The organism is Blautia sp. HCP28S3_G10 (assembly GCF_052065235.1).
GTDB lineage: Bacteria > Bacillota > Clostridia > Lachnospirales > Lachnospiraceae > Blautia_A.
In genome coordinates this window covers 1-57,671 of record NZ_JBQHUL010000016.1, presented here as the reverse complement: position 1 = coordinate 57,671, position 57,671 = coordinate 1, and the positions used below count along the sequence as shown (strand labels likewise).

Genomic DNA, 57,671 nt, shown 5'->3' with positions numbered 1-57,671 from the left:
GGAACTGGATTTTAGTAAACGCAGACATGAACGGCTTAAAGAAGAACGGGAGATGGAGCAGCCGGAGCAGAGTTCCAGAAAACCCAGATATAGCAGGGAACATGTATCCGACCAGGATATAAACTCAGATATGGGTGAAGAGGTAGAAATAGAGGGAGATATTTCCGTTGAAAATGGAGAAAATCCCAAATCTGCCTTTCGCACAGAGAGTATCCGTGGACAGCCAAGAGGGGAACGGGCATATCTGGAGACAGTTGCAGACAGCCGGGATCTTCGGAAGAAAAAGATGGTCAGGGATTATGCTGCAAAGGAAAGAAGGAAGGAAAAGGAGACTTCCAGAGAAGAAAAAGCAGCCAAAAGAGAATCTGCCCGTTACCGGGAAACTTCCGAAGTGATGGAAGATTCCCTGGATAAGTTCCACGAGGAGATCAAAGGCAAGTCCAAAAGGGAACGGGTGCTGAAGGAACAGCGGAAAAAAGTTTCCCGTTTGTCTTTTGGTGATGAGGGTGACGGCATGGTACATGGTGCCGGGATCGGTATCCGGAATCCGGCATCGGAAGTCAAAGATGCGGCAGTCACAGCAGCACACTGGAAAACGCACGAAGAAGAGGATGAAAATGCGGCAGTGGAAGGGGCACACCGGGCAGAGCTTGTCGGGGAAAGCCTTGCAAGGAAATCCATCTACATGCGGGAACGGCTGAAAGGGTGAAGGGAAGAATCTCGGAGATTAAAAGAAAGCGTCCTGGATGAAGCAGAAAGGAGCAGGCTGATATTTGAGACTGCCTATGGAAATGAAGCGAAGGACGCAGTGAAAAGAGAAGCAGAGAAGAAAAAGAAATCTGCCCTGCAGAAACTCTTTCAGAAGAAGCGTTACCAGAAGCAGTATCAGGCAGCCAGACAGAGTAAAAAAGTAAAGGATGCAGCGATCACTTCCGCACAGAAGTTTACGGAAAAAGCGAAAGATGCCGTCAAGATGGTGGCGGCACAGAACCGGGGGATTTTTGCCACGGTAGCTGTCTTTGCTCTGATCTTTGTGCTGATCGCAGCCAGTTTTACCAGCTGTACGGCATCTTTGCAGGGAGCTTCTTCCGCAATCATCTCTACCAGCTATTCCAGTACGGATGAAGATATTTATGCCGCTGAAAATGCGTACCGTGCCTTGGAAGAAGCACTGAATACACAGATCAATCAGATGGAATCCACCCATCCGGATTATGACGAATACCGGTACCAGATTGATGAGATCGGTCATAACCCATATCAGTTGATCTCTTATCTTACGGTAAAATACGGCGGCTTCACTTACGATGAAGTGGCAGAGGAGATTAAGGAGATCTTCCGACAGCAGTATGGAATCACCACAGACTCTACCAGAGAAACAGTTACAGAAACCAAGACTGTCCGGGTAGGGGAGTCCTTGGGACTGGTTGTGACAAGTGGGTACTGTAACTGCCCGATCTGCTGTGGCCAGTGGAGTGGCGGACCGACAGCCAGTGGGGCAATGCCGACAGCAAACCATACGATTGCCGTGGATGCGGCGAATCCATTTGTGCCGATCGGAACCCATGTAGTCATGAACGGTGTGGAATATGTAGTAGAAGATACCGGAGCGTTCGCAAGATATGGGGTACAGTTCGATGTTTACTATGACAATCATGCGGCGGCATCCGCACATGGACACCAGACATGGGAAGCCTACATAGCAGACAGCAATGGAAACCAGGAAGTGCAGGTCACGACTACAAAAGAGGTGAACCGTCTGGATGTGACGATGACAAACCACAGCCTGGATGCCGTGTTAAGGAGCCGTATGACAGAGGAAGAACAGGAACGCTACGATGCGTATAACAAATATTATGGCAACCGTGATTATCTGTTTGATCTAAACAGCATACCCACCGGAAGCAGTGGATTTGGTTACGACATACCGGCAGATGCTTTATCTGATCCACAGTTTGCAAAAATGATACAGGTAGCAGAAAAATATCTGGGTGTTCCATATGTATGGGGCGGTTATTCCCCAAGTGGTTTTGACTGTTCCGGCTTTGTAAGCTGGGTTATCAATAACTGTGGAAATGGATGGAATGTCGGAAGATGTACTGCCGATGAGCTGCGGTCACACTGTTCGCAGGTATCACCATCGGAGGCAAAACCGGGAGATCTGATCTTCTTCCAGGGAATCTATGACACACCGGGAGCAAGCCATGTGGGAATCTATGTCGGCAATAACATGATGATTCACTGTGGCAAGCCTGTCCAGTATACCAGCATTGCAAGTGCTTACTGGCAGGAACATTTTATGGCGTTTGGTCGTCTGCATTAGAGGAGGTGACAGGGCAGATGAACATGAAATTAAAAAAACTTCTGAATGATATTCAGAAAACAGAGGATAAGATCGCTGAATTACAGGAACACCTGAAGCGGCAGAATACATTGAGACAGCAGATGGAAGATATAGAGATCGTTAAGTCGTTCCGTTCCATGAAGCTGGACAGCCGCAGCCTGCTTGTCCTGCTTGACGGGATTCAGAAAGGAACCGTTACGATTCAGATGGATGAGGACGGCGGTATCACGGTGGAGGATGCAAAAGCTCCGCAGAAAAAGGAAAACAACGAAGAAGTTCACAGACCACCTGTTGGTCAGATGACAGAAAGAGAGGTTTTAGACGATGAGGAATAAAGTGGTAAAGAAACTGCTTATGATTGCCATGGCAGTCACCATGATCTCCGGGACATCCATTGCTACGGTTTATGCAAACGCAAACCCACCGGCGGAGGAGACAACGACACAGGTAGTAGAAGAAACGGCAACAGAATCAACAGAAGATACGGAGAAGAAAGAGGATACCGGAAGGGTCACCGGGGAAGGGGATAATTCGGCTTTTTCTACTCCGGGAAATGCCCAGCTGGTGGATGATAAGGAAAATGATGATACGAAACAGTTCCTTACCATCCAGACCAAGAAGGGAAATACATTTTATATGGTCATTGACCGTTCCAGCAATACAGAAAACGTGTACATGATGTCCCTGGTCGATGAGAATGACCTGGCAGAATTTCTGGATGAGACAGAAAAGAGCAAAGAAACCGAAGAATCAACCGTAGTGATTCCGGAAACCACACCGGAAACTACCCCGGCAGTAGAGGAGGAAACCGAAGTGAAGAAAGAAGAAAAGACGGGAATGAATGTAAAAGGACTTGGAGCAATCGTACTTGCAGTGATTCTTGGAGTGGCAGGGATTGCCGTTTATAAAAAGCATGGACGTGGCAAAGAGGAGGACTATGTAAGCGAACAGCTGGAGTTTTCTGATGGACCGTATGTAAATGAAGAAGAGGATGAGGAAGAATAAACTTCCATCTTCAAAGAAGCAACCAAAATAAGGACAGGGGCAGCCAGAGTAGTTTGGCTGCCCTTTTTCAGTAGAAAGGACAGAAAAACGTATGTCAAAATTTTTAGTGATCGCAGAGAAACCAAGTGTGGCACAGAGTTATGCCAAAAACCTGTCAGCTTATAAAAAAGAGGACGGATATTTAGAAGGGGAGAGCTGTATTGTCAGCTGGTGCCTTGGGCATCTGGCAGAGTATGCACAGCCGGAGGAATATGACCCGAAATATGAGAAATGGCAGTTTGATGACCTTCCGATTCTCCCGCAGGTCTGGAAGTTGAAAGTTTCCAGAGATAAAAAGAAACAGTTTGATGTGTTAAAAAGCCTGATGAACCGGGCAGATGTGGACTATCTGGTAAATGGCTGTGATGCAGGAAGGGAAGGGGAACTGATCTTCCAGAGAGTGTATGACCTTGCCGGATGCAGGAAACCGGTGAAGCGTTTATGGATCAGTTCCATGGAAGATACGGCAATCCGGACAGGTTTTCAGACAATGAAAGGAGCAGAGGAATACCGGAATATCTGCATGGCTGCGGTATGCAGGGCACAGGCAGACTGGCTGATCGGAATGAACGGAACTAGGGCATATACGACCTGTTATTTTAAACGTCTGGTTGTGGGCAGAGTGCAGACGCCAACGCTTGCCATGCTTGCGGAACGTCAGGATAAGATTGAGCATTTTCAGAAAGAAGCCTTTTATAAAGTAGCACTGACAGACGGAAGGCTTACGGTAGTTTCTGAAAATATTGCAAATGAGGAAGCAGCCGATCTCCTTGCTTCCTTATGTATGGATTCGGAAGCAGTGATTACACAGATAAAGAGGGAACAAAAGAAAGCGTTTCCTCCCAAACTTTATGATCTGACCAGTCTGCAAAGGGAAGCAAACCGTTACTTTGGCTATACGGCAAAGAAAACACTGGATATGCTGCAGGAATTATATGAAGAAAAGCTGGTCACTTATCCAAGAACGGACAGCCAGTTCGTGACGGAGGATATGAGGGATACCGTAGAGGAACTGGTAGGGAAAATGCCAGTCTTACTTCCGTTCTTGGATTATGGACAGCTGGGACATAACATCACCAGAGTGATTAACAATGCAAAAGTATCCGACCATCATGCGATTCTTCCAACAAAAGAAGCCGTAGAAAAAGGAATCTCTGATCTGACAGCGGACAAAAAGAACCTGATGATGCTGGTCTGCCAGCAGCTGGTGCAGGCAACAGGGGAAGAGTATCAGTATGAGCAGACGGATATTATGGTCAAATGTCAGGGACATGATTTTACTGCCAGAGGAAAAGTGCCGGTGCAGATGGGATTTAAAGCGGCGGGGAATGCCTTTAAGAACCAGTGCGTGAAAGCCAAGCCGGAAGAAGAAACGGAAAAAGAAACTTCCATCCCATATGGATATGAAGAAGGAATGACGCTTTCTCCGGTAAAGGCAGAAAAGACAGTGCATTTTACTTCCCCGCCAAAACCATTCAATGAAGATACCCTCCTTGCCGCTATGGAAACCGCAGGGAATAAAGACTTTGATTCGGAGACAGAGAAGAAAGGACTGGGGACTCCGGCAACCAGGGCAGGTATCATTGAAAAACTGGTTTCTTCCGGCTATGTAGTCAGAAAAGGAAAGCAGATCTTGCCAAGCACAGAGGGCAGGGAACTGGTGAATGTCATGCCGGCTTATCTGAAATCTGCCGCAATGACTGCCGAATGGGAAAATCAGCTTTTAATGATGGAAAAAGGGCAGATCACCGATACACAGTTTATGGGTGAGATCACTTCTTTAGTCGATAAGATTCTTTCTGTGTGCAGGGAAATACCGGAAACGGAAAGGAGAAGGTTCCAGAAAGCAAGGGAAGTGATCGGTAAGTGTCCGGTCTGCGGCTCTGATGTCTACGAAGGAAAGCAAAATTTTTACTGCTCCAACAGGCAGTGTGATTTTGCCCTTTGGAAAGAAAACCGTTTCTTAGGAAGCATGGAGAAAACACTGGATAAAAAGATGGCAGTGGAGCTTCTTGATAAAGCCTGCACCCATGTAAAAGGGCTGTATTCCAGAAAAAAAGATATAAAGTTTGACGCAGATCTTTTACTGACACTGGAGGACGGAAAGCCAAGGTTCCATCTGGAATTTCCAAAGAAGAAAAAGAAATAAGGCAAGGAGGTAGGCAGTATGTCGAAATTACAGGACATCCGGGAACTGGCACAGGAACATGCGACATTGGTGAGCAGTTCGCCAAGGGACTGGATGGGTTATATGGATACCGCAGCGAGACTATACCGGTATCCTTTTACAGACCAGTTACTGATCCACGCACAGCATCCACAGGCAACCGCCTGTGCGTCCCTGGAACTGTGGAATGAGAAAATGTTCCGCTGGGTAAACCGGGGAGCTAGGGGAATCGCCCTGCTTGACGGGAATGGTCATAATACCAGACTCCGGTATGTGTTTGATATTTCAGATACGCACATGGTGGCAGGCGGAAGAAGCCCTTACCTGTGGCAGATGCAGGAACATCAGCAGGAAGAGATCCTTACCCATCTGGCAGAAGCGTATGGTCTGGAAGAAAAAGATACAGGGACTTTATCGGATGCGTTGATGGCGGTTGCAAGGGAAATGGTCGCAGACAGTCTGGAAGAATATCTGGACGGCTTGGAATATGCAGCGGAAGGAACGTATCTAGAAGATCTGGATGAAGTTACGATCCGCAGTGATTTCCGCCAGCTTGCAACGGACAGTGTATATTACATGCTTTGCAGACGGTGTGGTCTGGAACCGATGGAGCTTCTGGAAGAAGAGGATTTTATGCATATTACCGATTATAACCGGCTGTCTGTACTGACCTTTCTTGGAAATGCAGCAAGCCAGATCAGTGAGAGTGTTCTGATTGACATTGGAAGGACGGTACATAAAATTTCTCTGGAAGAAGCCAGAAAAGAGGTTGAAATTTCCAGTGAAAGGAATTATAATAACTTCAACACGTTAATGCGTGAAAATAAAAATCAGGACGTAGAAAACAACAAAGAAGAAAATATCGAGAATGAAGGAGGAAACGACTATGGAACTGACATATCATCGCAAGGGGGATTACCTGTTTCCGAACCTGACCGTAGAGGAGGAAGAAGTGACGATAGGGAAATACGGGATGCTTCGGAGGAGATTCCTGAAGGAACACAAGAACAGCCTGTATCAGAGCCTGTTCCTGACAGGAAAGCTGAACAGCCATCTGGCAGAAATCGAGAAGGCAGCACAGGAGAGGATGGACAGCCAGATGGAGAAATTGCTGAAGAACCATCCGGCACCGGACAAGGAAGCAGACCCGATGGCCTGGACAGCACATATGAACGCACTGATGGCAACAGCGGAAGAGAGCATCTTGACGGAATTGGTATACAGCTAGTTGAAGATACAAGAGAAGATGGACTGAGTAAAGCAGAGGAAGAAATTGCCTCTGCTTTATCTTTGCCCGAATATCCAACTGCAAATGAACAAAGACGGCAGATCGAGGAAAGAGCAGCAGCCCTTTATGCCGGAGAAATCCCGATTCCAGAAAGCGTTGTCGATGATATTTTACGGACAGGAGGAAACCGGGCGGGCATTCAACTTCGTATCATCTATAATTTTATGAGCGAACAGGCCCCGGAGGAATATACGGAGTTTGTGAAGCGTGAATACCGCAAAGGTGGAAAAGGCTTTCAGATTGATGGAAGTGAATATTCGGTCTGGTTTGATGAAACCGGGATGCAGATCGTAGTGGGGCATACGGTCACAGACCAGATTTTAGATAAGGCATTTTTATCATGGGAAGATGTCAGCGGACGTATCCATCAGCTTTTAGACCAGGGTGAATATGCACCGCAGTCTGTATTGGATGCAGCAAGAAACAATGCAGTAAAAGAACATGCACAGGCTCTTGCCTATATGAAAGGGGATATGGCAGAAGGGGTAGCCGAGATTGTTTTTGATGAGGAGGATTTACCACATCTTCACAGTATCTATCCGGAGATCACGGATTATCTGGAAGAAAAGCTGGAAGATCCACAGTGGCTTTCGGAACTGAATGAAAGACTGGATGCACTGGCAGAAGCCTATGAAGAAAATCATTCTATTATGCGTTTCCATCATTATAATCCTATAAATATCTCAAAGCAGTTTCAGAAGTTTGCGGATGAGGTGATTCCTTATCAGGCTAGGGATGGCTTTGCCTGGAAAGAACATCCGATGTTCATTACACAGGATGAGATTGATGCTTATCTTGCAGGAGGTGGAGCGTATTCGCAGGGCAGGCTTAGGACGTATTCCTTTTATCTGCTGCATGAAGATGAAAGATCGAGGACAGGTTTTATCAAGGAACAGTATGGGATCGGTGGAAGCAGTCATGCACTGTCTGGTGCCGATGATTCACACGCAAACTATGATGGAAAAGGATTATTTCTTGCAAGAGGTGCTTATGGGAATCCATATACGTCAATTTTATTATCCTGGAATAAAGTTGCAAATAGAGTAGCTTATCTGATAAAGAATGACCAGTTCTTGCAGGCAGAAGATTATGCTCGTATGCCGGAATATGAACGGGAGCAGATGGCAAATAAGGTACTCCGTTTTTATGACCGTCTTCCGGAAGAGATGGACAGACCATTTACGGAGGACTTCTTCTGGGAAAAACCAAGAAAAGAAATGATGGTAGTTTTAGAGAATCCAGAGCAGACAGAAGAACTGTTACAGAATATGGATGCAGCATTGGCAGCTCTTCCATTGGATTTTGAAGCGTATGGGACAAACTATCAGCAAAAAACAGAACTTCTTTCGGAACTTCATCAGTATGCAGAAGGAACCTATACGATATTCCCGACACCAGAAGCAGAACCATTCTTTGCAGAACCGTCAGGGCACCAGATGACCATGTTTGATTTCTTGGATACGAAGGCAGTGGCAGAACCGACCGTAGTCGATATGTCAGATGTGGAGGAAATAGAAGAGGAAGAGGTTACTGCCGAAGAATCTATTCTGGAAAGTCAGGAACAGGAAACAACGAAAGATTCTGAGGGACAGGAACCAACTGAACCAGAAGAAGAGACAACAGCTAAAACCGCAGAAGAACTGGCAGAGTCCTGGGATGAGGGTGTTTTTGAGTATCAGGGGTATCACTTTGAAGCAGTAGGGGTATTGCCGGAAGGACTAGAGGGAAAAGATCTGGTTGCACAGACCCGTTCCAATACAGAACTTCATCTGTCGACCTATCATACAGAAGATTTCCCTAAATATTCGTATGATGAGTTTTATGCAGTCAGCAATGCACCAACTGCCGATGTGTTCCGGTGCCTGGAAACCGGACGCAATTATATTCCCGGAGAAAATGAACTGTTTGGATATGAAGGAGAATTCCAGCCATATTTGAAACCGGAAGCAGAAAAGATTGTAACAGAACCGCATAACTTTCGGATTCAGGATAATGACCTTGGAGCAGGCGGTCCGAAAGCAAAGTATAAAGCAAATATGGAAGCCATCCATTTGTTACAGACTTTGGAGAAAGAAGAACGTCTGGCAACACCCGAAGAACAGGAAATCTTATCCCGTTATGTTGGCTGGGGTGGTATCCCACAGGCATTTGAGGAGAGTAACAGCAGCTGGGCGAATGAGTATCTGGAATTAAAGAATACTTTATCGCCGGAAGAATACAGTGCAGCAAGGGCATCGACCTTAAATGCTTTTTATACGTCCCCGACCGTGATCCGAAGTATGTATGAAGTACTGGAAAATATGGGACTGAAACAGGGAAATATTCTGGAGCCGTCCTGTGGTGTCGGTAACTTTATGGGACTGATCCCGGAGAGTATGGGCAAAGACAATATGTACGGTGTGGAACTCGACCCGGTTTCGGGAAGAATCGCAAAACAGCTTTACCAGAAAAACAAGATTGCAGTACAGGGATTTGAGGAAACCAGTTATCCGGACAGCTTTTTTGACTGTGTGATAGGCAATGTTCCATTTGGGGCGTATCAGGTCAGTGACCGCAGATATGACCGGCATCATTTTATGATCCATGATTATTTTATTGCAAAATCCCTTGATCTGGTCCGTCCGGGCGGTGTAGTTGCAGTGGTAACTTCCAGTGGAACGATGGATAAGCAGAACCCGGCAGTGAGACAGTATATCGCAAACCGGGCAGAACTGCTTGGAGCCATCCGATTACCGAATAATGCGTTCCAGAGAAATGCCAATACCAGCGTTGTTTCTGATATTCTGTTTTTCCAGAAAAGGGACAGGGCATCCATTGAGGAACCGGAATGGTTAAATTTAAAGGAAACACCAGAAGGCTATTCAGTCAATGCTTATTTTGCAGAGCATCCGGAAATGGTGCTTGGTGAGTTTACTACAGAAAGTACCCAGTATGGAAAGCAGGAAGTGACCGTAAAACCAAAAGAAGGAATTACCTTAGAAGAACAATTAAAAGAAGCTGTCCAGAATATCCATGGCACGATCACGGAACTGGAACTTTCGGATACAGAGCTGGAGGAGGATGTTGTCTTTATACCGGCAGACCCGGATGTAAAGAATTTCAGTTTTACCGTAGTGAATGAGGAAGTCTATTACCGGGAAAATTCTGTGATGAACTGCATGGAGCTTCCGGCAATGACAGCGGAACGTGTCAAAGGGATGGTGAAGATCCGTGATGTTACGAATGAACTGATCCGGTGTCAGATGGAAGAGGGAAGCGATGAGCAGATCACAAAGCTGCAGGAAAAACTCAATGAAGAATATGATATCTTTACAGCAAAATATGGTCTTATCAGCAGCAATGCCAATAAGAGGGCATTCAGTCAGGACAGCAGCTATTGTCTTTTGACTTCTCTGGAATTTCTGGATGATAAGGGAGAACTGAAACGGAAAGCGGATATTTTTACCAAAAGGACGATCCGCAGGGCAGAAACGGTAACTTCCGTGGATACTGCCAGTGAAGCACTTGCGGTTTGCATTGGTGAGAGGGCAGGCGTTGACCTTTCCTATATGGCACAGCTTTCAGGGAAAACAGAAGAGGAGCTTACAGAAGAACTGGCAGGGGTGATCTTTAAGAATCCGATCAGTGAAAAATGGGAGCCGTCGGACGAATATCTTTCTGGAAATGTGAGGGAGAAACTGCAGATCGCCAAACAGTTTGCAGAAGATCACCCGGAATATCAGGTGAATGTGCAGTATTTGGAGCAGGTACAGCCAAAAGATCTGGATGCATCAGAGATCAACTACAATATGATTGATGGACTGATGAACAACATTCCAAGGAAAAAAGATAAAAATGCTCCACGAAGATCGGTACTGAAACGACTCCGTAATCATCAGAAGAAGATAGCCAGTCAGAGAAAAGGACAGCCACAGAAGGAAATCGAAGAAGAAATGGAGAGGAAGAAGAAATAGTTTTTAAGAAGTGGATGTTACTGTAACTTTTAGTTAAAGTAGCATCCACTTTTTAGATAATGTATTTTAAAGATGAATCTTAATATTAAAATACTATTCAATGAATAAATATTTTGGTCGTACAATGCGATAGATGTCTTCAGGAGAAAGGGTTTCTGAAGCAATCTCGGAAGAAGATTTCTTCTTTTTCTTTTTGATATCTGGCGATAATTTTTTATTATAGTCTTGGTAGGTGGCATCTACAGAAATTAATATATCTGTAATGCTATATAAATTGTTTTTTTCCTGATAGTATAATATCGTGGAAAGTACAGAGTTAACATAGCGATACAATCGAAAGCTGATATACTCCAGGGAATCGTCAATATCCTTTGTAGAATGAATTAGTTGATTTCGGAGACGATAAATATAATTTAAATCATGCTTAATACCGTCAAAATATTCTTGAATTGCCTTGCTTGTTTTTTCTGGCTCAGTTAAAAGCATAATTATTTCACGACATTCTCGCTCAAGGACAATATGGAAAGAAAGCTCAGATAAAATAGCACTATATTTATTTACATCACTTAGATAAGCAATTACTTTTGGGGTAGAATAATCTTTTTCAGTGACCTGACAATTCATTATAAAATTTTGTAAAGTAGGATATTTCTCAGCATAATCCTTTTTGTTAGACATACAATAAGTAAGTCGTGCCCAAAATATATTAAGTTTATTTTTTAGATAGAACAATCCAAAAACTTCTGGAACAACAACGCGTGCTTTTTCTATGATTGTAAAGCGTGGAAATGAATATAAAATATATTCAAGGGATGACCAAAAGTTAAGAAAACGGTTTTGAGTAGTCAGCGATTTGGCAGAATTAAGAGTATAAAGTATTCGTTCCAAAGTTCTAATATTGTTGCTGCCAAGATCATTTCGCAACTGTAAAAAACGTTCCATCTGTTTTTTATAGTTTGCGTCAATATGGTTAAGCATTTTTATGGGATCAATGCTGTTTAAGCTGATTTTATGAAAAACCGTGTCTTCTTTCCAATAATACCATAAATCATCGCGAATACAATTGGTTGTGCTTTGCCACATATCAAACAGTTCTGTAACGGATTGGAATTCTTTTTGAGCTAAGTCGATTGCTTTGAATTCATCTAAAGCTAGATACTCTTTACTGGCAATTAAAGTATCGTTATTTATATGAGGTATCCCTAATTCTTGGTTAGTACGGATTTCAAATTGCTGTTTTATAAGATTAAGTGCCAGTTCCTTCTGCGTCTGGCTTGAAATTTTAAAACAGATATGAATAGAAAAAGGTATAGGTTTTCTGTCAAATTCGTTAAGATTCTGTATAGTTTTTTCAGCATCATTATGTTCTAGAAATTCTTGCTGCTGTCTTTTGAAAAAATCTAAAATATGAGACATAGAATGTCCTGCATATAATAAATCACTAATAAGAGCCTCCATTAAATAATCCATGCCTTTGAATGTGGTTTCTGTGAGTAAGCATTGAATATAACAATTTATGAGATTTTCAGCTTCCAATTTCTTTTTTAAAGCTACAATGCTACGGTGAATGTTATGAAGTTCTTTATCGCGAGCTTCATTTGCAAGATTTATGAGCTGATGTAAGTGAGAAAAATCATTTTGGTATAAATCAAGCTTATGAAAAGGATGTATTTGCATCTGGTAATCCAGTCCTTCTAACAATCCTTCGTATGAGCGTTTTAGTTTGGTTGGGTCAAGGGATGCCCTAAGTTCATCATAGGTGCTGATACAGATACCCATATATTGCAATAAACTTTCTGTTCGCTTTTCTTCAAGTGTGTGGAAAGAATTATGTACCAAATCTCGTATTTTGAAAATAAAATATTTTCTGCTATCTGCTTTGTTCTTTTCTAACATAAGTGAGACCTTTTTTCCTTTCTTTTATTTGAAATTTATCTTGACAAATTAAAATTTATCGACTAAGATTAAGATAGATTGAGATACATGAGCAAGAAACGGGCTACCTGGGTAGTACCATTTTGTTTACTGTATCTTTTTATTTATGTATAAAAGGTGTTGATACCACATAATATATTTATAGAGGAAGGTGCATATTTCTGAGGCCAGGCTGTCTGGGCAGTTCTCCCTTTAATACTGCATCTTCTTTTTAATTATATCATACTGTAAATAAGAAAAACATCAATGTTTTTGTATTGATTTATGAAATGAACTATGGTTGTGAGTTCTTTTTCAATAGGTATTTTCGTTATAACTGTTTGAGAATACCGGTACATTTACATAAGCAATGTATTTTATGTGAACTTTTTAATAGCATTTTTCTATTTCGCCACACATGGAGAAACTCCTTCTTTGATTATTCAGCAGATTCTTCGGAAACAGAGTCTTTCTTTTTTAAGGACTTTCCAGAAATCATTTTATGACCAGAATAGATAGCCATAATCATACAGAGAAGAGAGCTGTAAGCAAAATATTTATGAGCAGATTTCATATCTTGAGAAGCAGTAAAAAGTTCCGATCATGGATGCCAATGCACCGAGTGACCAATATTTATGTGCCTTCATTTTAATGATGTCTCCTGTGTTTTTCTATATCATACATCTTTTTAGGAAAGATGCAAACAGGAATTTATTCATTAGCATAGATTTGAAAATGATATTTGGGTGCTTGGAGATGAAAAGGTTTATAAATTCTGCTCTTTTTCAATCTGTTGCTCCTGCCCACGATTCTTCCCAAGAATCATATCAATATTCGCAGATACAGTGCGAAGCTCCCGTTCATAATCCTGGTGATTAGAAAAAGCTTCACGCTGTCTATCCCTCAATTCAACAAGCCGGTCCTTTTCAGCATAGAGAGCTTTCATGGAAGGCAATTTATTCCCGCCAGATTTTTCTTTGAGTGTTCGTAGAGCTGTGTCATACAGGGAAAGTTCTGCTCGATGTTCTTCATAAAATTTTTTCTTGTTTCGGCTTGTACGATAATCAGCATACACATTTTTGTATGCCAGATATTGTCCGGTAAAATGAATCTGTTCATTTACTTCTTTGAGCTGTTGTTCAGTATCTTTTAAAGATTTTCTGGAAGCACTGGTCTGGTCTGATGCCTGACTGAGTGCTGCATGGAAATCATCAAGAGAATCATATCCATGCTCTTGTATGTAGGCAACAGTCTGAGCCATCTGCTTCAAATTGGTGAGCTTTACTTTTTGAGCATAGGCTTTGCTCTGCTGGGCTTTAATACAGGTTTGCAGATCTATTACAAGCCGGAGGTTTGATTTTATGAAAATGAATGGTGCAGGGATAGCAGAAGTATCAGAGAAAGGAACAGGTGGTAAATCTGTGGAAGTATTCGGAGCCTGCTGTTCCAGAATTTCTTCTTTCAGTTCTCTACGGGATTTCGTGTTTTCTTCAAATGCTTTCAAGAGAAAATCTTCTGTGTATCTGGTCCCAAGAGTTCTTTCAGTGATAAATTTTTTTCTGCCAGGGTGAAGATAGCTGTACCGGTTTCGACTGATCTTGAGGATGATGTGATATTTTTCGTCAAGGATTTTTGAAAATTCTTCTGGTGATCGGGCAATACTTGCAGCATCATCAATAGCGTCACGGAGAAATTGTTTTTCTGTCTGGTAACGAGTTTCTTTCGGTGTGATTCCATCTTCTTTCATTTTCAGATTCAGCTTATCTAATTTTTCCTGTTCCCGGCGTTGTGCCCAGTATTCTTTTTCGGTGATTTTTCTTTCAGAAGGAGTGAGCAGATCAACTTGGTGCAACCCTTCTTTTTTGCACATATCCATGACTTCCTGTTTTAGATGGGCAAGATAGGCAGCACTTAGATGATGCTTATAACCGGCTTTTGCTTCACAGTCAAATTCCATATAGGGTTCTTGTGGTATATCATATTTACGGAGACTGTTAATTACGATATGCACATGGATGTTTCCACTTTTGTTATGACCGTCGGTATGAGTACAGACTAAAGCCTGATGACCGGGAAAGTTTTTCTTTGCAAAAGTCAATCCGAGTTGCTGGGCACGTTCACCGGTCAATCCACATTCATCCCTGTCTTTTGGGTCGAAGCTGATGATATATGTTAAACTGTTAAGACTGGAAAATTATTTCTTATCAAAAGCTGCTTCTAATAATGATAAAATTTTAGCTGAAAATACACGAGTATCATATAAATATTTATTATATGAAACATTGGCTAATGTTGTCAGATTCGGTGTGTTTGGAGTATGCGTATATATAACTTGTGGGTTGGTTATACAGCACGAAAAAGGGTTAGGCAGTATTATGTTGGCAGTTAATACTTTTCAGTTGTTTACTCAGGAAGTAGAAAATTTAACGAATCTTTTGAAAGAAATTTATAATATGAATTGGCTTATGGAGGAGTGGGAAGAGTTTAAAACTCTAAAAGAAAAAGTATGGGGTAATAAAAAAATTACGGATTATAATATAGAGTTCAAAAATGTAATATATAAGTATCCAAATGCAGAAATAAATTCTTTGGATGGTGTTTCTGTAAAAATTAGAGAAGGGGAAAAAGTATTAATTGTTGGGGAAAATGGAAGTGGAAAATCAACCTTCGTAAATTTGTTAATGGGAATGTATTCAGTAGAGAAGGGAGAAATAAAGATAGGCGGAGTTCATATAGATGACATATCAAAAGCAAGTATGAATAAGATCATATGCGTTTTTCAAAACTTTATTAAATATAGTGGCTCTGTTAAAGAAAATATAACACTAGGTGATAGTGACATAGAAATTAACAAATCAATTGTTCAGGCGTTGGGTCTACAAACTTTGGTAAAAGATAATATTGAATTGGGGCAGCTAGAAGAACTAGGAAGTGAATTATCTGGAGGACAATGGCAGAAATTGGCGATATGTAGAGCCGCAGTACGTAATTCTAGTATTTTGATTATGGATGAACCTACAGCAAGCTTAGATCCCAAAAGTGAAAATAAGCTGTATGAAGAATTGGCTAAAATATGTTCGGATAAAACGTTGTTACTTATTTCTCATAGATTAAGTGCGTGTAAAGTGTGTGATAGATAACGTTAAGACAATGAAAAATGATGAAATTAATTTGTATGCAAAGGAGCTACTTGATTAGTAGAAAGATAAAGGGGACTTTGAATATATTTTAAACGGTTAGTTTCGAGGAAAAGTACAATAAAACCGGTTCTCTTGATCTACTCAAGAGAACCGGTTTTAAATCAACCCATTTTATAAAAAACTGTTACAAACACATACTTTAGGTATTCAACTTAATTGGTTGAAAAGCGTTATTTTCAGGGGGTGTCCTGGACTTCTAAAAGTTGTTCGACTAGAAACATTAATGAGTTTAAAATTACTTTTTGATTTTTCTCATTGCAACATTGTAACTTGCCAAGAAATATTTCTAAAATTTCGCTATCAACTATAGAATTAGATGGAAATAAAGCATTTCCGGAAATACCTAAACGATCAATTAAAAAACAAAGGGTTTCATAAGTGGGATTTTTTCGCCCTTTTTCTATGTCTTGAATAGTTTTAACTGCAAGTCCACATTGGTCAGCAAGCTCTTGTTGAGTTAAATGACATTCTTTTCTTGCAGTGCGTATACGTTTCCCTAAAAAAAAAAAATTTATCTTCAGGCATAGTTATTCACCTCAGATTTATTTTACAGTGCTGATTTTGCTTTTTGTATAACCTTGAAGTGCCGAAAAAATAAGTATTAGTATACCGAAAAACGAAGAGAATATACTGATTTGAGTTGCTGCAGGAAGACTTATTTTGTCTTTTACTTGCTGCTAAAGACGTCGATAATGTTATTTTATGGTTATAACGAAATAGAAAATAGTTTTAAAAAATCCTACTAAGATCTTGGGATTCTTGTTATAACAAATCGGTATTGAAATACTTAAAGAACAAATACTATGATATAGTTTCGGGTTTTTTAAAATATAATGCCAGGAAGTTACAGGAACTTCCTGGTATTTTTCTTTTTCTAAATTTGTGCCTTATCTTTTGCAAATGTAACCGGGGGCCGCCAAGCACCAAGAATTTCTATTGAAAGCTCTTGGGAAGGTTGGAAATAATTTTAAACAATTTTTCCGCTTTTTCGATTTTTTATCGGTTTTTCTCCTGTCCTCGCTGTGAAAGGGAGGATCAGGTATCTTTTACTACGGCTTTAAGCAGAAGGGAGGTGATCCCTTTTGAAATTGAACCGTCAGGAAAAAGAAATCGTGCGGAGAAAATTTTGCTCCTATTGCATTAAAGTTCTGCATGGTGAGGCACTGAATTATCTTGATGAGCTGGATAGGCAGAGAGAACGGGAAGTGATTTTTTCTGAACTTCTCCAGAAAGATCTGGATGCTCTGTATAGCTGTGACGATTATGATATGGCAGATTATTTTACCGTAATGGGCAGGCAGGTTCCTGTTCGTGATGAATGGATCAGCATGGCGTTAAAAAAACTTCCTGTAAAAAAGCGGGAAATTATTCTGATGCTTTATTTTCTGAATATGACAGAGAAAGAAATTGCTGACTGCCTGAAATTGGTGCAGAGTACTATACACTATCATAAAGATGATTCTTTAAGGATTTTGAGAAAATTGATGGAGTGAATTTACATATGGAATCAAAGAAACGCAGAGAATTGCCAGAGTTTGAAACTATTCAGGCAGCTATTAAAGGTGACGCTGAAGCAATCAATCATATACTTTCCTATTTTCAGCCATTTATCAATAGCGAGTGCAAAAGAAAATATGAGGATGAATTTGGAAGAATCTATTATGTGCCCGATGAATATATGAAAAGGCGACTGGAGACAAAGCTGATTACAAAATTTCTGAATTTTGAGATCCGGCTTTAAGTTAGAGGCCAGGAATATTCCCTTTCTATTTCTGGTGCGGAAAGAACGGTACCTTGATAATTGAATATTTTATCCTGTAGGACGTAAGGAAACAGAGGAGCCGGGTAGCAGATACGCCAGGATGATCCAACATCAATACTTACTTTGCGACATCGTGTCGTAAAGTTTGTACATATAGACAGGAGAGAAATTGAAGATGGATAGGAGCGAGAAAATATTATGCTATGAGCAGAGGGTGGGAACTTTGTGGCGAAGATTCTGTTTCTAATAATGATACTTCCGGAGAGGCTGCTCCGGTCTGAAAAGATGGTGAGATACCAATGAGGCTGTTCCCCCACAGCCACCTGCAGGATTTTTTGCGATGAAAGGGGAGAATGAAATGAATACAAAAAAATTACTGCGATATACAATGCAATTGGCTATGTTGAAGCAACTTTAAACAAAAAAATTGATAGACGAAAATGAATATTTGTTGATACAGAAAAGACTGATGAAAGATTATGGTGTCGTTTCCAATATTACCGCTTGACGAATCATTTGTGCTGATCTATAATAAAATTAACACTACGATAGGAATACAAAAATAAAGGAGCGGAAAATGGAAATAGAGTTGATTAAGGCAAATGATTTTTCTGATGGTTCTTCCAGAAGGCGTATAGAACGGTTGAGGGTTGCTGCCTATTGCCGTGTGAGTACGGATGATGAGGATCAGATAAAAAGTTATAATTCTATGGTGAGATATTATACAGATCTCATTCAAAATAACAAAGAGTGGGTTTTTGCAGGTGTTTATGCCGATAAAGCTATTACAGGAACTAAAACGGATAAAAGAGATGAATTTCAACGGCTAATTCAAGATTGTATGGATGGGAAGATTGATTTAATCATCGCAAAAAGTATACCACGATTTGCCAGAAATACGCTGGATACTTTAAAATATGTCCGTATGCTAAAAGAGAGAAATATCGCAGTCTACTTTGAGGTAGAAAAAATCAATACTTTAAAAGATGGTGAATTTCTTATGACAATCCTAAGTTCTGTGGCACAGCAGGAAGTCGAAAATACTTCTGCTTATGTGAAAAAGGGATTAAAGATGAAAATGAAACGGGGAGAGCTTGTTGGTTTTCAGGGGTGTATGGGATATGATTATGATGTGGTTACAAAATCTATTTCCATTAACGAAGAAGGTGCAAAGGTTGTCCGCTATATATTTGAACGCTATGTAGCCGGAGCTGGAAGCACTATGATAGCCAGAGAGCTAAATGAACAGGGGATAATGACAATAAAAGGAAATCCCTGGGTGTCATCCAGTGTCATGGGAATCATAAATAATGAAAAATATAAGGGCGATATTTTGCTAGGAAAAACATTTACAGTCGATCCTATCTCAAAAAGACGGTTAGAGAACTTAGGGGAGGAAGATCGGTATTACATACATAATCACCATGAACAGATTATTTCTGAAGAAATGTTTGCGAGAGCACAGGAGATCAGAAGCCGCAGAAATGGAAACCGTAAGCATGGTGCTATACCGGGGAAACGGGAGAAATTCAGCCGACAATATGCTTTCAGCTGTTTGTTGGAATGTAGGTTCTGCGGGGGGAATCTTTCACGCAGACGTTGGCACAGCAATTCAAAGTATAAGAAAACCATATGGCAGTGTGTGAAGGCTACCAAAGAGGGGAAACGGTTCTGTCCGGATAGTAAAGGAATCCCGGAGCAGGTAATAGAAGAAGCTTTTGTGGAATCATACCGGATGCTTTGTAGAGATAATAAAGATGTAATAGAAGAACTTCTAAAACGTACGGAAAAAGCACTTGGAGAAAATTCTACAGAGGATCAGTTGAATAAGCTGCAAAAAAAGATTGATAATCTTTCATATAAGAGAAAGAAGTTGTTGGATAATTATTTGAGTGGCATTGTTGAAAAAGATATTTATGAAGAAACAGATGTAAGCCTTAAGACAGATTTAAGCAATGCAAAAGCTAAGCTGGTGTATTTTCAACAGCAGGTGGATGAAGAAGGTTCTCTTCAAAGGAGAATCGTAGATTTTAAGAAAGCATTGTCTCAAAATGAGGTGTTAGAGGAATTTGACAGAGGTATATTTGAGAGTATAATTGAAAAGGTAATCGTTGGCGGTTACGATGAACATGGAGAAAAAGATCCCTATAAAATCACTTTCATATATAAAACAGGATTTAAAAATGAAATTGGAAATGCAAAGAAGCGGTTTGGAAAATCTGCTGGTGTTGTGGACAAAGCGAAAAAAATGTGTTCCGATGTCAGTGACAAGGTAAAGGATGTGTATTCCAATGTTAGTGACAACACATTGTGAAAGTATAGTCTTACTTTCAAGAAAAGGTAAATAAGAAATGTAAAGACACCCCTTCCAACAGGAAGGGGTGTCGGCATTTATTCATCTGTTTTTTCTTTCTGCTGGGGCAGATATATGTGAACACTTTCGATTCGGTTTTTGTTCAGTTTTTCGACTACCAGACGGATATTATCCTCAGTGATAACCTCATCACCTTCTTCAGGAAGACGGTCAAGATGCTCAATAATAAGTCCACCAAGTGAATCATAATCTTCAGATTTGAATGTTGTGCCAAGATGGTCATTTACATCATCGAGACTCATTGAGCCTTCAATGATATATTCATGATTGGAAATCTTTTTGACCAGTTCGTTTTCGCTCTCATCGTATTCGTCGTGGATTTCTCCGACGATCTCCTCCAGAATATCTTCCAGGGTAATGAGACCTGTCATTTCGCCGTATTCGTCCACTACAATGGCAATGTTAAAAGTGGAAGCCCGCATCTCAACAAGAAGTTCGGAAATATCCTTATATTCATAAGTGAAATGTGGTTTGCGGAGAAACTGATGGATATCAAAAGGTTCGTTTTTATCATAAAGGAGCAGATCTTTCATATTGATGATTCCTACAACATTATCCTGATTTTCTTCATATACAGGGAGTCGTGTAAAGCGATCCTGCCGGAAAATGTCAATCAGTTCATCATAAGTATTATCTACACTGGCAAAGGTTACATTTACCCTTGGAACCATGATATCTTTGGCGTTTGCGTCTCCGAGGTCGAAAACATTGTAGATCATTTCTTTTTCGTCTGATTCGATCACACCATCTTCATGGCTGACATCTACAATGGTACGGAGCTCTTCTTCAGTCATTGCTTTGCTGGCAGCATCAGGGTCTACCCGAAGCAGGTACATGACACCTCTGGAAAAAAGATTAATAATAAAAATAAAAGGTGTCATAACAGTCATAAAAAACTTCAGTACAGGAATGTATCTGAGAGTGATTTTTTCTGCATTAAGAGTTGCATAGTTCTTCGGAGTGATTTCTCCGAAAATAAGAACCAGGACAGTCAGAAGACCCGTGGCGATACTGACCATATATCCTCCGAAATGATATGCAAGAGTAGTTGCCAGGGAGGAAGCAGTAATATTAACGATATTATTTCCAATCAGTATGGCACTGAGCATTTTAGGTGTATGATTTTCGACGATGTCAAGAACGAGAGCTGCACGCCTGTTTCCATCATCCGCAAGTGCACGGAGACGGATTTTGTTGACTGCCATCAGAGCTGTTTCATTTGACGAAAAAAAAGCTGATAAAGCCAACAGGATGATCAGAATGATTAGCTGGTAAGTATCCCTGGCGTTCAATATATATATTCACTCCTTCAAATATTAGTCTAAATCTTTACCCGTCAGCATTTTGTATGCCTGAAGGTATTTGCTGATAGTTTTGTCTACGATATCCTGAGGCAGAGTCCAGTCATTTCCCGGATGGGAAGTCAGCCAGTCACGTGCAAACTGTTTGTCAAAAGAAGGCTGTCCATGACCTGGTTCATAACCCTCAGCAGGCCAGAAACGGGAACTGTCAGGTGTGAGCATTTCATCACCGATTACCATGTTTCCATCTTCATCAAGACCAAATTCAAATTTTGTATCTGCAATGATGATTCCCTTGCTCAGTGCATATTCTGCACATTTTTTATAAAGTGCAATTGTATTATCACGAAGTTTTTCTGCAAGTTCTCTGCCTTTTCCCGGGAAATATTTTTCCAGATGATCAATACTTTGTTCAAAAGAAATATTTTCGTCATGATCACCGATTTCAGCTTTGGTGGAAGGAGTATAGATTGGTTCAGGAAGTTTGTCAGATTCCTTCAGACCTTCAGGAAGTCTGATTCCACATACAGTACCATTTTCCTGATAGCTTTTCCAGCCACTTCCTGTAATATACCCACGAACGATACATTCGATAGGAAGCATGTTCAGTTTACGGCACATCATAGATTTTCCTTCATATTTATCCTGCTGGAAAAATTCCGGCATATCTTTGACATCAACGGACAGCATGTGGTTTGGAAGGATATCCTTTGTAAGATCAAACCAGAATTTGGACATCTGTGTCAGCACAGTCCCTTTTTTGGTTACTTCATTGTTAAGGATGACGTCAAAGCAGCTGATTCTGTCAGTTGCAACCATAATAAGACTGTCCCCGTTATCATAGATTTCGCGTACTTTACCTTCTTTAATTGGTTTTAATTCCTGCATGTCTTCTCCTTTTTGTACCCTTTTATAATTTCTGTACAATATAATAGATTTGAAATTCACAGTAAAAATATCACTTTTTGTATAGTGCTGTCAATACACATTCGGAAATTACAGCGACCAAAAAAAATCATCTGTACTGTTAAATTTTTTTGCATCATACAGGTTCCATGCTGGAATTGAAGAGGATAATCTGTTACAATATAAAATAATAATAAAAATCAGAGTGGAGGAAATACAATGAGTACAAAAGCAGAATACGCAATTGAGTTACACGATAAAGGATATAACTGTGCACAGGCTGTCGCATGTTCATTCTGCCAGGAATTTGGCATAAAAGAAGAAGAGATGTTTCGTATTGCAGAAGGATTTGGCCTTGGAATGGGAATGATGGAAATGTGTGGAGCGCTTTCCGGAATGATGATGATCATTGGACTTCAGAACAGCGCAGGCCCGGATGGAGAAAAACTGACCAAGGCTGATACTTACAGAAAGGTCAAAGAATATGTAAAGAAATTTCAGGAACAGAATGGTGCATATCTGTGCAGGGAACTGAAAGGTGTGGAGACAGGCAAAGTTCTCCGCAGCTGCCCGGACTGTATCAGAGATGCAGTTGCACTTACAGAAGAATATCTTGAAAATCAGAAATAAATGTAGGAAACAGTATGTATAAAATAATATATACAATATAAAATAAATATACCCCGGAGTGAACCAGTATACGTATTACGTCATTCAGTTCTCCGGGGTGTTTTTAATATAAAGTTTATTCGGCCACTTTTACAAACTGACTGTTGTAAAGGTTGTTATAGAAGCCGCCTTTTGCCATCAGTTCTTCGTGAGTGCCCTGCTCAATGATACTTCCGTCTTTCATGACGAGAATCTCGTCTGCATTACGGATTGTGGAGAGACGGTGAGCTACGATGAAACTTGTACGGCCTTTCATAAGGCGTTCAAAAGCTTCCTGAACCAGAAGCTCTGTACGTGTATCAATGCTTGAAGTAGCTTCATCAAGAATCAGCATAGGAGGCAGACAGAGCATGACTCTGGTAATGCAGAGAAGCTGTTTTTCACCCTGACTTAAGCTGTCTTCTTTCAGCATGGTATCCAGTCCCTTTGGGAGACGGCGGATAAATTCCCAGCTGTGAGACATTTTGGCTGCTTCAATGATTTCATCATCGGTTGCATTAGGCTTACCGATATTAATATTGTCTCTTACAGTGCCGTTTTTGATCCATGTGTCCTGTAGTACCATTCCGAAGCTGCTTCTCAAGGAATGACGGGAGATCTCATTGACCGGATGTCCGTCGATGGAGATGGAACCGCCAGTCACATCGTAGAACCGCATCAGAAGGTTAATAAAAGTAGTCTTGCCGCAGCCTGTAGGGCCAACAACGGCAATTCGCTTGCCTGGTTCTGCATGAAGATTAAAATGTTCGATAAGCTTTTTGTCAGGAACATAGCGGAAACTTACATCATTGATCTCTACATTTCCTTTTACATCAGAAATTGTTTTGGAAGGATCAGGGCTTTCGGGAGTTTCTTCGAGAAGAGCAAAAATTCTGGCTGCGCAGGCAAGTGCATTCTGAAGTTCTGTAATGACGGAACTAATGTCATTAAAAGGTTTCATATACTGGTTGGCATAAGAAAGCAGTACAGACAGGCCACCTACAGTCAGAGCTCCTCCGGGTATCATAAATGCGCCTACAAGAGCAACTCCGGCATAGATCACATTGTTGACAAATCGTGTGGAGGGATTTGTGAGGCTGCTGTAAAAAACAGCATTCTGGCTGTATTCTTTCAGTTCCTGATTGATTTCTGAGAAATGCTGTGAAGCTTTTTTTTCATATCCAAAAGCCTGTACAATTTTCTGATTGCCGATCATTTCCTCAATAAGAGCAGTCTGACGTCCTCTTGCATCACTCTGTTTACGGAACATTTGGAAAGAGCGTGAAGAAATAAATTTGGCTACAAAGAAGCTTACAGGTGTCAGTACAATCACCAGCAATGTAATCCAGAAGTTTTTGGAAAACATGAAGATCAGTGTACCGACGATTGTTACAATACCGGAAAACAACTGGGTAAATCCTAGAAGCAGACCATCCGAAAGAATATCGGTATCTGCAATGATCCGGCTGATAATATCTCCTGTGCTGTGGCTGTCAAGGTAGGACAACGGCAGTACCTGAATGTGGCGGATTGCTTTTGCACGGATATCCTGTACTGTACGGTATGTCATACGGTTATTGATAATATTCATAATCCATGTGGCAGCACTGGAAATCACGATCATAACGAGAATTCTTGAAAGATAATACCACATGCCGGAAAAATCAACTTTATGTTCTGCAATAATCTGGTCAATGGCATTTCCGAAGAGGACAGGAACATACAGCTGAAGAATCACGGAAACTGATGCAAGAACGATACTGAGAATCAGAAGAAAACGATATCTTCCGATGAAACGGAGTACTTTCCACAGAGTTTCCATGCTGCCTGAATGTGTAGTCTGTTTCTTTTCACTGCTCATAATGTCACCTCCCTGGAGTCTGCTGAGTTGCCTGAATATCTGGCACGTTCTTCAGGAAACTGTGAGAAATAGATTTCGCTGTAAACATCACAGGAAAGAATCAGCTGATCATGTGTTCCTCTGCCCACGAGCTGCCCATCATTCAGAACAAGAATCTGGTCAGCCTGACGGATGCTTGCTGCACGCTGGGATACGAGGAAAGTAGTAATTCCCCTCAGTTGGTGCAGAGATTTGCGGAGTGCAGCATCTGTAGCGAAATCCAGAGCACTGGCACTGTCATCAAGGATGAGAAACTCAGGTTTCTTAACAACAGCTCGTGCAATGGTGAGACGCTGTCTCTGACCACCTGAAAGATTACGACCATTCTGTTCCAGTAAAAAATCAAGCTGTCCGTCTTTGGCTTCAACGATTTCTTTTGCCTGAGCAGTTGTGAGTGCCTCCCAGATTTCAGCATCTGTTGCGTTTTCACGGCCCCATTTCATGTTATCACGGATGCTTCCCTTAAAAAGCACTGCCCTCTGAGGAACCACACCGATTTTGCTGCGAAGCTGTTCCTGAGAATAATCCCGGATGTTCTGTCCGTCAAGGAGCACAGTACCTTCTGTTGCATCGTAAAATCGTGAGATAAGATTTACGAGGGTCGATTTACCACTTCCTGTTCCGCCTATGATTCCGACAGTCTGGCCTTTTTTTACAGAAAAACTGACATCAGAAAGACTGGCTGCGCCGGAACCTGCATAGGCAAAGCTGACATTTTGAAAATCAACCGCATTTTCGGAAGAAGCAGTTGTTACTGAATTTTCCGGATAAGACATGGTTGAACGTACCTTGAGGATATCAGCCACACGGTTTGCACATGCAGCGGATTTATTCAGTGTAATGATAAGAGATGCGAGTTTGATCAGTTCTACGATCATCTGCGCCATATAATTATAAAGTGCAACTACTTCACCCTGCTGCATGTTTCCGAGATTTACCTGCAGACCGGCATTATTGATCAGAAAAACAGTGGCAATATTGATAAGCACATAGGTCACCGGATTCATGAGTGCGGAAAGTTTTCCTACAAATTCATTAAGTTTTGTAAGCTGAAGGTTGCTTTCGTCAAATTCCTGTACAGATTCTTTTTCACGGCAAAAAGCACGGATAACACGTACACCTGTAAGATTTTCCCTGGTGAGCCCTGTAACGGAATCGAGGCGTGCCTGAACCTTGCCGAAGAGTGGAATACTTAAATACATGATAATGAATACAACAAAGAAAAGTACCGGAATTGCAATCACAAAAATAAGTGCACAGCGTACATTGATAGTAAAGGCCATGACCATGGAACCAAGAACGATAAAAGGACTTCTGAGAAGAAGACGGAGTCCCATATTTACCCCGTTCTGTACCTGGTTGATATCATCAGTAAGACGTGTAATAAGAGTGTCTGTACCAAGAGTGTCCAGTTCTGTATAGGAAAGTCCCTGGATATGGTCAAAAACAGACTGCCTCAGCTCTGTAGCAAAGCCTACACTTGCTTTTGCTGCAAAATACTGGGCAATTATACAGACGGCAAGTCCTGCCGCTGCCATAAGAATCAGAATAAAGAATTTCTGAACAATGTAGCTATGATCATTATTTGCGATACCGACGTCGATGATCTGTGCAATAACTACCGGAACGAGAAGATCAAACACCACTTCCAGAAATTTGAAAAAAGGTGAAAGGATACTCTCTTTTTTGTAGTTCTTCAGATAGACTGCGAGAGAACGCATGTTGATAGTTTCCTCCATTTCGTTTATTTATGTCTGGTAATTGACAAAGTTTATTATATCCCTGTACAATGATTTTGTACAGTTAAAACATTATTTTGAAAGGATATATCCGGAATATGAGAAGAGAAGTAACACTGGAAGAAATTTCAGATGGAAAATTATATAATGTCAATGATATGGTAAAGGCTGACTGTCAGGACTGCAAAGGCTGCAGTGAATGCTGTAAGGGAATGGGCGAGTCTGTAGTGCTGGATCCGTATGATGTCTGTCGTCTGAGCAGAGGACTTGGAAAAAGTCAGGAAGAACTTCTGAATGGTATACTGGAGCTTGGAGTGGTGGACGGTAATATTCTTCCACATCTTGCAATGAAAGGATCTGAGGAAAAATGTATTTTTCTTAATGAAGAAGGCAGATGTTCTGTACATGCCATACGTCCAGGTTTCTGCAGGCTTTTCCCGCTGGGAAGATATTATACTGAAGAAGGGTTTTATTATATCCTTCAGATCCATGAATGTGCAAAGAAAAACCGTTCCAAAATAAAAGTAAAAAAATGGCTTGATACGCCCGATCTTAAAAATTATGAAAAATTTGTCTGGGACTGGCATCAGTTTCTTCTGGATGTGCAGGAAGTTTTTTATCAGACAGAGGATACGGAACTGATCCGAAACCTGAATATGTATGTTCTGAGCAGATTTTACAGAACTCCATATGAACAAAACAGAGATTTTTATGAGCAGTTCCGGGAACGTCTGGAAGATGCAGAAAAACTTCTGAGCCTGGGTGTATGACCCTGACTCAGAAGTTTAAAAGTTATCTGTTATTAAGTGAATCGAGAAGCTGGGAGATTGTTCTGTTTAACACCGGATGTCTGTAATAAGGTGCAAGTTCATTCATTGGAATCAAAACAAAATCTCTGTTTTCGATATCAATATGTGGAACATGAAGTTCCAAAGTGTCGATGATTTCATTATCATAAAACAGAATGTCAAGATCCAGAGTACGAGGTCCCCATCGGACAATTCTTTCTCTGTTTGCGGCTGCCTCAAGTTCATGAAGTCTGTCAAGAAGTTCTTCCGGTGTGAGAAGAGTACGGAGTTTCAGAGCTCCGTTAAGAAAATTATCCTGTTCCACTCCGCCGTATGGTTCCGTTATCAGATATTCAGAAACTGCCTCTACAGTACAGTGTTCAGTATTACGAAGTCCCTGAATACCGTCATCAACATATTTCTTTTTGTCACCAAGATTAGAGCCAAAAGCGACATAGGCTGTATGCCAGCTTCTTGTGATTTCAACTGCAACCGTATCGAGCGGGAGTCCGACAGGAGCCCATGGCTTCTCAATGCGGAGAGTGATTTTCTGAAGATGAGGGACTGTTTCCAGAAGCATCTGGCAGAGGTTTTCGGCCAGAGCTTCCAGCAGTTTAAATGTATGGTTTTTTGTAAATTCAGTAATCATCTGGCTGACTTCTCCATAATGGATAGATGCTGTCAGTTCATCTGTCAGTCCTGCTTTTCGGGTATCTGTGTAAAGAGTGGCTGATATCACAAATTTCTGTCCAAGAACATTTTCTTCCGGAAATACACCATGATTGGCAAAAATTTCAAGCCCTCTGATTTCTATTTTATCCATGAAATTATCTGTCCCTTCCAAGAATTGCCTCAGTCATCTGTATCACACGTTTGTTTTCTTTTACATCGTGAACGCGTACAAAAGCACAGCCTTTCATGACACCGATAACAGAAGTGGCAAGAGTTCCCTCCACACGCTGGTCTACAGGAAGATCAAGTGCAAGTCCGATCATGGATTTACGTGAAGTTCCAAGGAGAACAGGGAAACCAAGGTGCCGGAAGAGTTCAAGATGGTTCATGGCTTCAAGGTTCATTTCGTATGTTTTTCCAAATCCGATACCCGGGTCAAGAATGATGTTTTCATCTTTGATGCCGGCTTTTCTTGCGATATTTACACATTCCTGTGTTTCAGCAAGCATATCGATAAGAAAGTTATTATATTCTGGATTTTCTTTGTTGTGCATCAGACAGCATGGAGCATTATGACGTGCAATGACAGGTGCCATTTCAGGATCATATTTCAGTCCCCATACATCGTTGATGAGATCTGCGCCTGCTTTCAGAGAAGCATCAGCAACACTTCCCTTGTAAGTATCTACAGAAACAGGAACATCAAAACGGCTGCGGATTGCTTCGATAACAGGAAGAACACGTTCAATTTCTTCTTGTGCACCGACAGGTGTATGTCCGGGACGGGTGGATTCACCGCCGACATCGATAAGATCAGCTCCGTCATTGATCATGGCTTCAACATGACTGAGAGCATGATCCAGAGTATTCCATTTGCCGCCGTCAGAAAAAGAATCCGGAGTGACATTAAGAATTCCCATTATGTATGTATGATTTTTTACATCAAATTCAGTATTTCTGATTTTCATGATTCTGTTCTCCTTTTAGTACTGAAGAGTCATATTTTTTTTCTCAGATGCCCAGTTACATTCAGAAAGTGCAGGGCAGAGGAAACAGTTTCTGGATTTTTTGTCTGCTTTATAAAGAAGCCGGCTTAAAATTCCGGTCTGAGTACCGGAAGAACGGTGTTCGCTGATAGCTGTGATGATCAGGGATTTTTCTTCTTCTGTAAAAGCAAGGTCAGTGAGGATTGTATTAGCAATACAGGCGCCTGCCTCGTCATGAGGTGTTCCGTCAATATACTGCCGGGCACGGCCAATGTCATGAAGCAGTGCGGCACTGTAAACAATTTCTCTGGAAAAATCGAGCCTCTCTTCCAGAATATAAATCCAGGTAAGCCTTGCCACATCCAGAAAATGTTCCGGTGTATGCCGGCAGAAAATTCTGTCTGATTCAAGGTTCAAAAGTTCAGAAAGATTCTGCTGATACAGAGGGTGGTTCCAGATTGCATTAATTCGGTCCATCAGTCTTTAACCATGGAAAGAAACTGTTTCTGAAGCTCCATATTGTCTTTGAATTCGCCTCTTGTCACAGTGGTGATGGTTTTGCTGCCGGGCTTTTTGATTCCACGCATTGTCATGCAAGTATGTTCTGCTTCAAGCATTACCATGATTCCCTTCGGATTCAGAGAACGCTCCAGAGCATCTGCAATCTGTACAGTCAGACGTTCCTGGATCTGTGGTCTTCTTGCATAGACATCTACGGTGCGGGCAAGTTTGCTTAAGCCTGTTACTTTGCCGTTTGGTATGTATGCGATAGCTGCTTTACCGTAAAATGGCATCAGGTGATGTTCGCACATGGAATAGAATGTGATGTCTTTTTCCAGAACCATTTCATTATTTTCTACTTCAAACTGTTTGGCGAGATGATGATCTGCTTCTTCATCAAGTCCGCCATAAATTTCCATACACATACGGGCGATTCTGTCAGGCGTATCTTTCAGGCCTTCACGTTCTGTATCTTCCCCGATTCCCTCAAGAAGAAGCCGGATCGCCTGTTCTACTTTTTCTTTGTCTACCATAATAAAAACAACCTCCTTGATCTGGTGTGTGTGATTTCTGGAGATTGTCTTTTTTTTGTCGAGAAGTATATAAAAAAAGATATCTCCAGTTGTGATAGAACGTATGTCGAAAAACGTATCCCTTCACAATATGAGATATACTCTTATATTGCAAGCAACGGGTGCGGATCATATACCGTAAGACGTACTTTTCGTTTCAGCGACAACTCCCCATTCGCCGAACACTTAACGCATATAATCCTATTTTGCATATCATTCATTCTGCACTAGTATAACATATATATAACTGGCAGAAAAGGGCAAATTTAATGAAAAAAATGGTTAAAAACCAGCATAGTAGACAATAAATATTGACGATTTCGGAGATATGTGATAGTATAAACGTGATTCACAGATTACGGACCATCAAGGGATAACGACTGTGTGTATTTCGTGTACACCTGGCGTTGTCCCTTTTTTTGTGTTGAAAAGGAGTATAATATGTATTTGATGATTGATAATTATGATTCGTTTGTATATAATCTGAAAGCTTATTTTGAGGAACTTGGAAAGGACATTCTGGTAAAAAGAAGCGACAGGATCTCACTGGATGAAATTGAAAAAATCCACCCGGAGGGAATCATTCTTTCACCGGGACCAAAAAGACCCTGGGATGCTTCTCTGTGCGTGGAAACAGTCAGAAGATTTCAGGGAAAAATCCCTGTTTTAGGCGTATGTCTGGGTCATCAGATCCTGGGATTCTGCTCAGGGGCAACTGTAGAAAAAGGGGAACGGCCCATGCATGGAAAAGTGACCAGAGTTTATCATAACGGGACAGGACTTTTTGAAGGACTTCCTGAGACATTTAAAGTTACAAGATACCATTCTCTGATTGTTAAAGAAAAAACAATTCCGAAGGATTATCGTTTGGATTCGATCGCAGAAGATGGGGCAGTTATGGGAATCTCGCACAGAACACTGCCCCTGTACGGTGTGCAGTTTCATCCGGAGGCAGTCCTTACAGAATACGGACATGAACTTCTGAACAATTTCTGCAAAATATCGGAACAATATAGTGAAAAATGCCCGGCATAACCGGCAGGAGGATAAGATGTACGAAAAACAGAGAGTGATAAAAGAACTGGAAGAATATATATCTGCAGCAGATATTTTTCAGATATTAAAAAAAGAAAAAGATCTTGCATTTCTTGATTCTTCCCTTGTGAATCAGCTTGGAAGATATTCTGTTATCGGTCGAAAACCATATCTGAAACTTGTAAAAGACGGTGGAAAATTTTATATTAATAATATAGAAGAAACAGATATTACTTTTGAGGATTATCTGAGAAAATATCTCAGGAAAAATGAAGATAAAAATACGACAGAACTTCCACTGATTTCCGGTGCGGTAGGATATTTTTCTTATGAATATGGAAGAAAACTCATGCAGGTGACCTCATCAGAAAAAGACATTGTATCTATTCCTGATGCCGTGCTAGTTTTTTATGATCTGTTTGTGATCGAGGACTGTCAGGAAAAGAAGACATATCTTGTTGCAAATGGTATCACTGAAGACGCAGGAGAACTGATAAAGAAAACAGAGCAGAAGATTAAGGAGAAAAAAACCTCCGGAGAAATTTCGGAGACTGAAAAGAAAGCATATAATATAGAAGTATTTCCAAATTTCAAAAAAGAAGAATATAAGCAGGCTGTTGATGAAATGATTCACTATATTATAGAAGGGGACATCTATATCGCAAATATGACGCAGCAGATGACGGTAAAAAGTCAGAAAAAACCTGAAGATGTGTTTTGGGATCTCAGAAAAAATAACCCCTCACCGTTTGGGGGATATCTGGATTATGATGACTTCCAGATTGTCTGTGCATCACCGGAGCGTTTCCTGAAGATGAAGAAAGGACATGTGGAGACACGTCCAATCAAAGGAACACGCAAAAGAGGTGAGACACCGGAAGAAGATATGATCATGCGGAAAGAACTGGAAACTTCCGAAAAAGACAAGAGTGAACTTCTGATGATCGTGGATCTGGAACGAAATGATCTGAACAGAGTCTGTAAGCCGGGAAGTGTGAAAGTTACAGAACTTTTTACTGTAGAAGAATATGCAACTGTATTTCATCTTGTTTCAAATATTGAAGGTGAACTGGAAGATGGAAGAAACTTTGCAGATCTTCTTGAGGCAGCATTTCCGGGAGGTTCTATCACAGGGGCACCAAAATACAGGGCAATGGAGATCATTGATGAACTTGAACATGGAAGAAGAAATCTGTATACAGGTTCCATCGGGTATCTGACACTTGGCGGTGACTGTGATTTTAATATTGTAATAAGAACAGCTTTATATAAAGATGGAGCTTATCATCTGGGAGTAGGCGGCGGCATTACCGCAGAATCAGAACTGGAATTTGAATATGAAGAAACTCTTCAGAAGGCGAAAGCTGTTCTGGAAGCAATGAAATAAGAGAGGAAACAATATGGACATAAAACTGGATAACTGTTTTCAGTTTGGCCTGGGAGCCTTTGAAACAATTGCCGTGGAAGAGGGGCAGGCTGTTTTTTCTGGAAGGCATTTAAGAAGACTGAAAAAAGCAGCAGAGTTTCTAAATATTGGAAATCCGGAAGAACGTGGGATTACAGAAGAGGGAATCAGAGAATATATAAAAAAAACCGAACTTGTAAAAGGAGCACTCAAGATAATGCTCTCGCAGGATAATGTCCTGATGATAACAAGAGACAATCCTTATATGGAAGAAAATTACATAAAAGGTTTTCAGGCAGATTTCAGTCCAGTGAAGCGAAACGAAACTTCTCCCCTGGTATACTATAAGACAATGAACTACGGAGACTGTATCCTCGAAAAAAAAGCGGCGGCAGCAATTGGCTTTAATGAGAGGATTTTCCTGAATACAAAAGGGCAGATTAGTGAGGGAACTGTCAGTAATATTTTTTTTGTGCGTAGAAACCAGATCTGTACACCACAAGTTTACTGTGGACTTCTTCCGGGCATTATGAGGGAATATCTTCTTGAAAATTATGATATTAATGAGAGAGTAATCTATCCGGAAGAACTGAAATATTATGACGAATGTTTTGTTACCAATTCTCTGATGGGAATCATGCCGGTAATGCAGTTGGGCGATAAACAGTTTACAGAGAGAGGTACAGCTGACAGACTGCGCAAAGAATATATACGAAACAGATTTTGAAGATAAAATAAATATGGATATATATGAAAAATGTTCCTTGCCACAGGGACATTTTTTTATGTATATCCAAAGGGGCAAAATCCCATCACCGAAGGTGATTTGGAATGGATTTTGACCAAGTTGCTGTGAACGAAGTGAACAGTGACTAAAAAAGTGAAAATTCTGTGGCGCAGAAAAAAAGGATTGCATTATGAAAAACAAATCCGTATAATATGTAAAGTTACGAATCTAACTGTTTGAAGATTGAGGAGGTAAAAGATGAATAAGACACTTTTCAAATCCATCAGAGAATATAAGAAACAGTCTGCGCTGGCACCATTTCTTGTAATTCTCGAGGTACTGATGGAAGTTCTCATTCCTCTTGAAATGGCAAAGATTATCGATGTCGGAATCGCAAATGGCGATCTTGGCTATATTGTTCAGAGAGGAATTGCTCTTGTAGTAATGGCAATGCTTGCACTGTTTTTTGGCGTTCAGGCAGGTAATATGGCAGCAGTGGCAGCGGCGGGATACGCCAAAAATCTCCGTCATGATATTTTTTATAAAGTACAGGAGTTTTCATTCAAAAACATCGATCATTTTTCTACATCAGGTCTTGTTACACGAATGACAACAGATATCACAAACGTGCAGATGGCATATATGATGAGTATCCGTCTTCTTGCAAGAGCTCCGATCATGATCATTCTGTCATGGATCATGACGCTTCTTATTAATGTGAAAATTGCGCTGCTTTTCCTGATCGTTATTCCTCTTCTTGGAGGAACATTGCTGTTTATAGCAAAAAAAGCGCATCCGAATTTTATTAAAGTATTTGATGAGTATGATGTTCTCAACAATTCTGTTCAGGAAAACGTTAATGCATCCAGGGTTGTGAAGGCTTTTGTCAGAGAAGAATATGAAGTTGATAAATTTCATGGTATATCAGGATATGTATATGAACTGTTTACAAAAGCTGAAAAAATTGTTGCATGGAATGCACCTGTCATGCAGTTTACCATGTATGTTGTAATCCTCCTTATTGCTGCTGTCGGCGGTCGCAGTATTGTGCTTGGAACAATGGAAACAGGAGAACTTACCAGCATTATTGTTTATGCACTGCAGATTATTATGTCCCTGAATATGGTTACCTTTGTATTTGTCATGATCATGATCGCAGAAGCTTCCACAGACCGTATCACTGAGCTACTTCAGGAAGTTCCTGAAATGCAGGACAAAGATAATTCAGTAAAAGAAGTGAAAAACGGAGAAATACTATTTGATCATGTAGATTTCAGTTATGCAGGAGAAGGAGGAAATCTTTCTCTGAAAGATGTAAGTCTCCATATTCAATCCGGTCAGACAGTTGGTATCATTGGAGGTACGGGCAGCGCAAAATCAACACTTGTACAGATGATCCCGAGACTTTATGATGTGACAGGCGGTGCTGTAAAAGTTGGTGGAGTAGATGTGCGTGATTATAACCTGGAGGTGCTCAGGGATCAGGTATCTATGGTGCTTCAGAAGAATGTACTGTTTTCCGGAAGTATTTATGAAAATATCCGTTGGGGCGACGAAACAGCCAGTGATGAAGAAGTAAAAAGAGTCTGCCGTCTTGCACAGGCAGATGGCTTTGTACAGGAATTTCCGGAGGGATATAACACAAAGATTGTTCAGGGTGGCAATAACGTTTCGGGCGGACAGAAACAGCGTCTCTGTATTGCGCGGGCATTGCTGAAAAAACCTAAAATTCTTATCCTTGATGACTCCACAAGTGCAGTTGATACAAAAACAGACGCGCTGATACGTAAGGCATTCCGTGAGGAAATTCCGGATACAACAAAGATTATTATTGCACAGCGTGTTTCTTCTATCGAAGATGCCGATCAGATTATTGTTCTGGACGGAGGACGTATTTCCGGTATAGGAACTTCTGAAGAACTTCTGAAAACAAATGATATTTACAGAGAAGTATATGAATCTCAGGTGAAAGGAGGGGAAGAAGATGAGTAAGAAAGAAATGGACAACAGAAAACTGTCACGTAAACCGAAACTTGATGCACAGAACAGAAAAACGGCGAAACGTCTTATAAAGTATGTTACAGAGACTTATAAGATTCAGTTTATCCTGGTATTTATCTGCATTCTGATCAGTGCAGTTGCAACTACAGCAGTTTCGTTCTCGTTGAAATATCTTCTTGATGACTTTATACTTCCTCTTATCGGACAGAAAACACCTGATTTTGCAGGGTTATATAAAGCATTGGGAGTGTTGGGCTGTATTTTCATGGCTGGTGTAGTTGCCACATTTATTTATACCCGTATGATGGTATATATCGGTCAGGGAATTCTGAAACGTGTACGTGATGATATGTTTGAGCATATGCAGACATTGCCGATACGGTATTTTGACCAGAATACAAACGGATCTGTCATGAGTCTTTATACCAATGATACAGATACTTTGCGTCAGATGATCAGTCAGGCGATTCCACAGGCGCTTATGGCACTGTTTACGATTATTGTTACGTTTGTATCCATGCTGGTATTAAGTCCACTTCTGACAGTACTTGCAGTACTGGTTATTTTCGTGATGCTTTTTGTGACAGGAAAGATTGGAGCCAAAAGTGGAAGATATTTTGTCCGTCAGCAGGTATCCCTTGCTGATGTCACTGGTTTTGTGGAAGAGCGTATGAATGGACAGAGAGTAGTAAAAGTATTCAACCATGAAAAGAAATCTGAAGAAGAATTTGATGTTCTGAATGAGGCACTTTTTGAAAGCGCATCTGAGGCAAATAAATACGGTAACATGATGGGACCTGTGATTGGAAATATCGGCAATCTTCAGTTTGTGCTGACTGCTGTTCTCGGAGGTGTTCTTTCTGTAGCAGGCGTTGGCAGCATCACACTTGGCGTTATGGCATCTTATCTTCAGTTTACAAAGAGTTTTACGCAGCCGTTTATGCAGGTGGCACAACAGTTTAACTCTATAGTCATGGCACTGGCAGGTGCGGAACGTATCTTCAACCTGATAGATGAAAAACCGGAAGATGATGAAGGGTACGTAACTCTTGTTAATGCCAGAAAAGATAAAAACGGCAATATTGTCGAATGTAAAGAACGAACTGGTATGTGGGCATGGAAGCATCCTCATTCTGCTGATGGAACTGTATCCTACACAGAACTGAAAGGTGATGTCCGTTTTGAAGATGTAACTTTCGGCTACAATGACAACAAAGTTATTCTCCACGATATCAGTCTCTATGCAAAACCAGGCCAGAAACTTGCTTTTGTAGGCTCTACAGGCGCAGGAAAAACAACGATCACAAACCTGATCAACCGTTTCTATGATATACAGGATGGAAAAATCCGTTATGATGGTATTAATATCAGCAAGATCAGAAAAGATGATCTGAGACATTCTCTTGGAATTGTTCTTCAGGATACGCATCTGTTTACAGGAACGATCATGGATAATATCCGTTATGGAAAACTGGATGCAACAGATGACGAAGTATATGCTGCAGCTAAACTGGCTCATGCAGATCAATTTATCCAGATGCTTCCGAATGGATATGATACTATGCTGAGCGGTGACGGTGAGGAACTGTCACAGGGACAGAGACAGTTGCTCTCGATCGCAAGGGCGGCAGTAGCAGACCCTCCGGTACTGATCCTTGATGAAGCGACATCAAGCATTGATACCCGTACAGAGAGTATCGTACAGAAGGGCATGGATAATCTGATGAAGGGTCGTACAGTATTTGTTATTGCGCACAGACTTTCCACTATCAGGAACAGTGATGCAATTATTGTTCTGGAACATGGAAAAATCATTGAAAGAGGCGACCATAAAGATCTTATAAAACAGAAGGGAACCTATTATCAGCTTTATACAGGTAAACTTGAATTATCATAAAAAGTCAGAAGGGACAGTCGGTAAAGGCTGTCCCTCTTTTATGGACGAAGATAATTTTTCATGTATTTCAGGGCATTTTTTTCAAGGCGACTGACCTGTGCCTGAGAGATACCAATTTCATCAGCTACTTCCATCTGAGTTTTTCCCTCATAAAACCGCATTTCTATGATATTTCGCTCCCGTGCACCAAGCCGGTTCATAGCTTCACGCAGTGAGATATTTTCGATCCAGTGCTCTTCGCGGTTTTTCTTGTCGCTGATCTGATCCATGACGTAGAGCGTATCACCACCTTCTGCATATACGGGTTCAAAAAGACTGACAGGGCTTTGAATGGCATCCAGGGCATAGACGATCATTTCTTTTTCAACTCCGATCTCACTGGCAATTTCTGTTACAGTTGGTTCACGGAGATTCTGCTTTACATAGTTGTCTTTGGCATAAATTGCTTTGTATGCAATATCCCGTAATGAACGGCTTACCCGGATGCTGTTATTATCCCGGAGATATCTTCGGATTTCGCCAACGATCATTGGTACTGCATAAGTTGAAAATCTTACATTTAAGGTTGTGTCAAAATTATCAATTGCTTTCATAAGCCCAATGCATCCGATCTGAAATAGATCATCAGCGTTTTCACTGCTGTTCTGAAACCGTTTGATCACGCTCAGTACAAGCCGAAGATTTCCTTTGATATAGAGTTCACGCGCATGCATGTCGCCTTCTTTGGTTCTGCGTAGAAGCTCCTCTTTTTCTTCCGGTTTCAGGACAGGAAGTTTTGATGTATTTACTCCACATATTTCAACTTTATTCAGAGCCATCGCCGTATCCTCCTAATCTCATTCTGTTCAGTCACTCAGTATTAAAAATGATTCTCAGGTAGGATTGAAAATATACTTTTTCGTAAAAAATATAAAAAATAAAAGCCCTTGACAGCTCAGAAACTATGGCCTTTACGGCAGCAGTGTTCTTCTTTCAGTTCAACAAGAATGATATCATCACCAATCTGTACAATGCAGTTCCATGGAATGATATATTCATTTTCTTTGCCCCAGAAACAGCAGAATTTGCCGGGTATGGGGACTATCATTGACTGAATTTTTCCGGTTTTACAGTCGAATTCAAAATCAACGGGGCAGCCCAGGCTTTTGCAGGTACATGTGTTGATGATCTCTTTTTGTCTGAGTTCGCATAATCGCATGATGTTAACTTCTTTTTTTCAAAATATATGTATAAAAAGGCAGAAATATACAGGTACTTTTATTGACATGGCCAGAAAAAATAAAGTATAATATTGGACATAAAAAGGGGAAAGGGGACAAATACGTGAGATGTCCATTTTGTAATCAGGATAATACGAGAGTAGTTGATTCCAGACCGGTAGAAGATACCAATTCAATCCGAAGAAGGCGGATGTGCGAATCCTGTGGGAAACGTTTTACCACCTACGAAAAAGTAGAAAACATTCCACTCAGTGTTATCAAGAAAGATCAGACCCGTGAACAGTACGACCGCTCCAAGATTCAGGGAGGAATCCTGAGAGCATGTTATAAAAGGCCGATCCCGGTAGAAAAAATCGAAGCTATGATGGATTCTATTGAGGGTGATATTTTTGATGCGGCAGATCATGAGATCTCAAGTACGCATATCGGGGAAATCGTCATGGAACATCTGAAGTATCTGGATGCGGTTGCCTATGTGCGGTTTGCTTCTGTATACAGAGAGTTTAAGGATGTTAGCACCTTTATGGATGAACTGAAAAAATTTATGGAACCATAAAAGCCCCCCCTGTCAGACATCGCTGACAGGGGGTAAATTTCACTCGAGAACTTTTTCAAGTTCTTTTATGATAATCTTAAGTGCTTTGATACGGGCATATTTTTTATCAACGGATTCAAGAATATGCCATGGAGCGTAAGAAGTGCTTGTCTTTTTCAGCATTTCATTTACAGCGGTTTCATACTGATCCCATTTTTCACGGTTACGCCAGTCCTCATTAGTGATTTTCCATTGTTTTTCCGGATTATTCTGACGTTCTGTAAAACGCTTGAGCTGCGTTTCTTTATCTATCTGTACCCAGAATTTTAAGATCACGGCACCCCAGTCGTGGAGTTCCTTTTCGAATTCATTTATTTCATTATACGCACGCTTCCAGTCATTTTCACTGCAGAAACCTTCCAGACGTTCGACCATGACACGACCGTACCAGGTGCGGTCAAAAATGGCAATATGACCGTCTTTGGGAAGTCTTGTCCAGAAACGCCACAGATAGTGACGGGATTTTTCATGTGGCTCAGGGCTTGCAATCGGGTGGACTTCATAGCCACGGGGATCAAGAGCTCTGGCAACCCGTTTGATATTGCCGCCCTTACCTGCAGCATCCCAACCTTCATAAGTGATGATCACCGGAATACGTTCGCGGTAAAGACGATTGTGAAGTTCACCAAGGTGCACCTGAAGCTTTTTCAGTTCCTGACTGTATTTTTCATCTTCGACAGTTTTACCTTTGAGTTCAATTTCGGAAAGTCTGGGCATATTTACAAGTGGAAATACATTCTGCGGAATCGGGACAGAGTGTCTCTGATTCTGCAGGGCAACATCAATATTATTGACCAGGGTTTCCATAACCTGGAGTTCAGCCCATTTCCTGTTCCCCGCATCTATAATATACCAGGGAGAAGTTGGGAGATTGGTGTCTTTGAGACAACGGTCAAAAACTTTTTCGCATTTTTTGTAATGTTCATGCTGCCACATGTCAAAATCAGATACACGCCAGCTGGTATCATGTGAATCAAGAAGTTTTTTCATCCGTTTTTTCTGCTCATCTTTGTCAATTTCCATGAAAAATTTCAGAACAAGATATCCATTGTCAGTAAGCTGTCGTTCAAAACGCCGGATACTTTCTGTACGTTTTTCATAAGCCTCGCCTGACATGCTGCCTTCCAGGACTCCTTTTGCAGTTTGTTCAAGCCAGCCGGAATCCAGAAAAGTAAATTTGCCTTCTTCAGGAATCTGTTTCATGTAGCGGTAGAGAAAAGGACGGCGGATTTCTTCGGTCGAAGGTGCAGACATTGTGGCAACTTTAAAGAAGCGAGGGTCAATGTTTTTGATTACTTTTCCAATGATGCTTCCTTTTCCGGCAGCACTCCAGCCTTCAAAAAGTACAAGAACCGGAAGTTTGTGTTCTTTGATCTTCATCTGCAGATCATAAAGTCTGTCCTGCACAGCAGTCATCTGCTCTTTGAGATCAGACTTTTCGGGCATTTCAGCGGGTGTCCATGATTTTAACATTATAATCACCTCATATTTTCTGAAAAAAACTGTTTTTACCTGATGTTTTCAGTATATCATATTGTGAGAATTATTACTACACAAGATGATATTTCAGGAAAGCTTTCTGTATTCCATCATCTGTCACAGCAGGGCAGACATCGTCGGCTAGCTTTTTCAATTCTTCATTTCCATTTTCCATACAGATACCAAGTCCTGCTGTTTCCAGCATTTCCCAGTCATTCATGCTGTCTCCAAAAGCAATGGAATTTTCAACAGGAATGCCAAGATAGTCACACACTTTAAGGACGGCAGTCCCTTTGTTGAATTTGCGGTTTATCAGTTCACAGTTTATGTAAAGGTCAGATGAATCCTGAATGCAGAAGTTGAAATCCTTTTCCAATGCCGGTCTGCACATGTCCAGGTTTTTCATAGAAGGACTCATAAGTATCAGCTTATAGACAGGATCACCAGGGTATTCTGCCATGGGGCGGATACCAAGTGAGTTTGTCAGTTGATTTTGCCAGCGGAGCATTTCGCTGCTGAGGTTTCCTCCGGACTGTTTCCGGATAAAATCAAAAAATTCTGTATCTGTATAAGAACCGTTTTTGCATTCAACGGTGCGGAATACACCATTTTCTTTAAAGATTCTGAGGACATTCTGCTTTTGTTCTTCAGTCATGGGGCAGTCGTAGATTGTTTTATCTCCGCAGAAAACATATCCGCCTGCACTGGCTATGGCACCATCAAACCCGTATTTCATGAAACGTGACATCATGGAATAGCATCGTCCTGTACTGAGAAAAACATAATGTCCTTTAGTATGTGCTTTTTTTATTACTTCAATGGCAGATGAAACAGGAACTGTTTCTCCCGGGAGTGCAAGAGTTCCGTCGATATCAAGAAAAATAATTTTTTTATCCATGGTAAATCCTTTCGTATCCTTATTATGAAATCGATTTCATTTTTGAAAAATTATAATTGAAAAAAAATGATTTGTAAACAGCAGATCCGGTTATCTTTTTGTTGCGCTGATATATAAAAGAAAATAGAATAATATATAAAAATGAGGTACCGGCTGAAAAGTCAGTACCTCATTTTATTATAATAATTTTATTTTTATGAAGTCAGAAATTAAACAATACCCTGTGCGATCATTGCATCTGCAACTTTTTCAAATGCTGCGATGTTTGCACCAACAACGAAATTGTCTTTCGCGTCATAACGGTTTGCTGCATCGTCAATCTTAGCATAAATGTCTTTCATGATCTGATGAAGTTTTGCATCAACTTCTTCGGCTGTCCAGGAAAGTCTCTGAGAGTTCTGGCTCATTTCCAGTGCGGAAGTAGCAACACCACCTGCGTTTGCTGCTTTTCCAGGAAGGAAGAGAACACCGTTTTCCATAGCGTATTCAGTAGCTTCCAGAGTAGTTGGCATGTTTGCACCTTCTACGATATATTTGCATCCATTGGCAATCAGAGCTTTTACTCCGTCAAGACCAAGTTCGTTCTGAGTTGCGCATGGAAGATATACATCACATTTGATGTTCCAGATGCCAAGTCCGTCTGTGTAGGTAGCACCTTCAACACGGTCTGCATATTCTTTGATACGTCCACGTTTAACTTCTTTGATGTCCTTTACGATGTCAAGCTTGATTCCTTCAGGATCATGGATAAATCCGTTGGAGTCACACATTGCAACAACTTTTGCACCAAGCTGTGTAGCTTTTTCTACAGCGTAGATGGCAACGTTTCCGGAACCTGTAACGATAACAGTTTTGCCGTTCAGGGAATCGTTATGTGCCTGCATCAGTTCGTTAAGAATATATACAACACCATATCCTGTAGCCTGTGTACGAATAAGGGATCCACCGTATGTGAGTCCTTTACCTGTCAGTACGCCTTCGTTAAGATTGCGGATACGTTTGTACTGTCCAAAAAGATATCCGATCTCACGTCCGCCTACACCGATATCACCGGCAGGAACATCAGTATCAGCACCGATGTGTTTGCAGAGTTCTGTCATAAAACTCTGGCAGAATGCCATAACTTCTCTGTCAGATTTTCCCTTAGGATCGAAGTTGGAACCACCTTTACCACCACCGATCGGAAGACCTGTCAGGGAATTTTTGAAGATCTGTTCAAAACCAAGGAATTTAAGAATACTCTGGTTTACTGACGGATGGAAACGAAGACCTCCCTTGTATGGTCCGATAGCACTGTTGAACTGTACACGGTAACCTTTGTTTACCTGCACATTTCCTTTGTCATCAATCCACGGAACACGGAAGGAGATAATTCTTTCTGGTTCAACAAGACGTTCCAGAATCGCATAGCTGCGATACTTTTCTTCATTGCGGTCGATTGCAACTTTCAGGGAATCGAGCACTTCTTTTACTGCCTGATGAAATTCCGGTTCACCAGGATTCTGTGCAACGACTCTCTCATAAATTTCTTCTGTGTAAGACATTTGATTTCCTCCTCATCCATATGAATATTCCTGTGACCTGCACAAGATTCTGTATGATTATACACCAATGTGGTAAAGTTGAAAAGAGAAAGAGTAAATTTTTTTGCAAAAATTTTTATCTTGCGTATTTTGACCGAATGTGAGATTATTAATCAATACAGGTTATGGTAAATCTGAACAAAAAGTAACTGTTCACAGGTAATATCCCGCGAGGTATTTTTACATGAATTTGGAAAAATTCCGAGACATATGGGGCAAAATCCCATCACTGAAGGTGATTTGGAATGGATTTTGACCAAGTTGCTGTGAACGGAGTGAACAGTAACAACAAAAATCATGAGAGGAGTGAATATTTTGAGAACATTTGACAAATCTACGAAGCTTGATAATGTACTGTATGATGTGAGAGGACCGGTGGTAGATGAGGCGGCAAAAATGGAGGAAGAAGGCAAAGAGATCCTGAAGCTTAACATCGGAAATCCATATCCTTTTGGATTCTCAGCTCCTCAGGAAGTGATTCTGGATATGCTCAGCAATATCAGGACTTCTCAGGGATATTCGGATTCCAAAGGAATATTTTCAGCACGTAAAGCCATTATGCAGTATGCGCAGCTGAGAAATATACCGAATGTTACGATGAACGATATCTATACAGGAAACGGTGTCAGCGAGCTTATCAATCTGTGTATGCAGGCGCTTCTTGATAATGGAGATGAGATTCTGATCCCGGCACCCGATTATCCCCTGTGGACTGCTACAGCCACACTGGCAGGTGGAAATGTAGTCCATTATATCTGTGATGAGCAGTCAGACTGGTATCCGGATATTGAAGATATCAGAAGCAAGATCACAGACAGAACAAAGGCGATCGTAATCATTAACCCGAACAACCCGACAGGTGCTGTTTATCCGAAAGAGATTCTGGAACAGATTGCACAGATAGCAAGAGAAAAAGAACTGATCATTTTTTCTGATGAGATTTATGACAGACTTGTTATGGATGGATATGAGCATACATCTATTGCATCTCTTGCACCGGATGTTTTCTGTGTTACATTTTCCGGACTTTCCAAGTCACATATGATCGCAGGATTCCGTATTGGCTGGATGATCTTAAGCGGGGCAAAAGAAAAGGCAAAGGGATATATAGAAGGAATTAAGATGCTTTCTTCGATGCGCCTTTGCTCTAATGTACCGGCACAGTCCATTGTGCAGACAGCACTTGGCGGTTATCAGAGTGTAACAGAATATATTAAACCGGGTGGAAGAGTATACGAACAGAGGGAATGCATCTATAATGCGCTTCGTGACATTCCGGGGATTTCCGTTGTGAAGCCACACGCTGCATTTTATATTTTCCCGAAGATTGATACGGAAAAATTCAATATTACAGATGATGAACAGTTTGCTCTTGATTTCCTGCACCAGAAACAGGTTCTTCTTGTACCTGGCAAGGGCTTTAACTGGGCAGAACCGGATCATTTCAGGGTGGTATATCTGCCTAATATACGTCAGCTTGAAAAGGCGTCTGCCAAACTGAAGGAATTTTTAAGTACATACAAACAGCATTAAATTATAGACCAAATTGTTTTTGGATGATATACTTATCACAGGTATCACAATCGGGAATTCTGATTCCCGGTATTATTAAATGAGGGAGGAACCTTGATCGACAGAAGACGATAACTGAAAGGAGATTTTTTGATGACAGGATTTAACACAAAAGTGACACCGGAGATTGAGAGGCTGACAGGAATATGCCAGGATCACAGCAGCATGGATCTTTCGCTTTATGGCAAATATGATGTCAAAAGAGGACTGCGTGATATTAATGGCAAAGGTGTTCTTGCAGGGCTTACACAGATTTCCAATGTACAGGCTGTAAAAATTGTGGATGGCAAGGAAGTTCCCTGTGCGGGAAGTCTTTTTTACCGTGGTTATAATATCAAAGACCTTACTGCAGGTTTTGTGAAAGATCACAGGTTCGGATTTGAAGAAACAACATATCTGCTGCTTTTCGGTGTACTGCCGGATGAAAAACAACTTGCTGATTTTTCAGCGCTTCTTGCCAATCAGCGGTCACTGCCCAGAAACTTTGTAAGAGATGTTATTATGAAGGCACCGGGACGTGATATCATGAATGCCCTGTCCAGAAGTGTTCTTACACTGTATTCTTATGATAATAACCCGGATGATATTTCTCTTCCGAATGTTCTGAGACAATGTCTGAATCTGATCAGTGTGTTTCCGCTTCTTTCTGTTTACGGATATCAGGCTTACAATCATTATGTGAGAGGTAAGAGCCTTTATATCCATAATCCAAAGAAAGAACTTTCTACAGCTGAAAATATTTTGCGTATGTTACGCCCGGACAAGAAATATACTGACCTTGAGGCAAAGATCCTGGATCTGGCACTGATTCTTCATATGGAACATGGCGGTGGTAATAACTCGACCTTTACCACACACGTGGTATCATCTTCGGGAACGGATACATACTCTGCAGTTGCTGCTGCGCTGGGTTCACTGAAGGGACCGAAACACGGCGGAGCCAACATCAAGGTTATTCAGATGTTCCAGGAAATGAAGAAGGAAGTCCATGACTGGGAAGATGAGGATGAAGTAAGAACATACCTCAAAAAACTTCTCCATAAAGAAGCTTTTGACAGACGCGGTCTTATTTATGGTATGGGACATGCGATTTATTCTGTATCAGACCCGAGAGCTGAAGTTCTGAAAGGATTTGTAGAGAGCCTTGCAAAAGAAAAAGGCCGCATGAAAGATTACAGACTGTATTCTATGGTGGAATGGATGGCGCCTCAGGTGATTGCAGAAGAAAGAAAAATATATAAAGGTGTAAGTGCCAACGTGGATTTTTACAGCGGATTTGTTTACAGTATGCTGGATCTGCCGCTTGAGCTTTATACACCGATGTTTGCAGTGGCACGTATTGTAGGCTGGAGTGCACACCGTATGGAAGAGCTTATCAATACAGACAAGATCATTCGTCCTGCATACAAGAGTGTTCTGCCGGAAGCAGAGTATGTACCTCTGGCTGAACGATAATAAATACAGCTGTTGCACAGCAACAATAAAACTGGCAGGAGAGAACAGAATTCATGTTTCGATGTTTTTTTCCGGATGAATATCTGGATTCCGCATATGTGATAGATTATGACAGATTATATCAGGAGGGCTACCGAGGGCTTCTGTTTGATATTGACAATACTCTGGTTCCTCATGGTGCACCGGCAGATGACAGGGCAATCGCTCTGTTCAGGCACCTGAAAGAACTGGGATTTCAGTGTTGCTTTCTGTCAAATAATCAAATTGAACGTGTTTCATCATTTAACAGTGCGATCGGTGCAAAGTTTATAGAAAATGCTCATAAGCCGGCAATAGGAAATTACAGAAAGGCAATGGAGCTTCTGGGTACGGACACCGGGAACACAATATTTATAGGAGATCAGCTTTTTACAGATGTATGGGGCGCAAAAAGAGCCGGCATCCGTAATATCCTTGTTAAGCCGATCAATCCAAAAGAAGAGATCCAGATAGTGCTGAAGCGTTATCTGGAAAAAATAGTGTTATATTTTTACAAAAAGGAGGAGGGGATTTCATGAACCATATTGTCATTATTGGGTTTATGGGTTCAGGAAAAACAAGAGTAGGAAAACAGTTAGCGAAGGATCTGGGACTTCCATTTATAGATCTGGAGAAGATCATCACCAAAAAGATGAATCTTTCTGCAAGAGAAATATTTGAAAGATTTGGAGAACCATATTACAGAGCACTTGAAACTCTGGCACTGAAACAGCTGATACAGGACAAGAACCGTAAGGTGATATCCCTGGGAGCGGGACTTCCGCTGCAGGAGCAGAACGAAAAATATCTCAAACAGCTTGGTACTATCATATATCTTAAAGGTTCATTTGCAACACTGAAGAAACGACTGGAAGGGTCAAGAAAAGACCCGCTCCTTGATGGCGAAGACCGTGATGAAAAGATCAAAAAGCTTTTGAAACAGAGGGATCCGGTTTATGACAAGTTTGCGGATATCAAAGTTGTTACCGGTGAGAAACCTTTTGAAGAACTGATAAAAGAAATAGAAGAAAAAATTGCTACATAATAAAAAAAATAGTTGAAATATTTTCATGTATATTATAGAATGGTTAACAGTGAACACTATCAGAAGGAGGATTTTAATATGATTTCAGCAGGTGATTTCAAAAACGGTATCACACTTGAAATTGAGGGAAATGTATGTCAGATTGTTGAATTCCAGCATGTAAAACCTGGAAAGGGCGCTGCATTTGTCAGAACAAAATATAAAAATATCATTACAGGAGCTGTACTGGAAAAATCTTTCCGTCCTACAGAAAAATTCCCGCAGGCACGTATTGACCGTGTGGATATGAGTTATCTGTATAATGATGGAGAACTTTACAACTTCATGAACACAGAAACATATGATCAGATTGCACTTACAGCTGATCAGGTTGGTGATTCTCTTAAATTTGTTAAAGAAAACGAAGTTGTTAAGGTTTGCTCTTATAACGGAAACGTATATGCAATTGAACCACCTCTGTTTGTTGAACTTGAGGTAATTGAAACAGAACCAGGATTTGCAGGAAATACTGCGCAGGGAGCTACTAAACCGGCAACTGTTGAAACAGGAGCACAGGTACAGGTTCCGCTGTTTGTAAATCAGGGAGACAAACTTAAAATCGATACAAGAACAGGTGAATATCTGTCACGTGTTTGATAATGTAGAAAATACCGTCGGCGAATGCCGGCGGTATTTTTTTTCTCTAATATTACTATCGAATTACAAAAATATTTCGTTTATCATAATTATATCAAATTTTGATTATATAATTTATTTTGCTTTAATATGAAAATACCAGGAGAGAGAAATGAAAAATATTAAGATCATGATCGTAGAAGATGAACCGAAGCTTTTGAAGACCATGACAGATTTTCTGGCACTGCAGGAATATGATGTCGAATATGCATCCGATGGAAATAGTGCCCTGACACTTTTTCGAGAGAAAAAACAGGAAATAGAACTGATACTTCTGGATCTGATGCTTCCGGATATCAGTGGTTATACAGTTTTAAAAGAAATTCGAAAAATATCTGAAGTTCCTGTGATCATTTTGTCGGCCAGATCAGCGGTGGCAGATCAGATCAGCGGGTTTGAAAAGGGTGCAGATGATTATATCACAAAGCCTTTTTCGCTGAGTCTTGTGAAAATGCATATCGAAGCATTGCTGAAACGTGCCGGAAAGATGAGAGAGGTTCTGGAATACAGAGAACTGCGTTTAGATAAGACATCACAGAAGCTTTATAAAAACGGAACACTTATTAAGACAACCCGCAAAGAATATGAACTTCTTCTTTATTTTATGGAACATGGAGGCATGATTCTTCAGAGAAACGTTATTTTGGATGCAGTCTGGGAATATGATTATGAAGGCGATATCCGGACAATAGATACTCTTGTAAAACAGCTACGCAAAAAGCTTGGTGAAGAGTGCAATTATATCAGGACGGTTTATGGAGTTGGATATGTTTTCGGGGAGGAACAATGACAGGTAAATATAGAAAAGAAGAGCATGGAATCCTGGTGTGGTATACATTGATTTCAGCTGTTGTTGTAATAGCTGTATATGCATTGGGAAGTTATCCTTTTTATATTCACCAGAAATCATCTGTTATACGTAATTTATATAAAGAACTTCAGGGTATGGAGTTGAATGATCTGAATGATGATGAGCAGGAAGCAATAAATGAATATCAGGAAGAAAAATATGAACTGCTGATAGTGGATCAGAAGTATAAAATTTTATATTCTTCCAGAAATACTATTTCCGATGAGTTTGTGCGTAAGCATGTAATAAGCAGAATAGAGCAGTTTGTACCGGAAGGCTACATAGATAAAGATTCCTATCAATTGAGACATATTTTAATATTGAGGGGAAAAGTTCTTCAGAAAGATCAGACATATTACGTATACATAAGAAAAGAAGTTCAGTCAGGCATTGAATTCATGAAGGGGACAGTTATTTATCTATGTCTGGCAGTCATGTTGTGTCTGGCAGGAGAAGTTCTGATCATAAAAAAATATGATAACAGATTCCATGATCGAAACAGGCAGGCAGATTATCAGCTTCAGGACAGGCAGAAAGAATTTGTTGCAAATATTTCCCATGAGCTCAAGACACCTCTTGCAGTGATATCCAGTCAGGTGGAAATGCTTGAGATGATGGGGGACAAGGTTGACAGGGAATATTATTTTTCCTCTATTCATGAAGAACTGGACAAAATGTCAACAATGATAGGTGAACTTCTTGATTTTACCATGCTGGATAATCAGCTTGACAGTATGAAAACAGGAAAAACAGATGTCTCAGAGCTTATGGAATATCTTCTTATGCGTTATGATGCAATCTTTCGCAAAAACTGTATCCGGGTAGAAAAAGAAATCACGCCGGAATGCTGCGTCTGCGGAAATCAGATGTATCTGGAGCGGGCAGTAAATAATTATCTTATGAATGCACTGCAGCATACAGGTCAGGGAAGAAAGATGCGTGTCAGTGTGACTGAAAGAAAGAACAAGGTACGTATCGAAGTTTATAATGAAGGTGAACTGATTGAAAAAGACCAGATGGAACATATCTGGGACAGCTTTTATACATTTTCAAGAAAGCAGAAATCAGACAACCAGGCTGAACTGAAAAATGTCGGACTTGGACTTTTTGTTGTCAGAAAAATAACGGAAAAACATAGGGGAAGATGCGGAGCAGAAAATCTTTCAGAAGGTGTTCTGTTCTGGATAGAACTTCCTGTATATGAAATACAAAATCAAAACATTAAATAAGGAGTGTATTGATTATGAAAAACAGAAAATTTGCATGGATTCTCGGAGTAGTACTTGCAGCAGGAATGATAGCAGGTTGTGGCTCTGAAAAGAAAACAGAGGAAAACACAACAGTTACTGAGTCACATGAAGAGAAAAGTGAAGACTCTGAAGAAGTAGACGAAACTGAGGAAGCAGAAGAAACCGATGATGCAGCGGAAGAAGATACTGAAGCAACAGACAGTGAGAAAACAGAAACTTCAGAAGACACAGAAGATGCAGCAGAAGACGAAACGGCAGCTTCTGAGGGGGTAAAAGGCGATTTTGACAGTGCAACAGCTTCTGTTGCAGGCTGGAATCTGACTGTGGAAGATGTAAAACTGAATTCTTCTCTGGAAAATGTCAGTGTGGAACTTGGTTACACAAGTGTCGAGACAAATGACTTTAAAAAGGAAGCAGAAGATGGAAAAACCTTCTGTCTTATCAAAATGAAGATCGAGAAGGACGGAAGTAAAGAGAGCATTGACTGGAAAAATATGACAGTTACTGACAGCGAAGGAAATACATATGAAAGAATATCCGATGAATTCCTGACTGATCTGGGAATGGTCCGTATGCCTGGAAACACATTGAATTTCGGATCAAATGAAGGCTGGATCATCTACGAGGTAAATGAAGGTGCTGAAGGACTTCAGCTGAATTATAATTTTGAGTCAGAAAAATATAACTGCGTTTTGACAAAGTAAAATATCATACGATTGGGAGAATTTCTATGAAGAACAGAATATATTTATGGATGGCAGCACTGGTGCTTTGTGGAACAGCATCAACAGCATTGCCGGCACAGATAAAAGCAGAAGTTTCATCGGAAAAAAGTTCGGATTCCAGTGAAACAGAGACAAATTCTATTCTTGAAAAAACTGATATTTTTGAACAGCAGAAAGCAACGGATGAGGCACTTCTCCAGGAAGCCGGGAATGATTATTCATTGGAAGATGCACTGATTGTTGTAAATCCATATGGTACAGCACCATTGTCAGCAGTGGCGGTATTTACAACAGATGAAGAAGTGGGTGGAACAATTACAGTAAAAGGGAAATCATCCGAAAACGATATTACAGGCACATTTGAAGCCTCAAAACAGCATATTGTACCAGTTTACGGCCTGTATAGCGGAGATACGACAGAAGTTGTTATTGAACTTGATAATGGAAAGTCTGCTTCTTATGAGGTAAGTACAGAAGCACTGAATGCTGATTACGGTGAAATCAAGGCAGAAGTATCTGATCCGGATAATTATGATTATTCCAACCTGACGTTCCTCTGCTCGACAATGGGATCTCTTTATGCAGTAGATTCAGCAGGAGATATTCGTTTTTATACCACAATTGGAGGAACACTGGGAGTACATCAGCTGAAAAACGGACATCTTATGATGCCGGCTTCCTATGTATTGAAATCCAGTTATTATAAAGAAGGACTGATTGAAACAGATCTTACAGGAAGAATTTACCGAGAATATGCAGTACCAGGCGGAATGCATCATGATTTCAGAGAACTTCCCAACGGAAACCTTCTTGTTGCATCTGACAGTCCCGATTTAAGCTCTGTAGAGGATTATGTGGTGGAAATTGACCGAACAACAGGAGAAGTTGTATGGGAACTGGATATGAAAGACCTGATAAATATGGAAGACGGACAGTCTGCTTCAATGGATTCCGATGGAAGTGAGGAATCTGACTGGTTCCATAATAACGGAATCTGGTATGATGAACAGAATGATCTTGTCCTTCTTTCAGCCAGACATAAAGACGCAATCGTAGCTGTGAATAAATCAGACAAAACAATCGCATGGATTTTAGGTGATCCGACTGGTTGGGACAAAACAGACAGCAAATATTTCTTTACTCCGGAGGGAGAAGATTTTGAATGGTTTTATGCGCAGCATAATGTAACCATGCTGGATAACGGCGATATTATGCTCTTTGACAATGGTACTGCGAAGGTTAAGAGAGAAGACAATGACAAACGTGTTACCGGTGATGATGTATATTCAAGAGCTGTGATCTATCACATTGATACAGAGAATATGACAGTTTCCCAGGTTTATGAATATGGTAAAGAACGCGGTGCTGACTGGTATGCTGACTGGATTTCAGGAGTCGATTCTCTTGATGGAACAAAGGCTCATCTCTTTATTACAGCAGGATCACATCTTCATAATGATGAAGAAAACAGAAGTGATTACTATCCGTCCGATATGTTTCAGCAGGGTCTTACCAAAATGACACATATAGATCAGGTAGATAACGGAAACCTGACTTTTGAACTGACTGTGGCTGGAGATACCTATAATGCACTCACGTACAGATCATTCCGTATGGCACCATATACAGTTTCCGCAGATCTGACAGAAGTACCGGAGGTACTGGGAAGCCTTGGAGAAACGGCTTATGAGGCAACAGATACAGATCTTTCACAGGCAGAAACAGTACCGGAGGGAATCAGTGTAACACTTGATGATATTAAAGTATCTGTCACGGGAATCTGTCAGACAGATACAAAGGCAGCAGATCTGAAAGATGGACAGCTGATCCTTCAGAGCGAAAATGAGCAGAGAACATACGAACTCAGACAGTCGGCAACAGATGGAGAAAAGGGTACATCAGTAAGCGTAAATGGCTGGACCGCAGTTGACGGACTTGAAGAAAGTAACTGGGATATCTATATTTCTGTAGATGGAGTGATCTACAATACGGGATATAGTTTATCCTTCTAGGGGAGAAGAAATGAAGAAAAAGGGTCGAAAAATTTTACTGATCATTATTGTGGTTGTACTGATACTGATGATCCCGGTGGGAATCATCGGATGGAAAAAACGTATCGGTATTTATAATACTTTCATGAAACTGACCGGACAGGAAAGTTCTTTTGAAGTCATAGAAAAACTGAGATCTGATTATACTGGATATTACAAACAGAAACTGAAAGTAAAAATGGACAGGGATAATACAATTAAGATCCAGGAAAATGATCAGGATTCAGATGATATTGATACAACTATTGAGAAAGAAGCAACACTGGTAGAGACCTCCCTGGAAATTGATCAGCAGCTTCAGGCAGAGCAGGAAAACGGGTATACATGGGAAGAACCGATGGTTATTTCCAATCCATATCAGATTTCCCCTCTGACAGCTGTGGTACTTTTTGATACAGATGAATCCTGTGGTGTACGTTTCACTGTAAAAGGAAAGACAGAGGCTGCTGATATTTCGGGTGAAGTGGCTGCGGCAACGTCTCACAGAATCCCGATTATAGGACTTTATCCGGGAATGGAAAACACGGTTGTACTGGAACTTCTGGATTCTCAGGGAAAAACAACGGATTTGCAGGAAATTAAAATCACAACAGATGCACTCCCGGAAAATATGCAGGATGCAGTTACTCCTGTTCAGACATCAGGAGAGTCAGCATTTGAACTTACTATGGTTTATGGACAGCGTACACATTATCCGTTTGCGTATGACTGCATGGGCGATATTCGATGGTATATGTCAAGGGAGACTGCCAATTATGGAGTTTTTATGCTCAGTAATCACAGAATGATATGGCAGGATCCGGCAGGATATGTACCGTCGGTTCACAAACCACAGACTACGAATATGTATGAAATGGATTATCTGGGACGGGCATACAGAATGTATTATGTTTCAGGTGGAGTTCATCATGAAGTGATTGAAAAAGAACCGGGAGGTAACCTGCTGGTTCTGAGCAGTTCCATGAAGGCACATGTGGAGGACGTTATTCAGGAGATTGACAGGGAAACAGGAGAAGTTGTTGATGAGCTGAATCTGAAAGATATATTTGGAGATAAATTTGCAGACAGATTTGACTGGGCACATTTAAATACAGTTTCCTATCAGCCGGAAGAAGGTACAATTCTTGTTAATGCCAGAAATATTGAATCATCAGTAAAAATTGACTGGGCTACAAAAGAAATCAAATGGATTCTGTGTGATCCGTATTTCTGGAAAGGTTCAGAATTTGAAAAATATGTCCTTATCCCTGACGGAGATTTTACCTATCATTATCAGCCACACAGTGTGTATCAGCTGAGTGCGGATCTGGATGGAAATCCGGATACAGTGGAGATTTCCATGTTTGATAACCATTATCTATGGAATCATAAATCCGAACTGCCATCTTATGAGGCTACAGGATATTCATATATTCTGGTTTATTCTGTTGATGAGAATGCAGGTACAGTAAAACAGATTAAGAGCATCCCGACTGCGTTTTCAAATATAACGTCCAATGCAGTTTATGATGAGGAATCTAATCATATTTTCAGTATGTCGGGACATATAAAGACAACAGGAAAAACGTTTGAATATGATTATGATACAGGAGAAGTGCTGAATGAATTTGATATTGCCACAAGTTTTTATCGTGCTTCGGAAATGCTGATCGATTATAATGACCTTGCGACACCGATGGAAGTGGAAAATGATTATATCAAGGGTGAACTGTGGCAGCCTGTTTCCACGAACAAAAAAATAAATTCAGCACCATCTGAGACAATTTCATCTGATAAAGTCAGCCTCAAGATAATGGGAAAAACGCTTTATGTTGGTACTGATGACCATAGAATTTCACAGGTTATTTTTCAGAGTGAAAATAATACCTATGTTTATGATCTTTCTGATATACGTCTTTATCTGAAAGTTGTCATGCAGTTCCATGAGACAATTCCAATCCCTCTTCAGGGAATGGAAGCAGACACTTATAATATTTATGTGATGTATGAAGATAATTTCTACAATACAGGCCAGTCTTTCACAATAAAATAAATTTAAAACCGGCTCACGGACAGAGGATATCTGTCTGTGAGCTTTTTTTCTGTAAATATGCAGTGAATTTTTTTATCAGACAGCATACGAAAATGTTGAAGCAAACGGCAGATGACAAATCTTTCTTCTCCATGTATAATAAGAAAAAACGAAAAAATATTTATACAGGAGAGAGGAAATCATTATGGAATACAGAACACTTGGAAAGACGGGACTTAAGATTTCAAGAATGGGTTTTGGCGGTATACCTATTCAGAGAATAGATGCAGAAGGAACGAGAAAACTTCTTCATGAAATGGCTGAAAAAGGAATTAACTATATTGACTCAGCAAGAGGGTATACGGTCAGTGAACAGTATATTGGTTATGGACTGGAAGGAATGAGAGATAAATTTGTGCTGGCAACAAAGTCAATGTCCAGAACAAAAGATGCCATGGCAGCAGATATTGAGATAAGTCTTAAAAATTTCTGCACAGATTATATAGACCTTTATCAGGTGCATAACCCAAGCATGGAGCAGTTGGATCAGGTTATTGGAGAAGGCGGTGCACTGGAAGCACTTATGGAGGCAAGAGAGGCAGGAAAAATCGGACATATCGGTCTGACTGCCCATTCTACTGCGGTATTTGAACGCGCACTGGATCTGGACTGGGTTGAGACTATCATGTTCCCGTATAATATTGTAGAGCAGCAGGGTGCGGAACTTATCCATAAATGTGCGGAAAAAAATATCGGATTTATTGATATGAAACCTCTGGCAGGCGGTGCCATCGAAGATGGGACACTGGCACTTCGTTATGTCTGTTCCAATCCTGATGTTACAGTTGTCATTCCGGGTATGGCCGAGAGCAGAGAGATTGAAGAGAATATGAAAGCATGTTCTGACACATCACCACTTACAGAGGAAGAACTGGCTAAGATGGATGAAGTGCGTAAACAGCTGGGAACAGATTTCTGTCGTCGCTGTAATTACTGTGCACCGTGCACGGTCGGAATCAATATTCCGAGTGTGTTCCTGTTTGCAGGATATCTTCAGAGATATGACCTTGGAGACTGGGCAAGGGATCGTTACAGCACACTCAAGGTAAAAGCTTCTGAATGCATCGGCTGTGGCAAATGCGAGCCAAGATGTCCGTATCACCTTCCGATCAGAGAAAAACTCAGACAATGTGCAAAAGATTTCGGGGAGATCTGAGGAGGAAAACTGATATGTTTAAAGACCTTGTAAAGGTGAGCAGAAGCTACAGAGGATATGATGAATCTTATCATTTTACAGAAAAAGAACTGGCGGATTTTGTAGACTGTGCAAGGTTTGCACCTTCCAGTGTAAATGGACAGCCGTTTCGTTATTATCTCGCATGGCAGAAAGAAAAAGTTGCTCTCATACAGAGCTTTACCAAGTGGGCGAGAGCACTGCCGGACATGAAACTTCCCCATGTAGGAAAATGTCCAACAGGATTTATTGTGATCTGCCAGGATTTGAATCTGGGAGATTCCATAGCAAGATATCAGAAAGATGTGGGAATTGTAGCCCAGACCATGCTTCTTGCGGCAGCAGAAAAAGGCCTTGGAGGATGCATGATTGGTAATTTCGGACCGGAGAAAGTAAAGGAAGCCCTGGAGCTTCCTGAGAATCTTATACCGGTACTGATCGTGGCTTTTGGAAAACCAGATGAAAAAATCGTCCTGACCGAAATTGAAGAAGGCCAGAGTACAAAGTATTATCGTGATGAAAATGATGTACATTATGTACCGAAACGAAAACTAAAAGATATTATAATTTCTTAACGGTGATAGAAATTCTTCCTGTCATGCTGAATCAGGGAAAGCCCTGCATCTGTCATCTGAAGGTCATAACGGTTGAGAAGACTTTTGTTTAAATACAGTTCCGCACGGTGTATGAGCTGTATATCAGAACAGCAACAGTCATACTCAAACAGATATCCTTCCTCGGTTTTCTGACCGTTTCGGAAAGTAACAGGAACTTTCAGCTGAGTAGATAATGCGTCTGCATATAACCGTCCGAGGCGGGAAATTTTGCGCTTTTCTTTACGTTTTACGGGACGTTCTTCGTCAGATCGATCCAGATCTCTTTGCAAAAAGAAAACATGTGCAAAGGAAAAAATAACAGGAAGAATACTGAAAAGAAGCCAGTAATTCAGGTTTCCATAAAAAATCCCCGGAATAATAAGTAACAGAAAAATAAGCAGATATAATGTTCCGGAAAAAAAACTGAAGAACAGTTTGTGCCAACCAGGAAGAGAAGAAATTGCTGCAAGAAATGTCAGGGTAAGTAAAAAATATCCGGGCAGTGACAGTTCAGGATACTGAAAAAGAAAACTGCCACAGAAAATAAAAGCTTCCAGAATAAGTATAGAGCTATTGGTAAGCCGGAGAATTTTGTACATGGCACCTGAGATGTCATTAGAAGGACAGCCTTCCATCAGCTGTACGTCAAGTTTTTCGGCAAGCTCTTTGGCAGCACGTGAAAAGGTGCTGTTGGTCATGACCATAGCATGGTCACAGTCATAAAATCCTGCGCCGGAATAAGCTTCCTGAACGGCTTTGTTACCAACAGTATGGGAATAGTATTTACACTGGATTCCGTATTTTTTACCGTTTTTGTAGGCGATGACATCAATACCCTGATCCCCGATGCTCTGCGTAACAGAAACCTTGTGAAATCCACGGTTTCTCAGAAGTTCCGCACATCTGTATTCAAACTGAAATCCGTCCATTGACCGGCTCCTTTCTGTAATATAAAGCGAACATACTTTCGTATAACAGGAGGATATCAGATTTCATGACAGATTTCAAGAGGATTAAGTTGAAAATTGAATTATAGATGATGTAGAGTTACTGTTCACAGGTAATCCTGCGAGGTGTTTTGCCATGAATATGGCAAAATCCCGAGACATACAGGGCAAAATCCCATCACCGAAGGTGATTTGGAATGGATTTTGACCAAGTTGCTGTGAATGGAGTGAACCAATGTCATTTACTTAAGGAAATTCCTTGTAAAAAAGGAGTTTCCTTTTTTATTACCAGTAACTCAAAAAACACTTGACAATACCTCATGTTTGTGCGGCTTTTTTCTGA

45 protein-coding genes, 2 pseudogenes and 1 riboswitch (1 of these 48 running past the window's edge) are annotated in these 57,671 nt (G+C 40.7%); of the genes and pseudogenes, 29 read left to right on the top strand and 18 right to left on the bottom strand.

Annotated features, from left to right (window positions below; translation table 11 throughout):
• The 5 genes and pseudogenes from ACTNB8_RS08330 to ACTNB8_RS08310 all read left to right on the top strand — a co-directional run.
• Nucleotides 1-2,323: pseudogene (locus tag ACTNB8_RS08330) on the top strand (CD1108 family mobile element protein) (it extends 149 nt beyond the left edge of the window).
• A gap of 17 nt (nucleotides 2,324-2,340) precedes the next feature.
• Nucleotides 2,341-2,679 (top strand): DUF4315 family protein, encoded by a 339-nt coding sequence (locus tag ACTNB8_RS08325; RefSeq protein ID WP_004612754.1) that lies wholly within the window; start codon nucleotides 2,341-2,343, stop codon nucleotides 2,677-2,679.
• Complete coding sequence (locus tag ACTNB8_RS08320) at nucleotides 2,669-3,349, top strand: CD1107 family mobile element protein (protein ID WP_004612753.1); 681 nt, start codon at nucleotides 2,669-2,671, stop codon at nucleotides 3,347-3,349. The genes ACTNB8_RS08325 and ACTNB8_RS08320 overlap by 11 nt, the downstream gene beginning before the upstream one ends.
• A 91-nt stretch (nucleotides 3,350-3,440) precedes the next feature.
• A complete protein-coding gene (locus tag ACTNB8_RS08315; RefSeq protein ID WP_441053822.1) occupies nucleotides 3,441-5,537 on the top strand; it encodes a DNA topoisomerase 3 in 2,097 nt (698 codons plus the stop codon).
• Between the two features lie 18 nt (nucleotides 5,538-5,555).
• Nucleotides 5,556-10,796, top strand: coding sequence for a DUF4316 domain-containing protein (locus ACTNB8_RS08310; RefSeq protein ID WP_441053821.1), 5,241 nt, complete (start codon nucleotides 5,556-5,558; stop codon nucleotides 10,794-10,796).
• A 93-nt stretch (nucleotides 10,797-10,889) separates the two neighbouring features.
• Here the strand turns inward: ACTNB8_RS08310 and ACTNB8_RS08305 are convergent, their stop codons facing one another.
• The 3 genes and pseudogenes from ACTNB8_RS08305 to ACTNB8_RS08295 all read right to left on the bottom strand — a co-directional run bounded on the left by ACTNB8_RS08305 (nucleotide 10,890) and on the right by ACTNB8_RS08295 (nucleotide 14,838).
• A complete protein-coding gene (locus ACTNB8_RS08305; RefSeq protein ID WP_441053820.1) occupies nucleotides 10,890-12,692 on the bottom strand; it encodes a hypothetical protein in 1,803 nt (600 codons plus the stop codon).
• Nucleotides 12,693-13,149: 457 nt separating this feature from the next.
• A pseudogene (locus tag ACTNB8_RS08300) lies at nucleotides 13,150-13,357 on the bottom strand (DUF6219 family protein).
• A gap of 119 nt (nucleotides 13,358-13,476) precedes the next feature.
• Nucleotides 13,477-14,838, bottom strand: coding sequence for a relaxase/mobilization nuclease domain-containing protein (locus tag ACTNB8_RS08295; RefSeq protein WP_441053819.1), 1,362 nt, complete (start codon nucleotides 14,836-14,838; stop codon nucleotides 13,477-13,479).
• A gap of 34 nt (nucleotides 14,839-14,872) precedes the next feature.
• On the opposite strand from ACTNB8_RS08295, the gene ACTNB8_RS08290 reads away from it, so the two are divergent.
• Nucleotides 14,873-15,850, top strand: a complete 978-nt coding sequence (locus tag ACTNB8_RS08290; RefSeq protein ID WP_441053818.1) for an ATP-binding cassette domain-containing protein — start codon at nucleotides 14,873-14,875, stop codon at nucleotides 15,848-15,850.
• 236 nt (nucleotides 15,851-16,086) lie between these two features.
• Here the strand turns inward: ACTNB8_RS08290 and ACTNB8_RS08285 are convergent, their stop codons facing one another.
• Nucleotides 16,087-16,398: a helix-turn-helix domain-containing protein gene (locus tag ACTNB8_RS08285; RefSeq protein WP_441053832.1), complete on the bottom strand. Its 312-nt coding sequence runs from the start codon at nucleotides 16,396-16,398 to the stop codon at nucleotides 16,087-16,089.
• Nucleotides 16,399-16,992: 594 nt separating this feature from the next.
• Here ACTNB8_RS08285 and ACTNB8_RS08280 point away from each other — a divergent pair.
• The 3 genes from ACTNB8_RS08280 to ACTNB8_RS08270 all read left to right on the top strand — a co-directional run bounded on the left by ACTNB8_RS08280 (nucleotide 16,993) and on the right by ACTNB8_RS08270 (nucleotide 19,986).
• Nucleotides 16,993-17,403 carry a sigma factor-like helix-turn-helix DNA-binding protein gene (locus ACTNB8_RS08280; RefSeq protein WP_441053817.1) on the top strand — a complete coding sequence of 137 codons (411 nt, stop codon included), beginning with the start codon at nucleotides 16,993-16,995 and terminating at the stop codon, nucleotides 17,401-17,403.
• An 8-nt stretch (nucleotides 17,404-17,411) separates the two neighbouring features.
• Nucleotides 17,412-17,651 (top strand): helix-turn-helix domain-containing protein, encoded by a 240-nt coding sequence (locus tag ACTNB8_RS08275; protein ID WP_441053816.1) that lies wholly within the window; start codon nucleotides 17,412-17,414, stop codon nucleotides 17,649-17,651.
• Nucleotides 17,652-18,249: 598 nt separating this feature from the next.
• Complete coding sequence (locus tag ACTNB8_RS08270) at nucleotides 18,250-19,986, top strand: recombinase family protein (protein ID WP_441053815.1); 1,737 nt, start codon at nucleotides 18,250-18,252, stop codon at nucleotides 19,984-19,986.
• A 77-nt stretch (nucleotides 19,987-20,063) separates the two neighbouring features.
• Here the strand turns inward: ACTNB8_RS08270 and ACTNB8_RS08265 are convergent, their stop codons facing one another.
• A complete protein-coding gene (locus ACTNB8_RS08265) occupies nucleotides 20,064-21,338 on the bottom strand; it encodes an HlyC/CorC family transporter (protein WP_441053814.1) in 1,275 nt (424 codons plus the stop codon).
• A 24-nt stretch (nucleotides 21,339-21,362) separates the two neighbouring features.
• Nucleotides 21,363-22,235, bottom strand: coding sequence for a phosphoribosylaminoimidazolesuccinocarboxamide synthase (locus ACTNB8_RS08260; protein WP_441053813.1), 873 nt, complete (start codon nucleotides 22,233-22,235; stop codon nucleotides 21,363-21,365).
• Between the two features lie 237 nt (nucleotides 22,236-22,472).
• On the opposite strand from ACTNB8_RS08260, the gene ACTNB8_RS08255 reads away from it, so the two are divergent.
• Nucleotides 22,473-22,883, top strand: a complete 411-nt coding sequence (locus tag ACTNB8_RS08255) for a C-GCAxxG-C-C family protein (RefSeq protein WP_441053812.1) — start codon at nucleotides 22,473-22,475, stop codon at nucleotides 22,881-22,883.
• A 115-nt stretch (nucleotides 22,884-22,998) separates the two neighbouring features.
• Here the strand turns inward: ACTNB8_RS08255 and ACTNB8_RS08250 are convergent, their stop codons facing one another.
• Nucleotides 22,999-24,762, bottom strand: a complete 1,764-nt coding sequence (locus tag ACTNB8_RS08250; RefSeq protein WP_441053811.1) for an ABC transporter ATP-binding protein — start codon at nucleotides 24,760-24,762, stop codon at nucleotides 22,999-23,001.
• Nucleotides 24,759-26,522 (bottom strand): ABC transporter ATP-binding protein, encoded by a 1,764-nt coding sequence (locus ACTNB8_RS08245; protein ID WP_441053810.1) that lies wholly within the window; start codon nucleotides 26,520-26,522, stop codon nucleotides 24,759-24,761. The genes ACTNB8_RS08250 and ACTNB8_RS08245 overlap by 4 nt, the downstream gene beginning before the upstream one ends.
• 116 nt (nucleotides 26,523-26,638) lie before the next feature.
• On the opposite strand from ACTNB8_RS08245, the gene ACTNB8_RS08240 reads away from it, so the two are divergent.
• Nucleotides 26,639-27,310 (top strand): YkgJ family cysteine cluster protein, encoded by a 672-nt coding sequence (locus ACTNB8_RS08240; protein ID WP_441053809.1) that lies wholly within the window; start codon nucleotides 26,639-26,641, stop codon nucleotides 27,308-27,310.
• A gap of 22 nt (nucleotides 27,311-27,332) precedes the next feature.
• On the opposite strand, the gene folK is transcribed toward ACTNB8_RS08240, so the two are convergent.
• From folK to folE, 4 genes are read right to left on the bottom strand one after another with little or no spacing between them, the layout of a single operon-like run.
• Entirely contained in the window at nucleotides 27,333-28,151 is an 819-nt protein-coding gene (gene folK / locus ACTNB8_RS08235; RefSeq protein WP_441053808.1) for a 2-amino-4-hydroxy-6-hydroxymethyldihydropteridine diphosphokinase, read from the bottom strand.
• A gap of 4 nt (nucleotides 28,152-28,155) precedes the next feature.
• On the bottom strand, nucleotides 28,156-28,968 hold the full coding sequence (gene folP, locus ACTNB8_RS08230) for a dihydropteroate synthase (RefSeq protein WP_441053807.1): 813 nt from the start codon (nucleotides 28,966-28,968) through the stop codon (nucleotides 28,156-28,158).
• Nucleotides 28,969-28,983: 15 nt separating this feature from the next.
• Nucleotides 28,984-29,463, bottom strand: a complete 480-nt coding sequence (locus ACTNB8_RS08225) for an HD domain-containing protein (RefSeq protein ID WP_441053806.1) — start codon at nucleotides 29,461-29,463, stop codon at nucleotides 28,984-28,986.
• The gene (folE, locus tag ACTNB8_RS08220) at nucleotides 29,463-30,020 is read right to left on the bottom strand and encodes a GTP cyclohydrolase I FolE (protein ID WP_296156662.1); all 558 of its coding nucleotides are present in this window, start codon (nucleotides 30,018-30,020) and stop codon (nucleotides 29,463-29,465) included. Before folE ends, ACTNB8_RS08225 begins: the two co-directional genes overlap by 1 nt.
• Nucleotides 30,021-30,173: 153 nt before the next feature.
• A riboswitch (THF riboswitch) is annotated at nucleotides 30,174-30,270 on the bottom strand.
• A 230-nt stretch (nucleotides 30,271-30,500) separates the two neighbouring features.
• Between folE and ACTNB8_RS08215 the strand changes: the two genes are divergently transcribed.
• The 5 genes from ACTNB8_RS08215 to ACTNB8_RS08195 all read left to right on the top strand — a co-directional run bounded on the left by ACTNB8_RS08215 (nucleotide 30,501) and on the right by ACTNB8_RS08195 (nucleotide 37,124).
• Nucleotides 30,501-31,094 (top strand): anthranilate synthase component II, encoded by a 594-nt coding sequence (locus ACTNB8_RS08215; RefSeq protein WP_441053805.1) that lies wholly within the window; start codon nucleotides 30,501-30,503, stop codon nucleotides 31,092-31,094.
• A gap of 16 nt (nucleotides 31,095-31,110) precedes the next feature.
• Nucleotides 31,111-32,481 carry an aminodeoxychorismate synthase component I gene (gene pabB, locus ACTNB8_RS08210; protein WP_441053804.1) on the top strand — a complete coding sequence of 457 codons (1,371 nt, stop codon included), beginning with the start codon at nucleotides 31,111-31,113 and terminating at the stop codon, nucleotides 32,479-32,481.
• Nucleotides 32,482-32,494: 13 nt separating this feature from the next.
• The gene (locus ACTNB8_RS08205; protein ID WP_441053803.1) at nucleotides 32,495-33,226 is read left to right on the top strand and encodes an aminotransferase class IV; all 732 of its coding nucleotides are present in this window, start codon (nucleotides 32,495-32,497) and stop codon (nucleotides 33,224-33,226) included.
• Between the two features lie 258 nt (nucleotides 33,227-33,484).
• On the top strand, nucleotides 33,485-35,218 hold the full coding sequence (locus ACTNB8_RS08200; protein ID WP_441053802.1) for an ABC transporter ATP-binding protein: 1,734 nt from the start codon (nucleotides 33,485-33,487) through the stop codon (nucleotides 35,216-35,218).
• A gap of 7 nt (nucleotides 35,219-35,225) precedes the next feature.
• Nucleotides 35,226-37,124: an ABC transporter ATP-binding protein gene (locus ACTNB8_RS08195; protein ID WP_441053831.1), complete on the top strand. Its 1,899-nt coding sequence runs from the start codon at nucleotides 35,226-35,228 to the stop codon at nucleotides 37,122-37,124.
• Between the two features lie 38 nt (nucleotides 37,125-37,162).
• Here ACTNB8_RS08195 and sigG read toward each other — a convergent pair whose 3' ends face one another.
• Both sigG and ACTNB8_RS08185 read right to left on the bottom strand, forming a co-directional pair.
• On the bottom strand, nucleotides 37,163-37,942 hold the full coding sequence (gene sigG, locus ACTNB8_RS08190) for an RNA polymerase sporulation sigma factor SigG (RefSeq protein ID WP_441053801.1): 780 nt from the start codon (nucleotides 37,940-37,942) through the stop codon (nucleotides 37,163-37,165).
• A gap of 116 nt (nucleotides 37,943-38,058) precedes the next feature.
• Nucleotides 38,059-38,322, bottom strand: coding sequence for a YlmC/YmxH family sporulation protein (locus ACTNB8_RS08185; protein ID WP_441053800.1), 264 nt, complete (start codon nucleotides 38,320-38,322; stop codon nucleotides 38,059-38,061).
• 125 nt (nucleotides 38,323-38,447) lie between these two features.
• Here ACTNB8_RS08185 and nrdR point away from each other — a divergent pair, with 125 nt between their 5' ends.
• Entirely contained in the window at nucleotides 38,448-38,900 is a 453-nt protein-coding gene (gene nrdR, locus ACTNB8_RS08180) for a transcriptional regulator NrdR (RefSeq protein WP_441053799.1), read from the top strand.
• A gap of 39 nt (nucleotides 38,901-38,939) precedes the next feature.
• On the opposite strand, the gene pap is transcribed toward nrdR, so the two are convergent.
• The 3 genes from pap to gdhA form a co-directional block, all read right to left on the bottom strand.
• A complete protein-coding gene (pap, locus tag ACTNB8_RS08175; RefSeq protein ID WP_441053798.1) occupies nucleotides 38,940-40,412 on the bottom strand; it encodes a polyphosphate:AMP phosphotransferase in 1,473 nt (490 codons plus the stop codon).
• Between the two features lie 76 nt (nucleotides 40,413-40,488).
• Nucleotides 40,489-41,316 carry an HAD family hydrolase gene (locus tag ACTNB8_RS08170; protein WP_441053797.1) on the bottom strand — a complete coding sequence of 276 codons (828 nt, stop codon included), beginning with the start codon at nucleotides 41,314-41,316 and terminating at the stop codon, nucleotides 40,489-40,491.
• A 209-nt stretch (nucleotides 41,317-41,525) separates the two neighbouring features.
• The gene (gene gdhA / locus ACTNB8_RS08165) at nucleotides 41,526-42,860 is read right to left on the bottom strand and encodes an NADP-specific glutamate dehydrogenase (protein WP_441053796.1); all 1,335 of its coding nucleotides are present in this window, start codon (nucleotides 42,858-42,860) and stop codon (nucleotides 41,526-41,528) included.
• A gap of 354 nt (nucleotides 42,861-43,214) precedes the next feature.
• Here gdhA and ACTNB8_RS08160 point away from each other — a divergent pair, with 354 nt between their 5' ends.
• From ACTNB8_RS08160 to ACTNB8_RS08105, 12 genes are all read left to right on the top strand, one after another.
• On the top strand, nucleotides 43,215-44,432 hold the full coding sequence (locus tag ACTNB8_RS08160) for an aminotransferase class I/II-fold pyridoxal phosphate-dependent enzyme (protein WP_441053795.1): 1,218 nt from the start codon (nucleotides 43,215-43,217) through the stop codon (nucleotides 44,430-44,432).
• A gap of 132 nt (nucleotides 44,433-44,564) precedes the next feature.
• Nucleotides 44,565-45,926: a citrate/2-methylcitrate synthase gene (locus ACTNB8_RS08155; RefSeq protein ID WP_296156683.1), complete on the top strand. Its 1,362-nt coding sequence runs from the start codon at nucleotides 44,565-44,567 to the stop codon at nucleotides 45,924-45,926.
• A gap of 53 nt (nucleotides 45,927-45,979) precedes the next feature.
• The gene (locus ACTNB8_RS08150) at nucleotides 45,980-46,483 is read left to right on the top strand and encodes a YqeG family HAD IIIA-type phosphatase (protein ID WP_441053794.1); all 504 of its coding nucleotides are present in this window, start codon (nucleotides 45,980-45,982) and stop codon (nucleotides 46,481-46,483) included.
• Nucleotides 46,480-46,989, top strand: a complete 510-nt coding sequence (locus ACTNB8_RS08145) for a shikimate kinase (protein ID WP_441053793.1) — start codon at nucleotides 46,480-46,482, stop codon at nucleotides 46,987-46,989. Before ACTNB8_RS08150 ends, ACTNB8_RS08145 begins: the two co-directional genes overlap by 4 nt.
• Nucleotides 46,990-47,067: 78 nt before the next feature.
• Nucleotides 47,068-47,625: an elongation factor P gene (gene efp / locus ACTNB8_RS08140; RefSeq protein WP_441053792.1), complete on the top strand. Its 558-nt coding sequence runs from the start codon at nucleotides 47,068-47,070 to the stop codon at nucleotides 47,623-47,625.
• A gap of 151 nt (nucleotides 47,626-47,776) precedes the next feature.
• Nucleotides 47,777-48,454 carry a response regulator transcription factor gene (locus tag ACTNB8_RS08135; RefSeq protein WP_441053791.1) on the top strand — a complete coding sequence of 226 codons (678 nt, stop codon included), beginning with the start codon at nucleotides 47,777-47,779 and terminating at the stop codon, nucleotides 48,452-48,454.
• Complete coding sequence (locus tag ACTNB8_RS08130; RefSeq protein WP_441053790.1) at nucleotides 48,451-49,743, top strand: sensor histidine kinase; 1,293 nt, start codon at nucleotides 48,451-48,453, stop codon at nucleotides 49,741-49,743. The genes ACTNB8_RS08135 and ACTNB8_RS08130 overlap by 4 nt, the downstream gene beginning before the upstream one ends.
• A 14-nt stretch (nucleotides 49,744-49,757) precedes the next feature.
• Nucleotides 49,758-50,468 (top strand): hypothetical protein, encoded by a 711-nt coding sequence (locus ACTNB8_RS08125; protein WP_441053789.1) that lies wholly within the window; start codon nucleotides 49,758-49,760, stop codon nucleotides 50,466-50,468.
• A 26-nt stretch (nucleotides 50,469-50,494) separates the two neighbouring features.
• Nucleotides 50,495-52,501 carry an aryl-sulfate sulfotransferase gene (locus tag ACTNB8_RS08120; protein ID WP_441053788.1) on the top strand — a complete coding sequence of 669 codons (2,007 nt, stop codon included), beginning with the start codon at nucleotides 50,495-50,497 and terminating at the stop codon, nucleotides 52,499-52,501.
• A 10-nt stretch (nucleotides 52,502-52,511) separates the two neighbouring features.
• On the top strand, nucleotides 52,512-54,572 hold the full coding sequence (locus ACTNB8_RS08115; RefSeq protein ID WP_441053787.1) for an aryl-sulfate sulfotransferase: 2,061 nt from the start codon (nucleotides 52,512-52,514) through the stop codon (nucleotides 54,570-54,572).
• 184 nt (nucleotides 54,573-54,756) lie between these two features.
• Entirely contained in the window at nucleotides 54,757-55,767 is a 1,011-nt protein-coding gene (locus ACTNB8_RS08110; protein WP_441053786.1) for an aldo/keto reductase, read from the top strand.
• Nucleotides 55,768-55,781: 14 nt separating this feature from the next.
• A complete protein-coding gene (locus ACTNB8_RS08105) occupies nucleotides 55,782-56,360 on the top strand; it encodes a nitroreductase family protein (protein WP_441053785.1) in 579 nt (192 codons plus the stop codon).
• Here the strand turns inward: ACTNB8_RS08105 and ACTNB8_RS08100 are convergent.
• On the bottom strand, nucleotides 56,357-57,310 hold the full coding sequence (locus ACTNB8_RS08100; RefSeq protein ID WP_441053784.1) for a restriction endonuclease: 954 nt from the start codon (nucleotides 57,308-57,310) through the stop codon (nucleotides 56,357-56,359). The two genes, ACTNB8_RS08105 and ACTNB8_RS08100, sit on opposite strands and share 4 nt — an antisense overlap.
• Nucleotides 57,311-57,671: the final 361 nt, after the last annotated feature.

Coding starts and splice junctions, on each gene's coding strand:
- ACTNB8_RS08120 (WP_441053788.1), top strand. CDS start 50,495: ATGAAGAACAGAATATATTTATGGATGGCAGCACTGGTGCTTTGTGGA.
- ACTNB8_RS08110 (WP_441053786.1), top strand. CDS start 54,757: ATGGAATACAGAACACTTGGAAAGACGGGACTTAAGATTTCAAGAATG.
- ACTNB8_RS08205 (WP_441053803.1), top strand. CDS start 32,495: ATGGACATAAAACTGGATAACTGTTTTCAGTTTGGCCTGGGAGCCTTT.
- gdhA (WP_441053796.1), bottom strand. CDS start 42,860: ATGTCTTACACAGAAGAAATTTATGAGAGAGTCGTTGCACAGAATCCT.
- ACTNB8_RS08125 (WP_441053789.1), top strand. CDS start 49,758: ATGAAAAACAGAAAATTTGCATGGATTCTCGGAGTAGTACTTGCAGCA.
- ACTNB8_RS08325 (WP_004612754.1), top strand. CDS start 2,341: ATGAACATGAAATTAAAAAAACTTCTGAATGATATTCAGAAAACAGAG.
- ACTNB8_RS08315 (WP_441053822.1), top strand. CDS start 3,441: ATGTCAAAATTTTTAGTGATCGCAGAGAAACCAAGTGTGGCACAGAGT.
- pap (WP_441053798.1), bottom strand. CDS start 40,412: ATGTTAAAATCATGGACACCCGCTGAAATGCCCGAAAAGTCTGATCTC.
- ACTNB8_RS08150 (WP_441053794.1), top strand. CDS start 45,980: ATGTTTCGATGTTTTTTTCCGGATGAATATCTGGATTCCGCATATGTG.
- ACTNB8_RS08105 (WP_441053785.1), top strand. CDS start 55,782: ATGTTTAAAGACCTTGTAAAGGTGAGCAGAAGCTACAGAGGATATGAT.
- ACTNB8_RS08155 (WP_296156683.1), top strand. CDS start 44,565: ATGACAGGATTTAACACAAAAGTGACACCGGAGATTGAGAGGCTGACA.
- ACTNB8_RS08255 (WP_441053812.1), top strand. CDS start 22,473: ATGAGTACAAAAGCAGAATACGCAATTGAGTTACACGATAAAGGATAT.
- efp (WP_441053792.1), top strand. CDS start 47,068: ATGATTTCAGCAGGTGATTTCAAAAACGGTATCACACTTGAAATTGAG.
- ACTNB8_RS08200 (WP_441053802.1), top strand. CDS start 33,485: ATGAATAAGACACTTTTCAAATCCATCAGAGAATATAAGAAACAGTCT.
- folP (WP_441053807.1), bottom strand. CDS start 28,968: ATGAAAATCAGAAATACTGAATTTGATGTAAAAAATCATACATACATA.
- ACTNB8_RS08225 (WP_441053806.1), bottom strand. CDS start 29,463: ATGGACCGAATTAATGCAATCTGGAACCACCCTCTGTATCAGCAGAAT.
- ACTNB8_RS08275 (WP_441053816.1), top strand. CDS start 17,412: ATGGAATCAAAGAAACGCAGAGAATTGCCAGAGTTTGAAACTATTCAG.
- ACTNB8_RS08195 (WP_441053831.1), top strand. CDS start 35,226: ATGGACAACAGAAAACTGTCACGTAAACCGAAACTTGATGCACAGAAC.
- ACTNB8_RS08305 (WP_441053820.1), bottom strand. CDS start 12,692: ATGTTAGAAAAGAACAAAGCAGATAGCAGAAAATATTTTATTTTCAAA.
- ACTNB8_RS08135 (WP_441053791.1), top strand. CDS start 47,777: ATGAAAAATATTAAGATCATGATCGTAGAAGATGAACCGAAGCTTTTG.
- ACTNB8_RS08130 (WP_441053790.1), top strand. CDS start 48,451: ATGACAGGTAAATATAGAAAAGAAGAGCATGGAATCCTGGTGTGGTAT.
- folK (WP_441053808.1), bottom strand. CDS start 28,151: ATGGATAAAATAGAAATCAGAGGGCTTGAAATTTTTGCCAATCATGGT.
- ACTNB8_RS08245 (WP_441053810.1), bottom strand. CDS start 26,522: ATGCGTTCTCTCGCAGTCTATCTGAAGAACTACAAAAAAGAGAGTATC.
- ACTNB8_RS08260 (WP_441053813.1), bottom strand. CDS start 22,235: ATGCAGGAATTAAAACCAATTAAAGAAGGTAAAGTACGCGAAATCTAT.
- ACTNB8_RS08240 (WP_441053809.1), top strand. CDS start 26,639: ATGAGAAGAGAAGTAACACTGGAAGAAATTTCAGATGGAAAATTATAT.
- pabB (WP_441053804.1), top strand. CDS start 31,111: ATGTACGAAAAACAGAGAGTGATAAAAGAACTGGAAGAATATATATCT.
- ACTNB8_RS08170 (WP_441053797.1), bottom strand. CDS start 41,316: ATGGATAAAAAAATTATTTTTCTTGATATCGACGGAACTCTTGCACTC.
- ACTNB8_RS08320 (WP_004612753.1), top strand. CDS start 2,669: ATGAGGAATAAAGTGGTAAAGAAACTGCTTATGATTGCCATGGCAGTC.
- sigG (WP_441053801.1), bottom strand. CDS start 37,942: ATGGCTCTGAATAAAGTTGAAATATGTGGAGTAAATACATCAAAACTT.
- ACTNB8_RS08115 (WP_441053787.1), top strand. CDS start 52,512: ATGAAGAAAAAGGGTCGAAAAATTTTACTGATCATTATTGTGGTTGTA.
- ACTNB8_RS08310 (WP_441053821.1), top strand. CDS start 5,556: ATGTCGAAATTACAGGACATCCGGGAACTGGCACAGGAACATGCGACA.
- folE (WP_296156662.1), bottom strand. CDS start 30,020: ATGGTAGACAAAGAAAAAGTAGAACAGGCGATCCGGCTTCTTCTTGAG.
- ACTNB8_RS08215 (WP_441053805.1), top strand. CDS start 30,501: ATGTATTTGATGATTGATAATTATGATTCGTTTGTATATAATCTGAAA.
- ACTNB8_RS08290 (WP_441053818.1), top strand. CDS start 14,873: ATGATATATGTTAAACTGTTAAGACTGGAAAATTATTTCTTATCAAAA.
- ACTNB8_RS08185 (WP_441053800.1), bottom strand. CDS start 38,322: ATGCGATTATGCGAACTCAGACAAAAAGAGATCATCAACACATGTACC.
- ACTNB8_RS08250 (WP_441053811.1), bottom strand. CDS start 24,762: ATGAGCAGTGAAAAGAAACAGACTACACATTCAGGCAGCATGGAAACT.
- ACTNB8_RS08100 (WP_441053784.1), bottom strand. CDS start 57,310: ATGGACGGATTTCAGTTTGAATACAGATGTGCGGAACTTCTGAGAAAC.
- ACTNB8_RS08270 (WP_441053815.1), top strand. CDS start 18,250: ATGGAAATAGAGTTGATTAAGGCAAATGATTTTTCTGATGGTTCTTCC.
- ACTNB8_RS08145 (WP_441053793.1), top strand. CDS start 46,480: ATGAACCATATTGTCATTATTGGGTTTATGGGTTCAGGAAAAACAAGA.